The sequence below is a fragment of the Pseudomonas frederiksbergensis genome, assembly GCF_000802155.2.
GTDB classification, from domain to species: Bacteria; Pseudomonadota; Gammaproteobacteria; order Pseudomonadales; family Pseudomonadaceae; genus Aquipseudomonas; species Aquipseudomonas frederiksbergensis_A.
Window position 1 is genome coordinate 1 of the sequence record NZ_JQGJ02000021.1, and the last position, 56,395, is coordinate 56,395.

At 60.0% G+C, this 56,395-nt stretch carries 44 protein-coding genes and 18 pseudogenes; 17 read left to right on the plus strand and 45 right to left on the minus strand.

The annotated features are described in order from the left end of the window. Positions 1–163: 163 nt before the first annotated feature. Positions 164–922: pseudogene (locus JZ00_RS32070) on the plus strand (MCP four helix bundle domain-containing protein); the annotation flags it as partial. Positions 923–1,051: 129 nt separating this feature from the next. After that, a complete protein-coding gene (locus JZ00_RS32075; protein WP_412177691.1) occupies positions 1,052–1,780 on the plus strand; it encodes a methyl-accepting chemotaxis protein in 729 nt (242 codons plus the stop codon). 134 nt (positions 1,781–1,914) lie between these two features. Here the strand turns inward: JZ00_RS32075 and JZ00_RS25320 are convergent. Next, a pseudogene (locus JZ00_RS25320) lies at positions 1,915–3,269 on the minus strand (IS1182 family transposase). 154 nt (positions 3,270–3,423) lie between these two features. On the opposite strand from JZ00_RS25320, the pseudogene JZ00_RS30985 reads away from it, so the two are divergent. After that, positions 3,424–3,519, plus strand: a pseudogene (locus JZ00_RS30985) (IS5/IS1182 family transposase); the annotation flags it as partial. A 1-nt stretch (position 3,520) separates the two neighbouring features. On the opposite strand, the pseudogene JZ00_RS30990 reads toward JZ00_RS30985, so the two are convergent. From JZ00_RS30990 to JZ00_RS25330, 4 genes and pseudogenes are all read right to left on the minus strand, one after another. Next, positions 3,521–3,634: pseudogene (locus tag JZ00_RS30990) on the minus strand (IS5/IS1182 family transposase); the annotation flags it as partial. A 13-nt stretch (positions 3,635–3,647) separates the two neighbouring features. Next, positions 3,648–3,941, minus strand: a complete 294-nt coding sequence (locus tag JZ00_RS30530) for a DUF2514 family protein (protein WP_232925044.1) — start codon at positions 3,939–3,941, stop codon at positions 3,648–3,650. Then, complete coding sequence (locus JZ00_RS31750; protein WP_268794927.1) at positions 3,913–4,041, minus strand: hypothetical protein; 129 nt, start codon at positions 4,039–4,041, stop codon at positions 3,913–3,915. Before JZ00_RS31750 ends, JZ00_RS30530 begins: the two co-directional genes overlap by 29 nt. Next, positions 4,038–4,445: pseudogene (locus JZ00_RS25330) on the minus strand (glycoside hydrolase family 19 protein); the annotation flags it as partial. The pseudogene JZ00_RS25330 and the gene JZ00_RS31750, both read right to left, overlap by 4 nt. 56 nt (positions 4,446–4,501) lie before the next feature. Here JZ00_RS25330 and tnpA point away from each other — a divergent pair. The 5 genes and pseudogenes from tnpA (at position 4,502) to ltrA (ending at position 9,267) form a co-directional block, all read left to right on the plus strand. Then, positions 4,502–4,879, plus strand: a complete 378-nt coding sequence (gene tnpA, locus JZ00_RS25335) for an IS66-like element accessory protein TnpA (RefSeq protein ID WP_160300880.1) — start codon at positions 4,502–4,504, stop codon at positions 4,877–4,879. Continuing rightward, complete coding sequence (gene tnpB / locus JZ00_RS32170; protein WP_442967192.1) at positions 4,794–5,219, plus strand: IS66 family insertion sequence element accessory protein TnpB; 426 nt, start codon at positions 4,794–4,796, stop codon at positions 5,217–5,219. Before tnpA ends, tnpB begins: the two co-directional genes overlap by 86 nt. 37 nt (positions 5,220–5,256) lie before the next feature. Beyond that, positions 5,257–6,758, plus strand: a pseudogene (gene tnpC / locus JZ00_RS25345) (IS66 family transposase). Between the two features lie 3 nt (positions 6,759–6,761). Next, positions 6,762–7,340, plus strand: a pseudogene (locus JZ00_RS25350) (plasmid pRiA4b ORF-3 family protein). A gap of 658 nt (positions 7,341–7,998) precedes the next feature. Beyond that, positions 7,999–9,267, plus strand: a complete 1,269-nt coding sequence (ltrA, locus tag JZ00_RS25355; RefSeq protein WP_039593997.1) for a group II intron reverse transcriptase/maturase — start codon at positions 7,999–8,001, stop codon at positions 9,265–9,267. Positions 9,268–9,601: 334 nt separating this feature from the next. Here ltrA and JZ00_RS25365 read toward each other — a convergent pair. The 6 genes and pseudogenes from JZ00_RS25365 to JZ00_RS32080 all read right to left on the minus strand — a co-directional run. Continuing rightward, positions 9,602–9,826, minus strand: a pseudogene (locus JZ00_RS25365) (transposase); the annotation flags it as partial. A 239-nt stretch (positions 9,827–10,065) separates the two neighbouring features. Continuing rightward, positions 10,066–11,838, minus strand: coding sequence for an acyl-CoA dehydrogenase C-terminal domain-containing protein (locus JZ00_RS25370; protein WP_039593998.1), 1,773 nt, complete (start codon positions 11,836–11,838; stop codon positions 10,066–10,068). 59 nt (positions 11,839–11,897) lie between these two features. Then, positions 11,898–13,258 (minus strand): annotated as a pseudogene (locus JZ00_RS25375) (xanthine/uracil/vitamin C permease). Between the two features lie 100 nt (positions 13,259–13,358). Then, the gene (locus JZ00_RS25380; protein WP_039593999.1) at positions 13,359–14,978 is read right to left on the minus strand and encodes an acyl-CoA synthetase; all 1,620 of its coding nucleotides are present in this window, start codon (positions 14,976–14,978) and stop codon (positions 13,359–13,361) included. Between the two features lie 145 nt (positions 14,979–15,123). Then, positions 15,124–15,416: pseudogene (locus JZ00_RS30535) on the minus strand (IS30 family transposase); the annotation flags it as partial. Positions 15,417–15,557: 141 nt separating this feature from the next. Then, positions 15,558–15,659, minus strand: a pseudogene (locus tag JZ00_RS32080) (Tn3 family transposase); the annotation flags it as partial. Here JZ00_RS32080 and JZ00_RS25385 point away from each other — a divergent pair. From JZ00_RS25385 to JZ00_RS25395, 3 pseudogenes are all read left to right on the plus strand, one after another. Then, positions 15,646–15,858, plus strand: a pseudogene (locus JZ00_RS25385) (Tn3 family transposase); the annotation flags it as partial. The pseudogenes JZ00_RS32080 and JZ00_RS25385 sit on opposite strands and share 14 nt — an antisense overlap. Positions 15,859–15,940: 82 nt before the next feature. Then, positions 15,941–16,179 (plus strand): annotated as a pseudogene (locus tag JZ00_RS25390) (IS110 family transposase); the annotation flags it as partial. Between the two features lie 53 nt (positions 16,180–16,232). Then, a pseudogene (locus tag JZ00_RS25395) lies at positions 16,233–17,260 on the plus strand (IS5 family transposase). Positions 17,261–17,266: 6 nt separating this feature from the next. Here the strand turns inward: JZ00_RS25395 and JZ00_RS31635 are convergent. Together JZ00_RS31635 and mobH are read right to left on the minus strand one after the other, a co-directional pair. After that, positions 17,267–17,628 (minus strand): annotated as a pseudogene (locus JZ00_RS31635) (transposase); the annotation flags it as partial. Between the two features lie 32 nt (positions 17,629–17,660). Continuing rightward, on the minus strand, positions 17,661–19,556 hold the full coding sequence (gene mobH / locus JZ00_RS25400) for a MobH family relaxase (protein WP_046510175.1): 1,896 nt from the start codon (positions 19,554–19,556) through the stop codon (positions 17,661–17,663). A 290-nt stretch (positions 19,557–19,846) separates the two neighbouring features. Between mobH and JZ00_RS25405 the strand changes: the two genes are divergently transcribed. From JZ00_RS25405 to JZ00_RS25415, 3 genes are read left to right on the plus strand one after another with little or no spacing between them, the layout of a single operon-like run. After that, positions 19,847–20,167, plus strand: a complete 321-nt coding sequence (locus JZ00_RS25405) for a type II toxin-antitoxin system PrlF family antitoxin (protein WP_039594001.1) — start codon at positions 19,847–19,849, stop codon at positions 20,165–20,167. Further along, positions 20,167–20,625 carry a type II toxin-antitoxin system YhaV family toxin gene (locus JZ00_RS25410; protein WP_039594002.1) on the plus strand — a complete coding sequence of 153 codons (459 nt, stop codon included), beginning with the start codon at positions 20,167–20,169 and terminating at the stop codon, positions 20,623–20,625. The genes JZ00_RS25405 and JZ00_RS25410 overlap by 1 nt, the downstream gene beginning before the upstream one ends. 23 nt (positions 20,626–20,648) lie before the next feature. Continuing rightward, positions 20,649–21,014 (plus strand): DUF3742 family protein, encoded by a 366-nt coding sequence (locus tag JZ00_RS25415; RefSeq protein WP_039594003.1) that lies wholly within the window; start codon positions 20,649–20,651, stop codon positions 21,012–21,014. A 17-nt stretch (positions 21,015–21,031) separates the two neighbouring features. Here the strand turns inward: JZ00_RS25415 and JZ00_RS25420 are convergent, their stop codons facing one another. From JZ00_RS25420 to JZ00_RS25495, 16 genes are all read right to left on the minus strand, one after another. After that, positions 21,032–22,549 carry a conjugal transfer protein TraG N-terminal domain-containing protein gene (locus tag JZ00_RS25420; protein ID WP_039594004.1) on the minus strand — a complete coding sequence of 506 codons (1,518 nt, stop codon included), beginning with the start codon at positions 22,547–22,549 and terminating at the stop codon, positions 21,032–21,034. Between the two features lie 15 nt (positions 22,550–22,564). After that, positions 22,565–22,915 carry a hypothetical protein gene (locus JZ00_RS25425; RefSeq protein ID WP_024718142.1) on the minus strand — a complete coding sequence of 117 codons (351 nt, stop codon included), beginning with the start codon at positions 22,913–22,915 and terminating at the stop codon, positions 22,565–22,567. Further along, the gene (locus JZ00_RS25430) at positions 22,912–24,300 is read right to left on the minus strand and encodes an integrating conjugative element protein (protein ID WP_024718141.1); all 1,389 of its coding nucleotides are present in this window, start codon (positions 24,298–24,300) and stop codon (positions 22,912–22,914) included. Before JZ00_RS25430 ends, JZ00_RS25425 begins: the two co-directional genes overlap by 4 nt. A 10-nt stretch (positions 24,301–24,310) precedes the next feature. Further along, positions 24,311–25,246: a TIGR03756 family integrating conjugative element protein gene (locus tag JZ00_RS25435; protein ID WP_024718140.1), complete on the minus strand. Its 936-nt coding sequence runs from the start codon at positions 25,244–25,246 to the stop codon at positions 24,311–24,313. After that, on the minus strand, positions 25,243–25,662 hold the full coding sequence (locus tag JZ00_RS25440; RefSeq protein ID WP_024718139.1) for a TIGR03757 family integrating conjugative element protein: 420 nt from the start codon (positions 25,660–25,662) through the stop codon (positions 25,243–25,245). The genes JZ00_RS25435 and JZ00_RS25440 overlap by 4 nt, the downstream gene beginning before the upstream one ends. Before the next feature lie 194 nt (positions 25,663–25,856). Further along, a complete protein-coding gene (gene radC / locus JZ00_RS25445) occupies positions 25,857–26,354 on the minus strand; it encodes a RadC family protein (RefSeq protein WP_039594005.1) in 498 nt (165 codons plus the stop codon). Positions 26,355–26,528: 174 nt separating this feature from the next. After that, positions 26,529–27,278, minus strand: coding sequence for a DsbA family protein (locus tag JZ00_RS25450; protein ID WP_024718130.1), 750 nt, complete (start codon positions 27,276–27,278; stop codon positions 26,529–26,531). Positions 27,279–27,294: 16 nt separating this feature from the next. After that, positions 27,295–30,159: a conjugative transfer ATPase gene (locus tag JZ00_RS25455; protein ID WP_039594006.1), complete on the minus strand. Its 2,865-nt coding sequence runs from the start codon at positions 30,157–30,159 to the stop codon at positions 27,295–27,297. Next, positions 30,159–30,593: a TIGR03751 family conjugal transfer lipoprotein gene (locus JZ00_RS25460; protein ID WP_039594007.1), complete on the minus strand. Its 435-nt coding sequence runs from the start codon at positions 30,591–30,593 to the stop codon at positions 30,159–30,161. The genes JZ00_RS25455 and JZ00_RS25460 overlap by 1 nt, the downstream gene beginning before the upstream one ends. Next, a complete protein-coding gene (locus JZ00_RS25465) occupies positions 30,574–32,010 on the minus strand; it encodes a TIGR03752 family integrating conjugative element protein (protein ID WP_039594008.1) in 1,437 nt (478 codons plus the stop codon). The genes JZ00_RS25460 and JZ00_RS25465 overlap by 20 nt, the downstream gene beginning before the upstream one ends. Continuing rightward, on the minus strand, positions 32,000–32,908 hold the full coding sequence (locus JZ00_RS25470; protein WP_039594009.1) for a TIGR03749 family integrating conjugative element protein: 909 nt from the start codon (positions 32,906–32,908) through the stop codon (positions 32,000–32,002). The genes JZ00_RS25465 and JZ00_RS25470 overlap by 11 nt, the downstream gene beginning before the upstream one ends. Continuing rightward, positions 32,905–33,597, minus strand: coding sequence for a PFL_4703 family integrating conjugative element protein (locus JZ00_RS25475; RefSeq protein WP_039594010.1), 693 nt, complete (start codon positions 33,595–33,597; stop codon positions 32,905–32,907). The genes JZ00_RS25470 and JZ00_RS25475 overlap by 4 nt, the downstream gene beginning before the upstream one ends. Then, a complete protein-coding gene (locus JZ00_RS25480) occupies positions 33,594–33,995 on the minus strand; it encodes a TIGR03750 family conjugal transfer protein (RefSeq protein WP_024718124.1) in 402 nt (133 codons plus the stop codon). The genes JZ00_RS25475 and JZ00_RS25480 overlap by 4 nt, the downstream gene beginning before the upstream one ends. A gap of 10 nt (positions 33,996–34,005) precedes the next feature. Beyond that, a complete protein-coding gene (locus tag JZ00_RS25485) occupies positions 34,006–34,332 on the minus strand; it encodes a TIGR03745 family integrating conjugative element membrane protein (protein WP_232925047.1) in 327 nt (108 codons plus the stop codon). A gap of 52 nt (positions 34,333–34,384) precedes the next feature. Then, the gene (locus JZ00_RS25490) at positions 34,385–34,618 is read right to left on the minus strand and encodes a TIGR03758 family integrating conjugative element protein (RefSeq protein WP_039594011.1); all 234 of its coding nucleotides are present in this window, start codon (positions 34,616–34,618) and stop codon (positions 34,385–34,387) included. Continuing rightward, positions 34,615–34,971, minus strand: a complete 357-nt coding sequence (locus tag JZ00_RS25495; protein WP_039594058.1) for an integrative conjugative element protein, RAQPRD family — start codon at positions 34,969–34,971, stop codon at positions 34,615–34,617. Before JZ00_RS25495 ends, JZ00_RS25490 begins: the two co-directional genes overlap by 4 nt. Before the next feature lie 375 nt (positions 34,972–35,346). Between JZ00_RS25495 and JZ00_RS25500 the strand changes: the two genes are divergently transcribed. Together JZ00_RS25500 and JZ00_RS25505 are read left to right on the plus strand one after the other, a co-directional pair. Further along, entirely contained in the window at positions 35,347–35,670 is a 324-nt protein-coding gene (locus JZ00_RS25500; protein ID WP_024718120.1) for a helix-turn-helix domain-containing protein, read from the plus strand. Beyond that, a complete protein-coding gene (locus JZ00_RS25505) occupies positions 35,667–36,956 on the plus strand; it encodes a type II toxin-antitoxin system HipA family toxin (protein WP_039594012.1) in 1,290 nt (429 codons plus the stop codon). The genes JZ00_RS25500 and JZ00_RS25505 overlap by 4 nt, the downstream gene beginning before the upstream one ends. Before the next feature lie 15 nt (positions 36,957–36,971). Here JZ00_RS25505 and JZ00_RS25510 read toward each other — a convergent pair whose 3' ends face one another. The 16 genes and pseudogenes from JZ00_RS25510 to JZ00_RS25590 form a co-directional block, all read right to left on the minus strand. Further along, entirely contained in the window at positions 36,972–37,721 is a 750-nt protein-coding gene (locus JZ00_RS25510; protein WP_039594013.1) for a TIGR03747 family integrating conjugative element membrane protein, read from the minus strand. Further along, entirely contained in the window at positions 37,714–39,888 is a 2,175-nt protein-coding gene (traD, locus tag JZ00_RS25515; protein ID WP_039594014.1) for a type IV conjugative transfer system coupling protein TraD, read from the minus strand. The genes JZ00_RS25510 and traD overlap by 8 nt, the downstream gene beginning before the upstream one ends. Before the next feature lie 10 nt (positions 39,889–39,898). After that, positions 39,899–40,450, minus strand: coding sequence for an integrating conjugative element protein (locus JZ00_RS25520; RefSeq protein ID WP_024718116.1), 552 nt, complete (start codon positions 40,448–40,450; stop codon positions 39,899–39,901). Next, the gene (locus JZ00_RS25525) at positions 40,447–40,977 is read right to left on the minus strand and encodes a transglycosylase SLT domain-containing protein (RefSeq protein ID WP_046510186.1); all 531 of its coding nucleotides are present in this window, start codon (positions 40,975–40,977) and stop codon (positions 40,447–40,449) included. Before JZ00_RS25525 ends, JZ00_RS25520 begins: the two co-directional genes overlap by 4 nt. A 35-nt stretch (positions 40,978–41,012) precedes the next feature. After that, positions 41,013–41,750, minus strand: coding sequence for a TIGR03759 family integrating conjugative element protein (locus JZ00_RS25530; RefSeq protein ID WP_039594015.1), 738 nt, complete (start codon positions 41,748–41,750; stop codon positions 41,013–41,015). Positions 41,751–41,759: 9 nt separating this feature from the next. After that, a complete protein-coding gene (locus JZ00_RS25535; RefSeq protein WP_232925701.1) occupies positions 41,760–42,377 on the minus strand; it encodes a hypothetical protein in 618 nt (205 codons plus the stop codon). Between the two features lie 35 nt (positions 42,378–42,412). Further along, a complete protein-coding gene (gene pilL2, locus JZ00_RS25540; RefSeq protein ID WP_039594017.1) occupies positions 42,413–43,000 on the minus strand; it encodes a PFGI-1 class ICE element type IV pilus protein PilL2 in 588 nt (195 codons plus the stop codon). A 226-nt stretch (positions 43,001–43,226) separates the two neighbouring features. Next, entirely contained in the window at positions 43,227–43,535 is a 309-nt protein-coding gene (locus JZ00_RS25545; RefSeq protein WP_024718111.1) for a hypothetical protein, read from the minus strand. A 432-nt stretch (positions 43,536–43,967) separates the two neighbouring features. Continuing rightward, entirely contained in the window at positions 43,968–44,795 is an 828-nt protein-coding gene (locus JZ00_RS25550) for a DUF932 domain-containing protein (RefSeq protein WP_024718110.1), read from the minus strand. A 263-nt stretch (positions 44,796–45,058) separates the two neighbouring features. Next, positions 45,059–45,610, minus strand: coding sequence for an STY4534 family ICE replication protein (locus JZ00_RS25555; protein WP_039594018.1), 552 nt, complete (start codon positions 45,608–45,610; stop codon positions 45,059–45,061). A gap of 319 nt (positions 45,611–45,929) precedes the next feature. After that, positions 45,930–46,762: pseudogene (locus tag JZ00_RS25560) on the minus strand (phosphoadenosine phosphosulfate reductase domain-containing protein). 144 nt (positions 46,763–46,906) lie between these two features. After that, entirely contained in the window at positions 46,907–47,269 is a 363-nt protein-coding gene (locus JZ00_RS25565) for a DUF3085 domain-containing protein (protein WP_039594019.1), read from the minus strand. Positions 47,270–47,352: 83 nt separating this feature from the next. Continuing rightward, positions 47,353–48,155, minus strand: a pseudogene (locus JZ00_RS25570) (GTPase). 308 nt (positions 48,156–48,463) lie between these two features. Then, a pseudogene (locus JZ00_RS25575) lies at positions 48,464–49,166 on the minus strand (DUF5983 family protein). 1,603 nt (positions 49,167–50,769) lie between these two features. Continuing rightward, positions 50,770–52,794: a DNA topoisomerase III gene (locus tag JZ00_RS25585; RefSeq protein WP_039594020.1), complete on the minus strand. Its 2,025-nt coding sequence runs from the start codon at positions 52,792–52,794 to the stop codon at positions 50,770–50,772. A gap of 430 nt (positions 52,795–53,224) precedes the next feature. Further along, positions 53,225–55,540: an ATP-binding protein gene (locus JZ00_RS25590; RefSeq protein ID WP_307847764.1), complete on the minus strand. Its 2,316-nt coding sequence runs from the start codon at positions 55,538–55,540 to the stop codon at positions 53,225–53,227. A gap of 460 nt (positions 55,541–56,000) precedes the next feature. On the opposite strand from JZ00_RS25590, the gene JZ00_RS25600 reads away from it, so the two are divergent. Beyond that, the gene (locus JZ00_RS25600; protein ID WP_039594059.1) at positions 56,001–56,198 is read left to right on the plus strand and encodes a DUF7740 domain-containing protein; all 198 of its coding nucleotides are present in this window, start codon (positions 56,001–56,003) and stop codon (positions 56,196–56,198) included. The last annotated feature ends 197 nt before the right edge of the window (positions 56,199–56,395 follow it).

Genomic DNA, 56,395 nt, shown 5'->3' on the forward strand with positions numbered 1-56,395 from the left:
GTCTCCCTAGCTTCGACCAGAGCTCATCGCTGAGCAGTAATCGGGGCATTGCAAACTCGTTTTGTTTCGGTTTGAGAACATCACAATTTGAGTTGGCTTTTTATCAATGGGTTAGCTTGTAACATCAACAGACCTAGCAGCCTTACGGAATAGGATCACACTCATGCAGCAATTCACTATTCGAACCCGACTTTTAATGCTAGTCGGCGCTATGTTTATCGGCTTCATAACTATCGAGTTGATGGGATTCAGTGCTCTTCAGAGAGGGGTGGCAAGCCTGAATACGGTCTATCTAGATCGAGTCGTTCCGTTACGTGACCTGAAAACCATCGCCGACCTGTATGCAGTGAAAATCGTCGATAGCAGCCACAAGGCGCGCAGCGGCCGCATGACCTACGCCCAAGCCGAGGATGAGGTGAAAGAAGCCGAACGGCAGATCGACACCCTATGGCCCGCCTACCAAAAGACCCAAATGATCGATGAGGAGCAACGTTCAGTAGACGCACTGGCCAAGCTTGTTGATGCGGCTCAAGAACCTATTGAACGTTTGAAAGGCATTTTGGAACGTGGTGACAAAGCGGCACTCGACACCTTTGTCGAAAATGAAATGTATCCTTTGATTGATCCGCTTTCGGAGGGGCTCAGCCATCTGACCCAAATCCAAGTGGAGGAATCAAAGCGTGTCTATGACGCCTCCGTTGTCCTGTATGACTCTTCCCGCACCATGTTAGCGCTGCTGCTCTTGGGAATACTAATTTGCGGTAGTGTCTTCGCCATGAGGCTTATACGTAGCATCATCCATCCTTTGACAACCCTTAAGGATGCAGCGGCTCGTGTAGCTCTTGGCGATCTGAGCCAGTCGATTCAAGTGAGCGGTCGCAATGAGGTTACCGACGTGCAGCGGTCGGTGCAGGCGATGCAGGCTAATCTTCGCAATACCTTACAGGATATTCAAGGCTCGGCGACTCAATTGGCAGCTGCTGCTGAAGAACTTCAGACGATCACCGAGAGCGCAGCTCAGGGTATCCACCGGCAAAATGATGAGATACAAATGGCGGCCACGGCAGTAACCGAAATGTCCGCTGCAGTGGATGAAGTCGCAGAAAATGCCAACCGCACATCCAATACATCACACGAAGCGATGGATCTGGCAGACGTGGGGCGCAAACAGGTTGTGCTAACCCGCGAGATTATCGATCAGCTCAGCAGCAAGCTTAATGAAACCACCAGAACCGTCTTCCGCCTGGCTGAGGAAGCATCGAACATCGGTCTTGTAGTGGACGTGATCCGTGCCATTGCCGAGCAAACCAAATTGCTTGCCCTCAATGCTGCGATTGAGGCCGCCCATGCTGGTGAGGCAGGTCGTGGTTTTGCGGTAGTCGCTGACGAAGTTCGCAATTTGGCACAACGCACCCAGACCTCTACTCAAGAAATCGAACGAATGATTTCTGCCATTCAGAGCGTGACGCAAGAGGGTGTTCGTGACGTGCAGCAGAGCTGCGAGTTTGCTGCACGCAGTCAAACGATGTCTAGTGAAGCTGATCAGGCGCTGACCTTGATTGCCGAGCGGATCACGGAAATAAATGGAATGAATTTAGTGATTGCCAGCGCAGCAGAAGAACAAGCCCAGGTGGCGCGAGAAGTCGATCGGAACCTGGTTGCTGTTAGTGACATTTCTGAACAGAGTACCGCCGGTGTTCAGCAGACCTCCGAGGCCAGTGAAGAGCTGGCGCGCTTGTCCGCAAATCTTAACAATCTAGTCAATCGCTTTAGCATGTAGCCCTAGCAGCCTTTCGGACTTGAATTAATGAATGGGCGGAGCATGGCAAAGGCGAAGCGAATTGCTCACTATTTAGGCGGTTTTAACCGGTAATTGCCCTGTGTTTCCTGAAATCGAGCGGATTTGGCCTCTGTTCACGCATAGTGGACGGATTGCGGGCGCAACGCGGCCATGCGTTTCAAGTTCCACGCCAGGCACACCAAGGTCCATTCGTTCTGGACATTCGCCAGCCCGCGCAGCAGGAACTGGCGGAAACCCATCACCGACTTGGTGATCCCGAATACCGGCTCCACCGTCTGCTTGCGCAGTGCATAGGTCGCGCGCCCGGCCTTGGTCTTGAGTCGGTGCTTCATGTGCTCGACCGGGCTGGCCGGCTCCTCCAGCGCTGCCGGCTCGCGCTCGCGCCAGTGCCGATGGTGGGCGTCCCGGCCAACGGCAAGCAGTGGCTCGATCCTGGCGGCCTGACAGATTTCGACGTTCTTTTCACTGAAGTAGCCGGTATCGCCCAGCAATTGCCCCGGCTGGTTCAGCCCCTCGGGGAGCGCCTAGAGCTTGGCCAGCATCGGCGCGACCTGTTCCTTGTCGTTGCCCGCCTGGGTCACATGCGGCGCCATGACCAGCATGGATTTGCTATCGACCAGCGCTTGGGCGTTGTAGCACTGCTCGAAGCCGCCCCCGGCCACCTTCATGATGCGCGAGTCTTCGTCGGTCAGATTGATCTGTTCGTGCGCGTGCGGGCCGACCTGCGGCGGCTTCGGCGGCTTGCCGCCGGGTTTCTTGCCACTGGCCTCGCGCTTGGCCAGCTTGGCCTGATACTCGGCCTGCTCCCGCTCGAAGCGTTCCCTGGCCCGCGCTTCGATCTTGGCCTTGGCCTCTGCGATAGCGGCCAGACGGTCTTCGCGCCGCTTGAGCTCGTCGGGCAGGCTGACCCCGCGGGGAGGTCGCTCTGGTCGGCCGCTTCCGCCAGGTCGAGCATCTCCTGGACTTCGGCCATAAGCTGGGCCTCGATCTTTTCGGTGTGGCCATAGGACAGGGCACTGTGCCGCGAGGCATTGGCGTGGATCTTGGTGCCGTCCAGACTGACCGAGCCAAAACGCGAGACTTGGCTATCGCGTGCGATTTGCAGCACCTGCACAAAGGTCGCGGCGAATTGCTCGCCGTGACGGCGGCGGAAGCTGGCCAGGGTGTCGTGATCCGGATGCTGGTTGCAGGCGATAAACCGGAACGCCAGAGAGTCATAGCTGGCTCGCTCGATCTTGCGGCTTGAATACGCGCCTGTGGCATAGCCGTAGATCAGCAGCGACAGCAGCATCGCCGGATGGTAGGCAAGGCTGCCGCGGCCCGCATAGGCGCGCTCCAGCTTCGACAGATCCAGGCCCTTCACGACCTCCACCACGTAGCGCGCCAAATGTGACTCGGGCAGCCAGTCTTGCACCGACGGTGGGAGCAGGTAGTCGGTTTCGCGGTTTATCGGCCGAAAGCGGCTCATACAGTCAGGGTCCAGGGGCGATGCGCAATTCTACCGGCGAGGGGGAAAGTCCGACAGGCTGCTAGGGGCTGTTGCCGTTTCGCGCTAAGCAATTGATATATAAGAGCAAACTTGTAATTTTGAAGCTCTGACCCAACGTCGATACGAGTTTGCAATGCCCCGATTACTGCTCAGTGATGAGCATTGGTCGAAGCTGCGGGAAATTCTGCTGCACAAGGCCATCTACAACAAGCGTGATCTACGAATGACCGGAGGGCATGCGCATTGACTGCCAAGTGGATTTTGCTTGTATTGCCAACACGGCTTTTGCCAATGGCTCCAGAGTGTTCACTGGCCTCCGTACCAGCACTATGCTGACGACAGCGCTGCTTCAAAACGTCAACAGACCCTAGCTGCCGCGCTTGTGGCGGCAGTGCAGGAATGGCCGCCGGCTTGACTGGCTGCGATTCGAGCGGCAAGGGCGGCGGCTGCCCCGCGCAGGCTGTCAGCAGAAGCGCGAGCAGCGGCAGCATCAGCCGTGGCTTGATCGATCGTGTGTTGACCATCTTGGATCGCCTTGTTGATGGAGAGTTGACGGGCTTGTTCTCTGGCGCGCTCGGCGGATTCGTTCGCAGCCAGCGCCTTGGCGTCCAGGGTGTTACGGTCATTCCACCGGACTTGCCCATTCGGCATCCTTTACCGAAAGGTCGTGATGGAAGGCACCATACAGCGCGCCAAGCACCAGCAGCACCGCAGCTATATAAGGGAGGAGTCGCAGCAGGAGAGCGTTCATGCCAGCACCTTCAGTGCGGTGCTGTAGGAGGTCAGGCGCTCGGCATAACCGTTCAGCCCGCCGTTGATGCGCCCAGTGATCATCTCGAACGAGCCTGAGTCGGCCAGTGCGTCCAGGTTCCGCGAGTTCCAGAACCACGCCGCCGACTTGCACGCCCACTCGGCCTGCTCCAGCAGCTCAGGGGTTCGAAGCAGTCGGTCGTCGCCGAACAGCGCCTTGCTGCACGCAAAATAGTTGTCGCGGCCCGTCACCTGAATCAGGCCACGCCCGCGGTACTTCTGCCCGTCACCGTCAGCCTCTGGCGTATTGCTCAGCCGCTTGGCCAGCGTCCCTGTATCGTACTTACTCAGGTACTGGTCACCGCCCAGCTCCTTCACAGTAACCGTCTGGCCAGCTCCCTCTCCTGACGACCCTCCAAATTAGCCAAGATAGTGGACACCATTTTTTAGTGGACACTGTCTTGGATACAGTTGCCCCAGCCCGTCGAGCCGGTCGTCGCCCCAACTTTTCGTTGGACTTTAAACGCCAAGTCGTCGAAGCCACCTTCCAGCCGGGAGCTTCGGTGTCGTTGATTGCTCGCGAACATGACGTCAATGCCAACCTGGTTTTTCGCTGGCGGCATCAATATCAGCAAGGGTTATTCGGCGCCGTCAGCCAGAGCGCAACGCTTTTGCCCGTCCAGTTGATTGAGGCGCCAATCGATCTGCCACAAGTCCTCCAGCCACAGGCGGAGTGTCATTCCGAGATCGCAGTTGAGGTCGGAAAAGCCAAGCTGCGTATCACGGGCGCACCCGATCCGCAGTCGCTGCAATTCGTCTTGCAGCAGCTATTGCGATGATTGCCCCGCCCGCTGGAACCCGTATCTGGATCGCCGCAGGCGTCACCGACATGCGTCGTGGCTTCGACGGTTAGCGGCACTGGTGCAGACACAGCTGGAAGCCGACCCGTTCTCCGGTCAGATCTTCGCCTTTCGCGGACGACGCGGTGACCGGATCAAGCTGTTGTGGTGGGATGGCGACGGCTTGTGTCTGTTTTGCAAACGGCTGGAACAAGGGCGCTTCGTCTGGCCACAAGCAACCCGCGGCAGCGTATCGCTAACGGCTGCGCAGTTGTCGATGCTGTTGGAAGGCATTGATTGGCGCAGGCCAATTCGTACAGCACCCGTCCTCGCGGTCTGACTTGCCGCGCTGAAAAAAACCCCAGTAACATGCGTTCATGACCCTCGCGACCGACTCCCTGCCGAACGATCTTCAAGCCTTGAAGACTCTGGTCTCTGCCCAGCGGGCAGAGATTGAGCGCTTGAAAATGATGATCGCCAGGCTGCGTCGTATGCAGTTCGGTCGCAGCTCCGAGCAACTGGACGCGATGATCAATCAGCTCCAGTTGAGCCTTGAAGAGCTGCAAGTCAGCCAAGCCGAAATGCCACCGCCAGTCGAACCAGCACCTCGCGCAGTTCCGCGCCGCAAACCATTGCCCGAACACCTGCCTCGCGAAACTCACGTGCATCAGCCCGAGTCGCAATGCTCGGGCTGCGGTGGGAAGCTTCGCTATTTGGGTGAGGATGTGTCCGAAGTGCTAGAGTACGTTCCGGCACGTTTCAAAGTCATTCGCCGTGTTCGTCCGAAGTGGGTTTGCCGCTGCTGCGAGCACATTGCCCAGGTGCCGGCGCCGAGTCGTCCGATAGCCCGAAGCCTTGCAGGGCCGGGGTTGTTGGCCCATGTGCTGGTCTCCAAGTTTGTCGATCATTTGCCATTGTATCGGCAGTCCGAGATCTACGCCCGTGAGGGCGTGGATCTGGAGCGTTAAACCCTGGCCGACTGGGTCGGCCAGAGCAGTCAGTTGCTCAGGCCACTGATCAACGCCCTTGAGCACCACGTCATGAGCGGCCACAAAGTCCATGCCGACGACACGCCGATTGGCGTGCTCGCACCGGGAAACCGCAAGACAAAAACGGCTCGCCTATGGACGTACGGGACGACCGACCTGCGGGTGACTCGACACCGGCTGCGGTTTGGTTTGCCTACTCGCCGGATCGCAAGGGGCAACATCCCCGCGCTCATCTCAAGGGCTTTAGCGGGATCTCGCAGTCTGACGGCTACGCCGGTTTTGCTCAACTGTATGCGACAGGCACTATTGAGGAAGCTGCGTGCTGGGCTCACGCCCGGCGCAAGTTTTACGATGTTTACAAAGACCAGGCTTCGCCACTTGCCGGCGAGGCGCTACAACGGATTACGGCCCTGTATGCCATCGAGAGCGAGATTCGAGGGCAACCGCCCGACCAACGAAAAGTGGTTCGGCAAAGCCGGGCCAGTCCGCTGCTGGAACAACTGCACGCATGGCTTAACCAGACGCTGACTCAAGTATCGAAAAAATCTGCATTGGGCGGTGCGATCCTCCATGCCCTCAATCGGTGGCAGGCGCTGACGCGCTACTGCGATGATGGCCGGATCGAAATCGACAACAATGCCGCCGAACGCGCATTGCGCGCCGTCGCATTGGGTCGCAAAAATTACCTGTTTGCCGAGTCCGATGCGGGAGGAGAACGAGCGGCGGCGATCTACAGCCTGGTGGGTACCGCCAAGCTAAACGGGTTAAATCCTCAGGCCTATCTGACCTACGTGCTTGAGCACATCGTCGAACATCCAGTTAACCGGGTGGGCGAACTGCTGCCCTGGAATATTTCCTTGAACCACACTGACCTCTGCGAGGCCGCCTGATCCATGGTTAAAACTGTCAGCCTACCCAAGCCTGCACCTGATCTCTTGCTGTTGCACATTGAGCTGAAGTGGATCACACCGACGATCTGGCGTCGTTTCGTAGTCCCTGAAAACATTACCTTGGGCAAGCTGCATCACGTGATTCAGGTCGTGATGGGCTGGAGCGACAGTCATCTGCATGAGTTTGAAATAGCAGGTGAAAAATACGGGATTCCCGATTCTGATGGCTGGGGGCCGCCGGTGAATCCAGAAGCTCGCAAGACATTGGTCAAAGCGCTGTTCGGTAAAAAGACGCTTGACTATCTCTACGACTTTGGTGACAGCTGGGATCACCGAATCAAAGTCGAGAAAAGGCTACCTGCCATCACAGCCCCTCAACTGCCGTATTGCATTGAAGGTGCCAATGCTTGCCCGCCGGAAGACGTAGGTGGGGTGCCGGGTTACGAGGATTTTCTAGAGGCCATGGCAGACCCCAAGCATCCAGAACACGACGACATGGTGGGTTGGTAGGGTGAAATATTTGAGCCGGCGGCATTTGACTGCGAGCGCGTGAATCAGTGGTTTAAGAGGATCAAGATTTGAGTTGCAAGACGGTGTAGTTCGGACGCTTACCATTGGTCGACTGGATATCAAAGTCGCGGTGTTCGATCCGGTGTTGTTTGTCTTCCTCAACCGGGCGCGCAACCGGGTGAAAATTCTCTATTGGGGTGTGTCACGAACGCAGGCATAAGCCAGCGGTGCTGTATTAAAGATGGGAGTAGGCCTCCCGGAGTCTGCTTGCAGGAGCCGGCTTCAAACCACCCAGTGCTGCTGCGTTCAAAAGGCGTAGTGGTGAGCTACTGTGGAAAAGGCGCCGATAACGGCGTCAGGTACGTGTTGAGAAGATGAGCGAAAGCAAACCGTCCGATGACGCATCGTTAAGGATTCAAGCGCTGTCAAAACCGAGGTCGCCCAGTAGCCTCGGGATCAGTCTGGAGGCTACCTGCCTACCGTCCAGATGGCAGCCGGTGTATAGGCGGCATGAGCTCAATACAGGCTTTGATATGGAACGTGAGAACCTGGCCTTTGATGCCAAGGGAAATGACAAGCAGCTACTACCGTGAGGAAGAATACCGATGCAAAGGTCTAGGGGCGGAGCCATTCGTAGTAGTGATGAACCTCTTGTAATGAGAGCGGAGCGAAGGGATGGCGTTGCCCGGCTGACTTGTACCGTCAACTCGCAATGGCGAGGAGGAGCGGTATGAGCACAGCAAAGTCGTACAACATTTCCAAACTGACAGTTTGGGAAGCCTACCAGCGTGTGAAAGCCAATCGAGGAGCTGCTGGGATAGATGAACAGTCTATTGCCAAGTTCGAGCAGAAGCTGCAACGGAACCTGTACAAGGTCTGGAACCGGATGTCATCCGGTTCTTACTTTCCACCGCCTGTACGGCAGGTGGAAATTCCGAAGCAATCAGGAGGAAAACGCAAGCTGGGTATTCCAACGGTAGCGGATCGAGTGGCCCAGACGGTCGTCAAGCTGCTCATCGAGCCTGGGCTTGATTGCCTTTTCCACAAGGACTCGTACGGGTACCGGCCGGGAAAGTCTGCCAAACAGGCAGTAGAGATCACCCGCAGACGCTGTTGGAATATGAGCTGGGTAGTGGAGTTTGATATCAAGGGAGCTTTTGATCATATTGATCATGAGTTACTGCTCAAAGCGGTCAAACATCACATTAAGGATGAGTGGATCATCTTGTATATCGAGCGATGGCTTAAAGCTCCGTTCGAGACTGCAAATGGCCATCGTGTGCCGCGTGAAAGTGGCACACCCCAAGGCGGTGTGGTCAGCCCATTGTTGATGAATCTGTTCATGCATTATGTGTTCGATGCATGGATGCAGAGGACTTATCCGAGATGTCCCTTTGCACGCTATGCCGACGATGCGGTGGTTCACTGTCGCAGCGAGCAGCAGGCGAATGAGGTCATGGGTGCTATCAAGGCACGCTTGGAGGAATGCCTGCTCAGCATGCATCCGGATAAATCGAAGATCGTCTACTGCAAGGACAGTAACCGCAAAGCAATCTACCCGACGACGCAGTTCACGTTTCTGGGATTTACCTTTCGACCACGAGAGGCGTGGGGCAACAATGGACGCCGGTTTACCAGCTTCCTGCCTGCGGCCAGTGACGAAGCACTGAAGAAAATGCGACAGCAGACTCGCTGCTGGAATATCCAGCGGCAAACACCGGCCAGCCTTCTGGATCTGTCAAAACAGTACAACGCGACCCTGCGTGGGTGGTGGAACTACTATGGCACTTTCTACAAGACGGTAATGCGCAAGGTGTTCAATCATTTTGATCTGAAACTGCAGCGCTGGGCTCGTCAGAAATACAAACCATTAGCGGGGCACAAGCGCCGCAGTGTTGATTGGCTCAATCGTATGAAGAAAGCGTGTCCATCGTTGTTCGTGCACTGGCAAGTCTATGGAAATGATGTACGACTGGGCAACGGGAGCCGTATGAGTTGAGAGGCTCACGTACGGTTCTGCGAGAGGCTGGAGGTGAAACTCCTCCGGCCTACTCACCAGCCCAACGGCTTCTGCCTGTGGCTCAAACGACTGGATGCCGAGCGGTTCAAAACATCGCCCGATGATCAAGACTAAGCCATTGTGCTGACGGTTCAGGAATTGAACTGGCTGTTGGATGGTTTCGACCTGTGGCGCAACCGCCCGCATCAGGTTTTGACGCCGCGTTTTGTGACCTGAGCCGGTATAATCCACGGCATGATTTGCATGCCCGAAACTCTTCCTGACGATCCTGTTTTGCTCAAGCAGCTAGCATCCGCTGTAGCTTACGGATCTATTTGAGCGTATCACTCAGTTCGGACGCAGGCACCACGGCTTCACCGGCACTGACCGCCGACAAACTGCCGTATTGGTAAAGCTTGCGCCAGTGGAACAATTGATTGGCATTGACGCCGTTGCGCCGGGCTACCACCGAAACGCTTTGTCCTGGCTCAAGGCTCTCGCGGACCATCGCCAGCTTTTGCTCCGGGCTCCAGCGTCGTCGCCGCTCCTGGCCGAGTAGTTCACCACTCTGTCGTAGTCATAAACATAACCGTTTGCCTATCCCTTATCGTAGGGAGAAACGGTGTCCTGTCTTTCAGGGGGCTCGTTCACTGGTTTGGTGACTGCATGTCTGGCAAACCAGGCGGTTACGACTTGTTCTTCATGCTCGGTGGGTACCGCAAAACCGAGCCTGTTCATGGGTCCCTGTAGGGCGGGTGCAGCACACCTGCTCGGCGGTAGTGGGTTGCACCCGCCCGTTTAGAACTGCTCGGCGGTCAGCCCGTATAGCGACGAGCTGCCGCCACGAACGCTCGTCTCCAGGCTCAGGGTGCGCGGCAGCAGGCGGACGAAGAAGAACTCGGCGGTAGCCAGCTTGGCGCTGTAGAAGGCGTCGTCTTCGTGCTGTTTGCTTTGCGCCACGGCCGCCATGCGTGCCCACATGTAGGCGTAGGCGACGTAGCCGAACAGGTGCAGGTATTCCACCGAGGCGGCGCCAACCGAGTTCGAGTCGGCCTTGGCCTGCTCCAGCAGCCAGCGGCTGACCGCCTCCAGGCGCTCCAGCGCTTCCACCAGACGCTCGCCGAACGGCGATTCATGGGCATGGGCGAAATCGCGCACTTCGCCAGCGAACAGGCGCAGCGCGGCGCCGCCGTCGGCCACCACCTTGCGCCCGAGCAGGTCGAGTGCCTGAATGCCGTTGGTGCCTTCGTAGATCTGCGCGATGCGCACGTCGCGCACCAGTTGCTCCTGGCCCCACTCGCGGATATAACCGTGGCCACCGAACACCTGCTGGCCGTGCACGCAACTTTCCAGCCCGGTATCGGTGAAAAAGGCCTTGGCTACCGGGGTCAGCAGGGCGGCCAGCGCCTCGGCGTTCTGCCGCTCGCTGGCGTCCTCGGCGTACTTGGCCAGGTCGAGCTGCTGGCCGACGTAGCAGGCGAAAGCACGACCACCTTCGTTCAGCGCCTTCATGGTCAGCAGCATGCGACGCACGTCGGCGTGGACGATGATCGGGTCGGCGACTTTGTCGTGGTTGACCGGGCCAGTGGCTGCACGGCTCTGGATACGCTCGCGGGCGTAGCTGACGGCCGACTGATAGGACGCCTCGGCGCAGCCGATGCCTTGGATACCGATGGACAAACGCTCGTAGTTCATCATGGTGAACATCGCCGCCAGCCCCTTGTTGACCTCGCCGATCAGGTAGCCGGTGGCACCGTCGAAGTTCATCACGCAGGTGGCCGAGGCCTTGATGCCCATCTTGTGCTCGATGGAGCCGCAACTCACCGCGTTGCGCGCGCCGAGGCTGCCATCGCCATTGACCATCACCTTGGGCACCAGAAACAGCGAGATGCCCTTCGGCCCGGCCGGTGCATCCGGCAGCTTGGCCAGCACCAGGTGGATGATGTTCTCGGTCAGGTCCTGCTCGCCGCCGGTGATGAAGATTTTGCTGCCGGTGATCGTGTAGCTGCCATCGGCCTGTAGCTCGGCGCGGGTGCGGATGATGCCCAGATCGGTGCCGGCATGGGCCTCGGTCAGGCACATGGAGCCGGCCCAGCGGCCCTTGTACATCGGCGGCAGGTAAGTGGACTTCAACTCCTCGCTGGCATGGGCGTCGATGGCCAGGCAGGCGCCGGAACTCAGCGCCGAATACAGCGCGAAGCTGGAGCCGGCGGCGTAAAGCATTTCCTCGAAGGCCACGGCGAGCATCTTGGGCATGCCCATGCCGCCGTACTGCGGGTTACCGGACAGGCCGACCCAGCCGCCTTCGGTGTAGGTCGCGTAGGCCTCGCGAAAGCCGGCCGGGGTGCGCACGTCGCCGCCTTCCCATTGCGCGCCTTCCTCGTCACCGCTGCGGTTGAGCGGGGCGATCAGACTGCCGGTGACCTTGGCCGCTTCTTCGAGGATGGCGTAGGCGGTGTCGGCCTCGACGATGTCCGCCAGGGCCGGCAGGCGTGCCCACAGACTCGGCGCTTGGAAGACTTCATGGAGAACGAAGCGCATGTCGCGCAGCGGGGCGTTGAATTCGGGCATGGTGCAACCTCGACAGCGGAGGCGCCGCGACAGGCGCGGCGCTGGGTGTACGAAAGAACTCAGTCGGCCTCGGCCGCTTCGTTCGGTTTGTCCTTGATGCTGGTGAATTTAAGCAGATGGGGGCGTTCGACCAGAATGTACAGTGCGGCTCCCGCAGCAAGGCCCCAGCCCGCCCCGTAGACGGCGAGCACCACACCCATGGTGCCGGCGATGCCGCGCTCGGTGTTGTTGTTCAACTGCTCGAAGCCGACCATCAGGCAGATGTAGCCGGTGAGGATGAACGTCAGCGACAGGGCGATCGGCAGTACCGGCTGGAAGAAACTGACCAGCGGCAGCATGAACAGCGCGGCGAAACCGGTGATCCAGAAGGTGCCGGCACCGCTGTAGATCGAGTCTATCGCCTTGCGGCCGTACTTGTAGCGCTCGGCCATGGTCGCCGCCACTGCCGTCCACAGCGGGCCGGCCAGGCCCCGGTAGGGCGCGAAGAAGGCATGCAGGGCGTTGCGGATGGCGGTCACCAAATGCGCGCGGTCGACGTTGTTCTCGATCACCTCGTCGGTGCGCAGTTCATCGGCGCGCTGCATCAGCGACTGGCCGACGATGATGTGGCCGAAGGCGATCACCGCCGTGGGCACGGCCAGCATGAACACGTCGAGGCCGGGGAAGCCGACGTTGAACGGCAGGTAATTCCACATCTCGCCGAAGGCCGGTGCGGTGATGCCCCGCTTCACGTCCTGCATCTTGTACTCGCCCACGCCGATGCCGATGAAAGTGGCGATCAGCATGCCCGGCACCATGCCGTAGTTGACGATCTTGCGCGCCATCGGCACGCGCTCGGTCAGGCTTTTGAACGACACCGAGAACATCAGGTACAGGCAGATCAGGCTGCCAAGGACCAGGGAGAGCGGCATGTTGGCCAGGCGGCCACCGGCGCTGATCTCGCCCATCAGCGCGGCGATGCCGGCACCGATGATGATGCCGCCCTTCATCGAGTTGGGGATCAGCCGCACCAGGGCGCTGCCCAGGCGGGTGACGCCGAGGACGAGGAAGATCACGAACACCAGGAGCTGCAGGGCGAACAGCGCCTGGATGGCCTCCAGCCCGGTTCGAAATTGCCGAGAAACAGCAGCACCACCGGGATGCCGGGGGTGATCCAGCCGGGTACGAAGGGCACGCCGAGCAGCGCCGGTAGCATGAAACCGATGCCGCACACCACCACGTAGGCCAGGGCCACGTCATAGGGCAGGCCGAGGTATTTCTCCAGCAACGGGATCATCGCCAGGCTGACCACGAACATGATCCGCGCCTGCAGCATCTCGGCGGTTTCCCAGCGGTAATGCACGAAGGGTAGACGCACCTTGAACGGGCCGAAGGGCCAGTAAGGTTGTTCGTCGCCGTCACGGCGCTTGAAAATTTGCATGAGGGCTCTCCATCGGCCGCCAGGGCCGGTTCTTGTTGTTTTGAAAACGGTTCATTCACCCCTCTCCCAACGGGAGAGGGGCCGGGGGAAAGGGCCGCTTTTACAGCGCCTTGGCCATGTCGCGCAGGACGAACTTCTGGATCTTGCCGGTGCTGGTCTTCGGCAACTGGGTGAAGACCACGGTCTTGGGCACCTTGAAGCCGGCCAGGTGTTCGCGGCAGAAGGTCATGATCTCGCTGTCGCTGACCTGCTGGCCGGTCTTCAGGGTGATGAAGGCGCAGGGCGTCTCGCCCCATTTTTCGTCCGGACGGGCGACCACGGCCGCCTCCAGCACCGCAGGGTGGCGATAGAGCACGCCCTCGACCTCGATGGTGGAGATGTTCTCGCCGCCGGAGATGATGATGTCCTTGAGGCGGTCGCGGATTTCCACGTAGCCGTCGGCATGGCACACGCCCAGGTCGCCGGTGTGGAACCAGCCGCCCTCGAAGGCCTCGGCGGTGGCGCTGGGATTCTTCAGGTAACCCTTCATCACGGTGTTGCCGCGCATGAAGATCTCGCCGATGGTCTGGCCATCACGCGGCACCGGCTCCAGGGTTTTCGGGTAGGCGACCATCACCCCCTCCAGGGTCGGGTAGCGCACGCCCTGGCGCGCCTTGATGGTGGCGCGCTCCTCCAGCGGCAGTTCATCCCATTCGGCGTGCCAGGCGCACAGCGTGACCGGGCCGTAGACTTCTGTGAGACCATAGACGTGGGTCACGGTGATGCCCATCTCTTCCACCGCACCGATCACCTTGGCCGGCGGTGCGGCGCCAGCCACCATGGCCTTGACCGGATGATCAATGGCGGCCTTGGCTTCGGCCGGCATGTTGACCAGGGCATTGAGCACGATGGGCGCGCCGCACAGGTGAGTGACCTGCTCGTCGCGGATCAGGGTGAGAGTCTTCGCCGGGTCGACGCGGCGCAGGAACACATGCACGCCGGCCAGGGCGGTGATGGTCCAGGGGTAGCACCAGCCATTGCAGTGGAACATCGGCAGGGTCCACAGATAGACCGGGTGGTTGCCCATGGCCCAGGTCATCTGGTTGCCCATGGCGTTGAGGAAGGCGCCACGGTGGTGATAGACCACGCCCTTGGGATTGCCGGTGGTGCCGGAGGTGTAGTTGAGGCTGATGGCCTGCCACTCGTCCGCCGGCCACTGCCAGGCGAATTCGGGGTCACCCTTGGCAAGGAAGGCCTCGTAGTCCAGATCGCTGACCGCCTGGCCTTCGCCGTACTCCGGATCGTCGACATCGATTACCAGCGGCGGGTGGTCGAGCATGCCGATGGCGGCGTGGATCACGTCATAGAACTCGCGGTCGGCGATCACCACCTTGGCCTCGCCATGCTGCAGCATGAAGGCGATGGCCTCGGCATCCAGACGCACGTTAAGGGTGTTGAGCACCGCACCGATCATCGGCACACCGAAATGCACTTCGAGCATCGCCGGGATGTTCGGCAACATCACCGCCACCGTATCGCCCTTGCCGATGCCACGACCGGCCAGCGCCGCGGCCAGGCGCCGGCAGCGCGCGTAGGTTTCGGCCCAGTTACGCCGAATCGAGCCATGCACCACTGCCGGGTAGTGTGGGTATATCGCCGCAGTGCGTTCGATGAAGCTCAGGGGGCTGAGGGCAACATGGTTGACGGCGGCGCGGCCGAGGCCCTGCTCGTAGATCGACATGGCGGATACACCTTTGGCTGATTGTTAGCTCTGGTTATTCCGGTAATGATGCAGGCATTACCGAATGCTTCTGGAGATGATTTATAGGTCATTTCTGTATGGAAGTTGTACCAAGGAGCGATTGCAGGGGCTGAGTGCAACACGGTTATTGAAGTGAAGTCGGAGCATCATACCGCATAGCCATGGCTTCTTGCATCACCTCGCCCATGACTTCTATCGGGCATTTAAAGTCGAAGCGTTTTCGCGGGCGCATGTTCAATTGTAGCGCAATGACATTCAAGCCCTGGCTGTGTACCGACAGATCCGTGCCCTTGGGCAGGTACTGCGAATCAGGCCGTTGATGTTTTCGTTGCTGCCGCGCTGCCAGGGGCTGTGCGGGACGCAGAAGTAGATCGCCACACCGGTTCTCTGGGTGATCTCGGCGTGCCGCGCCATTTCACATGGGCAGCCAAGGAAGGCGCAGACCATGGCTACTACGCTTTCGTAATTTCTCCGCTGGTTAGTCCAGTCCCGGCCTGACCTACGCCAAGTCGTCCTAGCTGCAAGCCTGGCACATCCGCGCCAAACCTATTCGGCGGCCCTTGGCCGAGCTGTCACCACCCGAGTGCTGAACGGTGCGTACTGGTCGGATATGTGGGTGTACAAAAGCCGTCCCGGCTCGCTACCGTACTTGGGGTGTACCACCCAAGCTACCGGCAACACGGGCAAGCCGGTGGACGGTGAGCTGCTGCAATACCTGTCGCCGTTGGGCTGGGAACACATCAACCTGACCGGCGATTACGTTTGGCGGCAAAACCGCAGGCTGGAGGAAGAAAAGTTCCGGCCGCTACGGCTGCCCAGAAAAACCTTAGCGCGAATGAAAGGGACTTTCCCGTCCTGAGGCCGCGGCGATATTCGCGAATCGGCATCCAGATGCCATGATGAAGTTTCAAACCTGCATCAAAAAAACAGGAGGGAAGCCCATGCCAATTATTACGGTGGGAATCGATCTAGCCAAGGCCGTATTCGCCGTTCATGGCGTCGACGAGGCTGGTAGAGCAACCTTGGTGAAACCGAAGGTTGCGCGAGACCAACTGGTGCCATTGATCCCCCAGTTGCCCCCGTGCTTGATTGGTATGGAGGCTTGCTCAGGCGCTCATCATTGGGCAAGGGTATTCGCCAGCACGGACATACTGTTAAGTTGATAGCCCCTAAGAGGGTGTAGACAAAATAAACTAAACTCACTGCTCCCTCTGCTTGGATCACCATGAAGTCATGCCTCGAACCGGACGCCCTCCCGCTATTGCTGCAGAGCAGTACCCGCTGCTAGTCAAGCTTGCGCACGCTCATCCTTTTTCCAGCCAGGCTGAACTAGCGCATGCTTCCGCGCCGCAACAGGCATCACTGCTCATCCCGATACATTTGCAAAAGCTTTGAAGCTGGCTGGAATTACACGCGCGAAGCAGCGTGCCAGGGCAGCTTTGTTTCAGCCGAACCTCGCAAATCCTATGGCTACAACGAAACGCACAGACGCCAGTTGCCGGAGCAGCGATATCCCAGCTGCCTGACTGATGCTGAATGGGCGTTAGTCGCCGATTTGTTTGAAGCTCAGGGTGCTCCTGGCGGATGCTGCCGCGCGAATTCCCTCCCTGGGACATGTCTACAAGACCTTCCGCCGGTGGAGTCTGCAGGGTAAATTCGAGCAAATGCATGATCGCTTACGCGCGCAATGGCGGGATAGGGACGATCGCGATGGTTCGCGGTCAGCGGCTATCCTGGATTCGCAATCGACCCGCAGTTCTCCCCAGGGAGGGGACAGTGGCTTCGACGCTGGCAAGAAAGTGAAGGGGCGCAAGCGAAGCCTGATCGTGGATACGCTGGGGCTGTTGCTGGCGGTGAGTATCAGCGCAGCCAGTGTGCAGGATCGCGACGCAGCGGATGACGCCGTGGCTTACTCAAAGGAGAAATACCCGTCCTTGAATACACTGTTCGTTGATAGTGCATACGCGGGGAAATGGGCTCAACGCATGAATCAAACCCATGCTGTCGATGTTCAAGTAGTGCGCGGACCAAACAATAGAAGGGCAGGGCAATGGTGCTCGCAGCAAGGCGACCTATTCACGGTTGCACCGCCTAAAACCGGCTTCGTGGTGATGCCCAAGCGATGGGTAGTGGAGCGCACTCACGCTTGGAATGAAAGGGCTCGACGACTGATCATGTACCATGATCGCCTGTTTGCTGTGAGCGAGGCCTGGGTCTGGCTTGCGGAGGCACGGATGCTTGCGCGCCGGCTCACGACATAATTTTGTTAGGCGTGCAAAGACATTTTCGCCCAAGTGCCGGTATCGATAGAGCCCCCTGTCCAGATCAGCGTTGCCCTTGATCGAGTTGCGCTTTCTCGGGAGCACCGAACAAGCGTCCTGAGCCTCGAGTTGCTCGCGAATTCGCTCACTGTAATAGCCCTTATCCACCGCGATCACCTCGGCAGACGGTAGCTGTGCGGTCGGCTCGAGGCGGCCGTGCAGTCGTTGATGTCGTTTCCAGTGATTTCGAGCGCCACAGGCAAGCCATGCGCATTGACTGCCAAGTGGATTTTGCTTGTATTGCCTACACGGCTTTTGCCAATGGCTCCAGAGTGTTCACTGGCCTCCGAACCAGCACTATGCTGACGACAGCGCTGCTTCGAAACGTTAACAGACCCTATCACCATGGGATGGATAGTTTTACGCGAGCGTCTTTCATATCGTTTCCGTGTGCTGCAGTTTGTTGTCGGCAGACTGTGAGATAGGGGTTGTTCAAAGGAACGTCATTGAACAGCCGCAGAGGGTCATTTAGAAGGTAACCATGCAGCCTACGTGATTTGCGCGGTCCGGTGACTTCACAGGACCAGATGTTCAGGCCGTTATCCTGCTTTCGGTGTATCTCCAGCTTCTCAAAGCGCTTCTGCACCCACTGCCAATCCGCCACCTTGTCTTCTTTGGCGAAGACGGCTGACTGTGGGTGTTCCTGTGCGTAACGTTGAAACAGCCCAGGACTCACCAGGTACACGGTATCGGCCACGGTATGCACCAGAGCCTTCGCATCATTGATGATCAGCTTTCGGTTCTCAATGTGCTGGCGCAGCCAGACCATGAAGTGATCGCCTGACGGTGGGGGTTGTGAGCCTCGTTCCTGTGAGGCAGGTGCCGATGACGTAGCAGGCACATCAATTTTTTCTTGAGTTGGCTCTTGTTCAGAGGGGGCGTCCGGTGGTGGCGACAGAATTGGCGCGGTATTTGGTGTGCTGAACAATGCTAGTAGATCGTCCAGGCCATCCGCAGGGGCTGCGGTTGCGGCTGGTGTGACTGGTGCGGATGAAGGTGTTCCGGTCGCGGTTACCGTAACTTCCTCGCCACTGGGCGATGTGCTGCGGCCGGACGTTGCTGAAGCAACTTCTTCCTGCGCCGCCTCTTCCTGTACCACCTCTACAATGCCACTGAATGGGGGTGGGCGCTCTGCGCTTTCCCAGATCAGGGCGGGGGCCAGCCGCAGCAAGGTGAACGTGTGCGACCAACCACTCTCACTCGTGATTACTGCCTTCCAGATGGCCTTGTCATCGGCTGTTGGCTGAAGCATTCCGTGATCTTGCAGAACGTTGAATACTGCGGTGTTACTCGATGGGATGCCTTCGATGCCTTGCGAAAGCAGATGCGCGCGCAGCTTGTCTGAGACGGTCTTGCTGACGAGCCATAAGGCGTCCTGTGTCAGCCAGCCGTCCGAGGCCTGTGGCTGGTTCAACCTCAGCTCCTCCTTGAGCAGGAAGCGCAGGCCTTCCAGCAGTTTGCGTTGCAGTGCATGTTTCGGCGCCGCCATCGCCCTGGCCGGATCGCCCCCCAACTCCTGAGCGACCGACGCACGGTCAGCTTGGGTGACGAGCTCACCGAGCACGCCGGCATGTTCATATCGGCCTGCCAGCACATACAGTAACGACGACCACAGAGCGGGATAGTCGCTGAGCCAGTCCAGGATGTGACCATCAAGCAGGCGGTTGTAGAGTAGTCCGGTTGCGGCACTGTGCAGCCGGTACTCACGCTCCTTGCGATAGCGGAAGCGGTACGGATGCAACAATGGTCCGTGCCAGGGGTGCCAGGTGTTGCCGTCGGCATATTCCACATGAAGGTCGACGGCGATCTTGCCAATGTCGTGCAGGAGCGCTGCGTAGGCAATGGCGGCTGTCCAGGCTTCGGCTTGTGCTACTTGGTCCTCGGGCGTCGTGCCGGCAGGAAGTAAATGTGACTGCCGCAGCTTCAGTGCATAAGCGACGATTTCCAGCCCGTGGTCGAGCATGCCGCCTGGATAGGCATGGTGATGGCTTTCCGACGCGGGGAACTGCTGGACCAGCTCGGCGTAACGTTCCAGTGGTGCGAGATACAGGGACCTGAACTGCTTGCGTGAGAGCGAAGTACGTTGCCATATGTGTTCCAGCAACTTCTGCCGGCGTGGGGTGGCCAGCAGCGATGCGGCCGACTCCGGCCGCGTCAGCCCCTTACCTTTTACAGCCGCTTCCGTGGGCGCCATCGGTGCCGACGCCGAGCGTTGTCGTTGGAACAGCGCGAACATGATGTCACCTGAAGTTGCGGTGGATGGGTAAGCCTTTTCCTTTTACGGGTAGAGCCTTTCCCCTTGCCCCCATTCCATTGACCCTTTCCAGCCTTTGACCTTTATCGAAGCCTTTACATGTAGCTCGGCTCGGGGAATCGCTCTACAAGCTATCCGACACGGGGTCAGTCCTTTTTTTAGGTAAGCGCGATCCGCCTACCGGCGTCTGAAGATCTCGCCAATCTGTCTTGACGAGGAAAGGAATATTCCTTACAATCGGAACAACTGTCATCCAAGGAGCACGCCACGCCATGCCAGCCATTCATGAACTAGCCACGCTCACATCGAAGGGCCAGATCACGCTGCCCAAGCCGATCCGTCAGGCGTTGGGCGTCGATACCGGCGGCAAGGTAGCGTTCGATCTGGGCGAGGATGGGCAAATTGTCGTCACCCGCGCGAATGCCGAGCACGAAGATCCGGCCATCGGCGCGTTTCTGAGTCTGTTGGCTCGCGATATCGAGGCTGGCCGGCATGTTCGCGGGTTGCCGGACGAACTGGCTCACGCCATGCTGATGCAGGTTGGGCATGACGTGAATCTGACCAACGAGATTGACGGCGAAGTTGCGCTCTGATGCAGCGGCATGGATGGACGCTACTCTTCCACGACTGTGTGATCGAGCAGATGCAGAAACTGTATGTCGCCGCGCAGCGCGCGGAGCAGAATGACCCGATAGGAGTTGCATCCAATGCCAACGTCAAGCTGTTCCGAGCCCTGAGCCAACTGGTGCTTGAAATCGTTCCCGGTGAGCCGGCGCGCGATGAGTACCGTCAAGGAAATACACTGGGGCCGGAATACCGCCACTGGCGAAGGGCCAAGATTGGGAGACGATTTCGGCTGTTCTTCCGTTACGACTCGAGGGCGAAAGTGATTGTCTACGCTTGGGTCAACGATGAGCAAACGCTGCGGTCCTCGGGGAGTAAGTCCGATCCGTATGCGGTGTTTGAGAAGATGCTGGGCCGTGGAAATCCGCCAGACGACTGGGACGCGTTGGTGACAGCCAGCCGGCGGGATTGGAGCAAACTGGAGTAATTGTTCAAGGCGCGTAGCAGGTGATGACTATGAGTACAAGAACTCGCATCAGCAATGCAGAACGCTTCGGCCGCTGGCTCGGCCGCGGATGGCGTGCTTATGTACGCAGAGAGCGGCGCGTATCGGGCTGGTTGGCTGCGCAAGACGTGCCTACGCCAGCGGCGGCTGGATTGATCTGGGGCGTCAAGCTCGCGGTACTGGCTGTGCTGCTCTATACCGTTTTCTGGCTGGCTCTGCTGCTGGTGTTCGGCGTGGCCGCAGCTGGGGTGGCCCGCAATATCGATTGGGATGTTGAGCAGGAGACCGAGTGGCGCACAGGTGCTAGCGGATTCGGTTTGTATCGTGGCGACGTTCGCATCGATATTGGCGATCCTAACGAGGACGATTGATACGCCGGACTCGCTCTTTATTTCAGGGGGCTCGAAATCGTCCCCGGTCCCTTAGAACCAGCGGTTTTTGCCCCATCCGTTCCCATCGTCATTATCTGGACAAGATTTCCAGCGCGTACACCAGCCCAGCTTAATGCTCCTACCCAGAATCCGGGCAACACAATGAACATCGTCCCCATGACGAAGTTCAGCAACAGATCGCCAAAGGCGTTGTTCAACCCCATCACCGGATCGAAATTAGTGACGGGCCGGTTCCAACCCCAGCCCGAGCCGTAGAGCGCGTCGAGGATGGTGCTGTCGATCCAGCGAGCGAGCTTGAACCAGAAGTCGACGAAGAACAGCGCGAACTGGACCATGCTGACGGTGACCACCGTCTTCAGGTCGTAGGTGCCCATCAACAGCACCAGCGGGATGAAGATCACCAAGGCCATCTTCAGCAGCGACAACACCATTGGCAGGGCCTGGCGCACCACGTCCATCGCCGGAAATGCAGGAACGGCTCCCACCGCAAGACCTACGTCGCCCGCCGTGCGGGTAACGATGTTCGGCAGGGTCTTGTCGATCTGGCCACCATAGTCGGTGTAAACCGTTCCCTGATTGAGCTTCTGTTGGCGCGGGGAGGCGATCGCACGGATCACCGAGTCATCCACTTCGGCACGACTCAAGAATCCGGCCCATCCGGCCATTCGGTTGAGCAGGCTGGGGTCGACTTGGGCCAATAGCCGTGTGCGCAACCCGTTACTGCCATCGCTCCACCACTGATGACATGTTGGATAACCCGCGCCGCTCGGCACCTGTGCGAGCCCGGCGTCTCGGTTGCTATCGTAGGGCCAGCCATCACGGGGTGTCTTGGCATGGTATGTGTCGTAGAAACCGTTGGTGTTGACGAAGTAACTGGAGCCGATCCAGGTCACGTCATGCACCTGTGCTTCATCCAGTTCCGGTCGACTCATGAACAATTTCGCCCTGGCGGGTCCATAGCAGTCGTGGGTAAAGTCCGCCACGTCCTGCGCGAGGACAGGGTCGGCAATGCGCGTGGCGTTGATCTCCATCCTCATTTGCCGCAGATCTGTTCCGCACGGGATCGCTGCCACCGAGGCCCCTGTCACCGCGCGGGAGAGCGCATGCATGAAGGCCCACCACACCGGCACCTTGGCACTCTGGTTGTTGAGCGTGCTGAATGACTGCGACCAGCCGGTATCCGTAGGTTGCGGAATATTAACCTGGCACTGTGCCGATCGCGCCTGGTCGTACTTGATCGTGCCGAGGTCAATATCGATAAACGGGATGCCGGCGAACATCAGCACGACGATGGCCACCCAGATGCGGTTCTCTATGCGCATCGAGGACAGTACGCCCTTATTGCCTTCATCGGCCCCTTCAGTACGTGCTTTGAGCCATTCCTGGATAATAATGGCTATAAAGGGAATGGCGAACACGCCGCTGGAGACCAGCACCGACCAGATGCCGTTGTGGACGATCCAGGCAACCAGCGTCAGGTAATACTCCAAGTAGTCGGTCGTGAAAAGCGTCATGTTCCAGGTCTCCCGCTAGACCGCCTGCATCAGCAGGCTGGCCTCCAGTGCGATGATCGCGATGACGCCGGCGATCTCGGTACGTAGCAGCCGGCGCTGTGTCGAGGCATCAGATTCGCGTGCCAGCAACCGACGGCGCATCCACACCCAGCCATAGACAGTCGCCCCGTAGAGGCAGAACCGCCACAGCAGGAAGTAGCCAGCCGCGTTCGTCAGCCAGCGTTCCCAGCCGGCAATGCTGCCGACCAGATAGAGGCCAGCGATGTTGGCCGCCACTGCCAGCGCAACGAGCAGCAGCGTCCATAGCAATGCCCTGGCGACACGGCTGTTGAGGGGCCAGCGCGGGCGTAGCGATGCTGCGTTCATGGCGTGCCTCCTGGATGGGAGCGCTGTAACTGGTTGAGGCGATCCGGCACCGGGTCGCCCTCGTAGATACCACGCGAGCCTGACGCGCGTGTGCCATGGCGCTGAATGATCGTCATCGGCGAGTTGTTTGCCAGCTCGCGTCTGATCTCCAATTCGGTTTTGAGGTTGAGGATTTCGCGGTCGAGCGTGTCGCTTTCATGATTGACCGCATCGACGGCCAACTGGTTGGCCGCGACATTGGGTTCTTTCTTGCCGGTCAGCAGCGTACGTTGCAGCAGCAGAGCCTTCTCCAATACGGAGGACAACGCGACCTCCGAGGCCAGACGTCTGGCCAGGATGTCCTGGTCGGGTTCATCGCGCAGCGCTTCGATAACGCCGCGGGTAACCGGCAAGGATGTACTGCCGGCTGCACGCAAGTTCTCAGCGGTGGTATGGCGGGCGCCGCTGATCAATTCCTGCAGCGTTTCCAGCTTGGCCTCGTACTCTTCCTGAATCAGCGGCGTCAACCCGACGCCTGGCACGGTCTGGGTCTTGGTGCAGATCGCGCAGGTGCGCTGCTCCTGTTCGCCGAGCACGCGTGTGGCCCAGTCGGTGGCCGCTTGCGGCGACGACCAGGTCTGGCAGGCCAGGCTATTACAGCTCGTCGGGTCGATGGATGTTGGGTCGGTTGCACTGCGGCCATTGACCAGGTTGTAGCCGGCACGCGTTACATCGCGGATCACTTTGATCGACGGCTGGCCGGCACCGCCAGCATTGCCGCCGCCCACCCACGGCACGCCATCCTTGCCCCGGCTGGTCTCAGCCTGTTCGATGGCTGACACCGCGTCAGTGCTCGCAACCGCCTGGCGCAACGCCATCCCCTCGGCGAGCTGGCTCCAGCTCATCTGTCCGCCTGCCGTGTCGGCCATCTTCTCGGCCATCGCGCGGCAGGTCAGTTTGGAACGATCGAAATCGAGCCTGGCCTGAAGAATACCGTTGGTCAACAGGTTGTAGAGGCCGGGGTCTGCCCGCTGAATGATCAGCGCCGGCAACGATGCGACCGCGCTCGTCGCGTTCTGGATCACGCTGCTCATGATGTTCTGAAAGCCATTGGTGAGGCCGTTGAGCTGATTCTGGATGGTGGTGCTGATGTTCATGTCACCGCACATCAGGTTGCTGTTCCAGCCCGCGCCCACACCGAGAGCATGCATGCCGGCCGCGCGGCTCATGGACACCGCGCTGCCGCCACCAATCGAATACATGAGGTCGTCGCCAATCACGCTGCCGCTGTTCTGGAAACCGTTGGGTTGGGCCGATACCAGATTGCTGACCAGCACCAGCGCGCTGGCCAGAAGGGTTATCTGCCACCGCAACGGCAAATGGAAGAGGGTGACAGGACGCTTCATTGTTTTCCCCTCAGTTGAAGTCTGTACTGCCGAGGAACGTCTGCCCGCGGCGTTCGCAACAGCTGTATGGGCGCCAAAGCGCCCAGGCATAATCACCTTGCTGGGCCTGGGCCAGCGGTTCGCTGTGGGGGAACACCATGCAGCGGTTGGAAAGACGCGGCGTCAGCTCCTGCCACTTGCCGGTCGAGGCATTGCTTTCCTCCAGCGCTCCGGCCGGCCAGTAACCGGGCTGCGAGTTCGCGAGCAATGGCTGATAGACATGCAATTGCCCCCGCCGGGTGACGATGTCCCCGGCGCGTTGGGCGACCACGGCGCCGGCCTTGTAATCGTCGACCTGATGCAGAAATCCGCCGCGCGGATAGATGGCGCCCCACAGGTTGAACGTGCTGCGTGTGCCGATCTCGCGCATGCCCGGAATCAGGGCCTCTGGGTACACGGCTTCGGGCACGTTGTAGCGCCAGGCCACGGTGTCGAGCGTGCTCAGCAGGTACGGCATAAACGCAGTGCCGGCACCTTTGCAGGCGTAACCTGAGGTGCTGGCAAATTGGCCGAACACATGGCCGCCGGGATGGCCGATCACGTCGGCGTTCTTGAACTTCGCCATGTTGCTTTCATTGTCATGGTTCGTCGTGCCGTCGCCGCCTGCCTGGGCCGTCACGTTGGGGGCGCTCATGGCCCGCACTTCGATCCACGGGTTCTCACCGGTGTTGGAGTAATTCGAAACCACGGCATCCGGAATGTAGTGGCGCACCTTGGTGGACGTCCGCACCGAGCAGCCGAACGGCGTACAGAACAGCCAATAGCAGATCCCTACCACTCGGTATTCCAGGCACGATGGGGACAAAGTGGAAGACACGATGGTCGCGGTGTTGAGCGCGAACGATGACGAGGCGGCAGTCAACAAAATGGTGGCGATGCCGGTACGCCGAAGACGGGCGCACTTCATGGTTGAGTCCTTCGGTAGGCCTCGATGCGTGCGATCGCCTTGGCGACGCCCGGCTCGCCATAAACTACGTAGCGTTGATCCACGACGATGGCGGGGAGAGAGGTAATGCCCAAGCTCCAGGCATCGGTCACGTCCTGGTAGGTCCTGGCCAGACGCTGCTCCAGCGCGGGGCCGCCGTGCTTGAGGCGCTGCTGTACCAAGAGTGACGCTTGCTGGACATCACGTGGAAGATCGGTCGACAGTTCGGTTTCAATACGCGCGGGTGCATCCAGCTCGATCAGTCGGTCAGGTGTACCTTGCACGGGATGTTGGCGGTCGGTGATGACCCAGATATCCATTGCACTAGCCGCAGAGGCACACAGCGCAATGGCCAAGGCCAGGCACCTGTTCGGGCCGGGGGAAAGAGAACACAACATGGCGCAGCATCCGGTGGTTCATGACCTCGGTAGTGCAACGCATCGCGCTTAACGCGACAACAAACAATCAGAAATGGGAGGTGCCCGGTTTCCATGCACCTATGAATCGCGGTATTTCGTGGACAGCAGATGCCCCATCGAAAGCATCGCTTCCGATGGGGTGTTGGAGCGTCAGCAAGCTGGCGCGAAGAGGATCAGATCAATCCGTGTTCGGCGAACGAATAAGGATCGCCTTTCCCGATGATGAAGTGATCCAGCAGACGGATATCGACCTGTCCCAATATCTCCTTCAATCGCTGGGTCAACGTTTCGTCCGCCGTACTGGGTTCAGTGCAGCCGGAAGGATGATTGTGGCAGAGCACCAGAGCGGCGGCGTTATGGTCCAGACAACGCTTGAGCACCACCCGTGGATAGACGCTGGCGCTGTCGATGGTGCCTTGGAACAAGGGCTCGTAGGCCAACACCTGATGCTTCGCATCGAGAAACACGGCGCCAAAGACTTCATGCGGCTGTGCTGCGATTTTCAGCTGCAGGAAATTGCGCACATCCTCCGGGCTTTGCAGCGAGGGGCCACGCTTGAATACTCGCTGCTCAAGGATGAGCAATGCCTGTTCGATGATTTGGTCGTCGTCCGGTGTCGCGATGCGATTGAGTGAAGCATGACCACTGATCATGGCGAGGGATGTGGACATGGGAACCTCCTTAGGAATTGGAGGCAGCCGTCCCTGGAGGGCGGACCCTCCGGAGACAATGACGATAGGCATCCGCCACCGTTTGCACGGATGACCGTTCGCTCGGGGGATGCGTGGCGAACTGGCGTGCAGTCAACGCGGTCGAAACCGCGCCATAGCCTTGAAGACCGCGGGCTATCTGGGCATGTCGCCGACAACGTCGGCAGGCATTTGGTGATGAATTTGTGCTGCGTTTGGCGCTGTACCGTTGGACACCAGTAGGTCCAATGCCGACAGCAACGCGTCGCCTTCGGCCGGGCCGGCCAGGGTCAGTGACTGGCCGCTGTGGTGGTCGATCAGACGCAGGGTCGGGGTGGCGCTCACGCCGCCATGGCGTGCTTCGTTGGCCTGCCCCTGGATGATGGTGTCGGGCCGCTCACTGGCGAGGCAGGCTTGCACGGTTGGGTCCTGGCCGTGGTACTCGGTGTCGGGCGGCAGGCCCTGGCCGTCGCTGCGGGTGTGCTGGTAGATCCAGGTGATGGCTTGCCAGAACGCATCATGGCCCTGGGACTCGCCGATGCATTCGGCCAGACGCGCCTGTCGAGTCGCTGCCGGCTCGTGCATGGCTAGCGGTAGGTGGTGCCATTGCAGATTCACCTCCGGGTGCTGGTCGATCCAATGCCGCAGGATGGGATCATAGGCCTTGCAGTAGGGGCATTCGAGGTCGGCGTATTCGACAATGGTGAAGCGCGCATTCATGCGTCCATAGCGCCAAGGTGGGCCGGCCGGGTGCTGGGCAGCGGTGGCGTCCGACGCGTGGGTTGACTCATGCGACTCGTCGGCCCACGACCAAAGCCAGAGCACGAGCAGGCCAGCAATCACCCAACCCAGCAGCCAGACTCCGCACGGCCACCGACGGTAGAGGAGGAAAGTGGGCGAAGGCATGGCGGAATCCTCGACGTCAATCAAACAGGTCGTAGCGCAGCGGCTCGATGCCCCGCGCCCGGTCGATCTGGTCGGCAACGCGTAGCGCGGCTTCCAGTTCACTGATGCCGTGCTGCTGCATCAACTGAAAACGTTCGGCTTTCTCTTCGGGTTCCGTCATTGCCAGCGCCAGGTACAGGCTGGGGGGTACCGCACGGAACAGCAACTCCATTGATTTTGACAAAATCACCCCCTCCGTGAATTTTCCGGCTTCCTTGCGTGCGGACAGCATCAGGGCCTTCTGCGAGGCGTTCAGTTCACGAAACCGGGCAATCTTCTCCACCTCGTCCGGGGGCATACTCAGGCAAATCCACCACTCGATCATGTTGAGCATGGGTTCGGCGGCTTTCGGCAGGTCGTCTAGGTTCTGCGTTGCCAGCCAGTACCAGGCGCCCAGTTTGCGCCACATCTTGGTGATCTTGACCACATAGGGCGCGAGCAGCGGGTTCTTGGTGATGATGTGGCCTTCATCGGTGACATTGATGATCGGGCGGCCGAGGAACTGGTCGCGCTCGGCGATGTTGTTGACGGTGTTGATCAGCGAAATGTAGGCAATCGACAGCTGCGCGTTGTAGCCCTCGCGCGCGAACGTCGCCAGGTCGACAACCGTGATATCGGCCTCTGGCCAGGGCGTACCCGGCCTGTCGAACATCTCGCCATCGACGCCCTGGCAAAACATGTCCATCGCATCGGCCATTTCCAGCAGACGGGTACGACGTGTCTCGGGCAACGTCGAATCACGACCGCGTTCGCGCAGCGCATTGCGTACATCACGGGTCAGTACCATGCGTGTTTCTGCCATGCAGCGATGGGCAGCTTCGAGGATGCACTGGCGGATCAGGCTGCGATCGGCGCGGGTCATCCTGGCTTCCTCTTTGTCCTCCCCGCCGGTGATCATCAATCGTGCGGTGATCTCCAGTTCACCCAGCACATCACGTTGCTCGTCAGCACTGGCATCGCCCTCGGCGGATTCTTCATCGAGCGCGTCGGCATCGAGTGTCTGGACCTGGCTGGGCGTGTCGACCAGGCGCCAGGCGTCGGCGAAGGGCGCAAGGCTCACGCCTGCACCGGGCGAAAGCCTGACGCGATGCACCGTCAGCCCCAGGTGCGCGGCGAACTCACCGTAGAGGCCAAAGCTGTTACCGGCTTCCACGATGAACAGCCGTGGCCGGTAGATGGCGGTGATCTGGTTGAGGATGTTGTTGAGCGTGGCCGACTTGCCTGAACCGGTGGGGCCGAACAGGAACAGGTGTGCATTCATCTGGCGGTCGAGTCGGTTCAACGGATCAAAGGTGATGGTGCCGCCGCCACGGTTGAAGAAGGTGATCCCGGGGCGGCCGGTGCCGGCACTGCGCCCCCAGGTCGGTGCCAGGTTGGCTACATGCTGCGCGAATATCAGCTGCGTGTACCACTGACGTTTGTCTTTGCCCGGGTCATAGACACAGGGCAACCAGCGCAGATAGCTGTTGAGCGGCGCGACTTCATCTTCTTCGCGTACCGGTTGCAGGCCTGCGTTGAGCAGGACGTTGCCCAGTTGCAGACCGCGGGTATCGAGGTCTGCCACGTCCTGACCCCGCAGGTAGAACGCCAGCGAGGCGCGATACAGTTTGTGTGCACTGCCAATCAGGCCGCGCGCCTGCTGGACGTCCTTCAATGCCTGTTCCGAGGCCAGGGTTTCACCAACCGCCTTTTTCGCCAGGTGATTCAGGTGCGCCTCAAGAATGTCCTGCGGCGTGACGACCATCGTCAGGCACATCACCGTGTCTTCGGGCATTTGATCCATCAGGGCATTGATCGCATCACCGCCCTTGCGGGTTTCACCGGTGATGTGCCCGGTGTTGGGCGGCGTGCGCAACCGGTCGACAACAACGGTCCGGTGGGGCAGGTCGTCGAAGTACCACAGGCCGTTTTCGACGTCAGAGCGGGGCTGGCCGAAAAACAGGCGCTGCGCGAAATCCGTACCACTGGCCAGTTCCAGCTCGCCGGGCTCGGACTCCGTCGGATAGCACGTGAGGCGGTAGAAGCGTTCGCGGTCTTCTAACGTGGGGCCGAGCATTGTCGGCCGAGGGTTGAACCAGAGCACCAGCCAGGCATGAATATCTGCCGCCTGCAGGCGACGGGCGCGTATGCCCGCATTGGACAATCCACCGACCAGCCGGTCGCAAATGACATTCAATGCCTGCTCGGGGGATTGCCCGCGTCGGGCGGGCGCACTCCCAGCACGCCGATACACCACCAGGCGGACGCGGCGCGTTTGGCCGCGCCAGGGTAGCTTGGTGACTGTGCGGTCCTCGAACAGGCCACCCTGTTTGGCAACGGCCCGCAGATGGTGACCGAAAAAGCGCAGGTAGAACTCGCTGAAGGCGCTGCCCTGTGCCCGTGGCTGGAGATAACTGCGCAGGGAGGCAAGGTACGGGTTCCAGTCGGTCTCGTCCTGAGCGTAGAACTGCATCACCCAGGGCGATTCATCCAGTTCATCGAAACTGTCCTGTAGCGCGTTTTCCAGGGCGGCGCGCGCCTGGGCAAGCCAAGCTGCCTCACGTCCCTCCGTACCGACGGGCATCAATTCAAAAAATGCCGCGACGGAGACGCCGTCTTCGAGCAGCATGCATTTTGAATCGGGCAGGTATTCGACCCAGGGCAACAGATCAGCGAATGAGGGCGCGACGTCATAAAGCGCCTGCTCGTCGGCCTGTGTTGCAGGACGCCGCGGCGCGGCACCGGGCTCGCCCGGCGCCGGAATGCCGTGAGTCTGCAGTTCGGCAACATGGCACTCCCAGGCATCCGGCGTTGGCCTGTCTGCCTCAGCCGCCTCAGGTACGCGGGAAAATGGCCAGCGCATCAGTAGTTCTCGACCCGTTCACCGGGCATGGCGTACTGGACCCGCTGGTACAGGGGAAAGACGGTCGTGTACCCGGGAACGGGAGCGGGATCAGTGCCTGCCAGATGGGGAAAGACGTACATCACAAGGTCTGGATTGGGCAGGCGGTGAAACTGCCGGTAGATCTCGTTCTGTGCGGTGCGGGTATAGCTTGCGTTGACAGTCGGCGCCGCGTTCACATCGTCTTGCCTGAGTGACCGGCGCAGCGACTGCCGGGCGTCCAGCAACTGCTGGGCACTCTGCCCGCCACGCGCGGCACCGCCGGTCTCCTCGTTCCAGATATCGAGCATGGTGTTGCCGTCATGCGGCAGCATCTTTTCCTTGCTGGTCAAGCAGCCGGCCAAGGCCACGGCCAGCATGAGGACCGTTAGGCCGTTAATCCAGATCCTGCGCATGGGTAGCTCCTCCTAAACGGTGATCGACGCGACGACCTTTGGGGGCGTAGTCGATGGTGAGGGGTTGTTCAAGATGGACGGCGACCTGGGCGCCGGGCTTGACGTAGACGGCTGCGAAGGCCTGCCCGTAGAGCTTGTTCACCCACTGCGACATGTCCTGCACACCGCCCGCGAGGATGCGGCCCACCGCTTCGTTGCCGGTTATACCCACGGTGCCCATCGAACCGTTGTTGTTGGCCACCACGGCGAAGCTGTCATTGTCCGATTTGATCAGCGATGCGGCCCCGGCACCCGCCGCAGTAATCAGCGCCTGACTGCCGAGGTACTGCTGGGCGTTGCTGCGGCGTTCACCTGAAACGCACGGGATGCCATAGGGATCGCTGATCCAGCCCAGGCCCTCCTGGGTAGCGTTGCTGCCCCTGTTGTCCTGCTGCCAGTTGCCACTGCGCTCGCCCTCTTCGGGCACGGTGCGGATGGTGCCGTCATGGAACACGAACGTCACACTGCGGACCTGGCCGCGCACGCAGGACAGCGTCCAGTCGCCTGATGCGGTACCGCTGACCACCGCGCCGGACACCTCGGGGAGGTCGATGCCGTTGGCGGTGAGGTTGTCGGGACCAATGAGGATCTTGAACGGGTAGGGGTCATTCACCGTACCGTCCACCGGCACGCGCCCGATCAACGCAGTCATCGCAATCGAGCCCATCAGCGTGGCGTTGGTTGGTACGGTGTAAACCGGCGTTGCGGTGGACACACTCGCCGCCTTGCTGCCAGCTTCCACGACGGTCTCCCGGGTCGCTTCCAGCGTTTTCTGCGCGGGCCCGAAACGGGTGGGGAAGCTGAAGCTGTCGCGCTTGCCGGAGGCGCTACTTTTGTCATCGCGTCTGGCATCGTCCGGTTCAATCCAGTGAATACCGTCACTGCCGAGTCCATCGCCGTCCCCGGGTTTCAGGCCCAGCCCGATGGGAAGGTCGGCATCGCCACGTTGACTGGACAGCCCTTCGATTTGGCGCTGCAGGTCTTGCAGCAAGCCCTGAGCTTGCTGCCGCTCGCCGGAGACCTGTTCACGGTCGTTGCGCAACTGGTTGCGCTCAGTCTCCAGCGCACTTTGGATGCGCCGGTCAATTGAGCCTTCACGCTGACGCAACCGCTCGTTTTCAGACTTCTGCGTTTTGTTGTCCGCCATCGCACCCTGCAATTCGGTACGCAGTTGCTTGACCTGACCTACCAGCGTCGCCACGGTGTCGCGAGGCGTATCGCCTTCGATACCCAATGCCTTTGCCTCTTGCGATGTCAGCCGGGGAGTGCCGTCATTGACCGGTTGGGCGTTACCGCCGGAAAACAGCTTGATCCCGACGAACACCAGCAAGAGCGCCATGGGCACCATCAGCCACTTCAGCAGACCGTTACCTTTCATGACGAACTCCGTCCTTCGGGGCAGGCGTTGAGGGGGACGGCAGATTCAGCGCCGCATTGATCGGGCTCACTCTCGGCAGCAGAGATTCGGCCACGCCATGCCCCCGGGTCACCAGGTAAACCACCGAGGTGTCTTCCGATGTACCGGCAGGCCCCAGGCTTGAATGCTGAAACGTTGCGGTCGTGAAATCACCCAGCAGTTCGCGCGGATCGAGGGCGAGCCAGCGGGTCGACCTGTTGACCAACCTGACGGCGGTCACCCGCAGATCATCCAGCCGCCAGGCGGCGATGGCTCTGGCCTGAACGGGCAGGGTGGGCAGCAGCGCGTCTAGGGGCAGATGGCGGCGCAGGTTCACGCGCGTCACGCCAGGAACGGACTCGACCGTGCGCAGCGGGGCGTACAGGTTCTGCGCGGCGTAGCGGGTCAGTACCACGGGCACGGGTGTTTCATGAGCGGCGCGAGGCGGGCTGGTCGTCTCGGCGCTGCCATCAGAAGCCTGGGATGTCTGCGCCTCGCCGTAGCGTTGAGCCGGGCCCTCAGCCTCAACAATACGCACCGGCTCCATCGCTGCCCGACCTGCTTGAGCGGGCTCGGCAACGATGTCCAGCAGGATCAGTGTCCCGTTGTCAGCATCCTGCAGTTGCAGGCGTGTTGGTTCGATGGGCTCACTGGCGCGCAGATAGAGTGCACCACCGGCACTTTGTACCCGCAGGCGGCCGGCGAGCGTGGTAGGCACCCCCACGCGGACGTTGCGGTCGATGAACACGATCCGCTCCTGATCCACGACCAGGGAAACCGCCAGGGGCAGGCGCTCCCAGCGCAGGATCTCCACGGCGTGGACTGTCGGCGACAGCACAACGGTGAGCAGCAGGCTGAAGGCACAGAGCAGGTGTTTCATGGCGTCTCTCCCATAGCGCCACCCAGCCCGCCCGGCGTTGTGCTGGCAGGTGTGACGGGGGCGGGGGTGATGATGCGTTGCGGCGCGCCGCTGTAGCAGTCCAGGGCCAGGCCGAAAGGGTTGCGCTCGGGGTCGACGTCCACCCGTACGACCTTGAGCGGGTAACGAACCAGCGCTCGTTTGACCTGCTCGGCGCCGTAGTACTCATCCGCCGTCACATCAAGCGTGACGATCCAATCGCGGTCGGAGACGACTTTCACTCGCTGGGCCGGGTTCTCGCCGTAGCCACGCCCCGGAATTTCATAAATGCCTCTTACCCGCTGGCGTAACTCACCTGCCGTACGACGGTATTCATAGTCATTGCGCAGAAAGGTTTGGCAGGCAGGGGTGAAGTAGGGCGCAAGTACATGAATGTTGCGCGCATAGTCTTCGTCACCGTTGGTGGGCCAACGCTGGAGTTGCTGCCAGATGTAGAACGAGAAGGCGTAGACGCTTTCGGGTGGCACTTCCCACCATTTCCGGGTACTGCCGGAGCGCAGGTCGGGCGGGACGTGCACGGTCAGGTCACGCGGTGCGCTCCACCAGCCGCCGCCCATCACCAAGGCGATAACAAGTAGTGCACCAAGCCCCAGCCGCAAGGTCTTGATGTGCGACTGGAGGTGAGTGATTTCGTTCTTGAACCGGCTCACGCTGCCTTGCTCCTGCGCGTGCTCCAGTAACCCGATCGGATCACTAACGCGTGCGCGCCCACAAAAGACGCTAAGGCTGGATGACGCTGTGCAATACGCCACTGCAGTTGGCGATACAGCCAGGTATCGGGTCTGCCACGTTTCTGGCGACGCAGCATGCCTCCACCTGCCAACACCCCGGCAGCGATGCCCAGCATGATGGCCGTGGGCACGATGGCGATCGTCGAAAATACAAAGGCCAGCGGCACGCCAACCACCAGGCTGCCTGCTGCCGATAGCCCGGCGCAGATCCACAGCTCATCCGCGGTAAGGCCGCGGACGACCACGGGGTGACGGTTGAGACGGTGTGGAAGAAACACCACCGTCCCGTCAGGCCGAATGTCCTGATGCGTGCTCATGGCATGACTCCTAGAGCACGCCGGTGGCTTCAGTGAGCAGCCAGACACCAACGACCAGCAGGACGGCGCCCACGGCCACCGTCAGGCCGAATTGCCCCCAGGTTTTGCGGCCCGTGTGGATTTCCGCATAGGTACCGTAGGCGTGGTAGCAGACACCGACAAACATCGAGGCGACCACCAGCAAGGCAACAAGCATCACGATGTCGTAACCGTAATTGCGCAGCGTCTCCATGATGCCCGAGCCGGTGCCCCTCGACGGTTCTTCCAGGGTTGGGAGGTCGGCCCGGGCAAACGTCGGCAGCATGGCGAGTGTGGATGCCGAAGCCAGGACGGCCATACGTGCCGAATGCAAGCGATACGAGAGCAGGTTCATGATGTGAGCCTTTGCGTTAGGAGAGCAGGAAAAAAGTCAGCACCACGTACATCGCGATAAACCTCACCGCAACGCCGACGAACTGACGCTGGGAAATCCGCTGTTCCGACACGCCGACATAGGCTGTGCGCAGGGCCCATACGCCCCACAGCAGCAGGGTTGCGAACACGGCGCCGAGCAGTACGCCGGCGACAGCAGAGGGGGTGAAGCCTCCATTGGCCTGAAAGGCGGCAAGCTGGTTGGCGTTCATCGGTCATCCTCCTGTTCGGCGTCCTGGCGGTAATCGCCAAGCAGTGCAGAGGGATCGCGTGGCTGTGCACGCTGAGGCGTCAGGTAGTCGTTGATGCCCGACCGCATGCGCTGCAGGTCGGCATCCAGACGCCGATAATCGAAGTGATAGCGGGAGCGTGACTCGGGAGCGGTGCTGGCGGATTGTTTGGCCAGACGGTCAAGCAGGTCGAGTTGGCGGGCGACGGCCGCCAGGTGTTCACGCTCATACCCATCGTCAGTTGCAGCGGCGAGCTGTGTGATGAAGATACTGGTGAGCAGCAACGCTACGACAGGACGTCGCCATGCGTAAGCCGAATTGTGAAACCTTGCCATTGCGCCATTTCCGATGGGCTCGAATGGCTCGATGCTGCGGGGATGGCTGGTGGAAAGCCGCAAACAATGGGGAGTTACTCCTCACCACTTTCCTTACACATTTTTTTGGTGGTGTTGCGTTGTGCATTCTGAAGAGAGTGGCAGGGGCGACTGTTTCATCGCAGAACAGCTATCTCTTCATCTGTGTCTCTGCGTATCGAAATCGTGGACGCTAAGGGCTGATATATTGTCAGATTTCACTTTAGCATTCTGATTGGAGTGCTAATCGCTTACTAGCGCTCCCATGGGATGTTTATTGACAACAGTAACGAGGCGTGAGGTAATTGTTCTCATAGGAACTGATAATAGCCTTAAGCGTTCCTATGAGGATGATAAATGAGTACACCACTGCCGTTACCCGTCGAGCGGGCGCTCCGCAAGCTCGGCAGCGACATTGAGCTTGCACGCAGGCGTCGACGGATTTCACAGGCCTCGCTTGCAGAGCGAATGGGGGCTTCTGTATCCACTGTTCGGCGCATGGAGAAAGGGGATATGCGGGTGCCTATTCATTTCTTCGCCCGCGCCTTGCACGTGTTCGGTGAGGTACAGGCGCTGGCCAACCTGCTGGATACGGCGCACGACGACATCGGGCTGACGCTGATGGATGAACAATTGCCTAAACGTGTACGCAGTAAACCGCCGGCATCGGGGGCATTATGAAATCGGTTACTTCAGTTCGCCAGCAAGTCCAGGTCTGTCTTGGTAAGGCGGGAATAGCTGTTGGCACTCTTATTTACGTCAAGCAGGGACGCCGTGAGAACACCACCTTTGCCTATGAGCAGGGATGGTTGGGGAATCAGGAGGGGTTCAATGTTTCTGCCGATCTCAGCCTGATCTCGGGTTATCAGCCACGTAGATCTCCCTCAGCTCACGATTCGGTCTTTCATTTCGCCATTGCCGATACGACACCGGACGCTTGGGGACGCCGGGTCATCGCACGTGACCATGCCAAGCGTCGTAAGGGTAATCCATCGCTCGCGTCGCTGACAGAGATGGACTACCTGCTGGCGGTTGACGATTTCAGCCGGATCGGCGCGCTGAGACTGCGTGATCAGAACGGACATTATTGCCGGACGATTGAAGATGGACGGCGCGCTACACCGCCACTGCTGGAATTGCAGCGCATCTACCAGGCCAGCCGGGCAGTTGAGAAAGGTCAGGAAAGCACTGAAGATTTGCGTTACCTTCAGGGCAAAGGCACATCGCTCGGCGGGATGCGCCCCAAGAGCACGGTGGTCGATGAGGATGGCGCACTCGCCATTGGAAAATTCCCAAGCGTGAGCGACACCCGTAGCGTGACGCGCGGCGAAGTGCTGGCCTTATGCTTGGCAAAACAAGCAGGTATCAATGCCGCGCCGGCCCGTATCATAGAGCTGGATGGCGTACCGGTCGCTATCATCCGCCGTTTCGATCGCGATGGTGCTGATGGGCGTATTCCATACCAGTCCGCCGCGTCTTTGCTGCAGGCGTCGCGCGAAGAGGATCGAAGCTATACTGAAATTGCCGATGCTATCCGTTCCGTGGGGCATGCACCGACCGTAGATGTGCAGCAGCTATGGCGGCGACTGGTTTTTAACCTACTGATCACCAATGTGGATGACCACCTGCAGAACCATGGCTTTCTTCATGTGGAAAAGGGGCTCTGGCGGCTGGCACCGGCATTCGACGTCAATCCCTTCCCGGACAAAGAGCGAGAATCGAAAACCTGGCTGTCGGAGGAGGATGGACCGATCACCAATCTTGAGATGCTGCTGGCGCGGAGCACTTATTTTTCGTTGAGTCGGGAGGATGCGTTGGCCGTGCTGGCAGAAGTGTATGACGCCGTGCTGGACTGGCGGCAGATGGCGCTCAGTGCAGTGGTGGGGTTGCAAGCGAGCGAGTTGGACGATTTTGCGCCAGCGTTTGAGCACGAGCAAATGGAGGCGGCGCAGGCATTACTGGCCTGAAATACCGGTCAGCACTTATAGGTATTTTTTGAAGCTGCCTGCTGCGAGGTCTGTTGCGGCACCTAACAGAATTGCGCAGGGAACCAAGATAAGAAGCGGGTGTGCGCTGACGGGCAGGGTCAGGTAAAGGACCCAAGGCATGACGGCGAGAGGCATCAGACTGGCCTTTGCCCGGTGGTAGACAAAGCCTGACTCACGGCCCGCACCAAAGCGCCTGATGTCCCGCCGCACCAGGCCATCGACCAGTCCGACGAAAGCTGCCATCAGGAACAGTGGGATGGTCAGTACCAGCACCAGCAGCCGGACGAGGAACACCAGTAGCGTGTACGCACTGGCGATCAGGTCGTTCTCCAGATACACATAAACCTGACTCAGATAAAAACGGAAATCCCGACCCGTTCCCTGGCTGGGTGAACTGGCTTTGGCCGATGCGTCGCGCATCCAGTCGATGAGTCCGCTTTTGACGAACACCCATTGGTAAGCCGTTTCTACCAACCAGGACGCCGTTTGTCCCGGTTCCTGCACCACGGCGCTGCGTGTGAAGTGTTGTGAGAGTTGCGTCAGTTCGTAGTCCAGCATGCCTTGCGCGTGCCGCCAGCCTTGATCTCCCCAGAACAGGTGCATACCCACACATTCGATCACGATGGACAGAAACAAAGACCCCAAAAGCACGGCCACAAACCGGAATGGCAGCGTGATGATGCCGGTGATCAAACCCTGCTGTTGGGTCTGCTGGCGCTGCGCTGTGTTGGCCGGGTCACTCACGGTTGCGCCTCTCAGCAGTCGTTTCGGCGGTCGCCATATGCCGGAACCCGTCAAGTAGGTCATCAGGCAGGGGGGCATCCTGCAGGCCCGGTAGTGCTTTGCTGTCCCACCAGTCACCCGCCTCGACGTAGTGTTGGCGCATGTACCCAGCAAGCTGCTGCAGGTCCCTAGGCATCACTTCGTCAGGGTCGGGTGCCGGCAGCGGCATGCGGATCTTCCAGAGGTTGCCGCCCTCAATCAGTGCAAAGCACTGCCCCTTGGGCAGGCCGACAACATGGGCGGGTTCGATCAGGGGCACACTCGTCGTCGTGATGCGGTCCTGGGTGTTGCTGGTAAAATCGGTCTTGCCATGAATGTCGGAGCTGTCGGTGGCGCCGCTCATCAGTGAAGTGGTGTACACCTCAACCTTGGGCAATTGCTTCGTGAGTAACTCGGCGGTCGCAGTTTCCCGCACCCTCAACATAAACAGATTGTTGAAGTTACCGACCACCTGACCGGCTTTGGCGCGGTTGCCGATACGCGCTTCAATGTCACTGAGCGTTTGCGTGTAGGCGGTGACCTGGAGACCGGCACCGCCGCCTTTGTTGACCATGGGGATGAACTCATCACCCATCAGTTCGTTGAACTCGTCGGCGTGCACGTTGATCGGTACTTTGACCCCAGACGCCGTGCCGGGTAGACCATCGTCAATACCGAACTTGTAGATGTGTCCAGCGACCGACACCAAGTCGCTGAACATGCTGTTGCCCACGGCGGCTGAAACCTCGGCATCCGAGAGCGCATCGAGGCCCACATACACCACGGCCTTCTTCCGGATAATCTGCATCCAGTCGAAAATGGGCCGCGGGTCGGCCAGATCGGCATAGTTCGGGGCCAGCAACTGAGAGATCTTGCCGGTCGTGAGTTTTTCCAGCAGGGGCAGCAACGAGGCGACAATTTTGTCAAAGTAGGTGCGGTCGTAACGCACCGCAGACCTCAGCCCATCCAGTACCGGATCGTAGACCCTGACCTGTGACAGGTATTGTTCGAGCGCAATGACGCGCTTCTCGCGGCCGATCATGTTGCGTGGAATGTTCTTGTCGTTGAGCCTGGCCTCGATCTGCACGATGACTTCCCAGGCCTTCGGCTCGTTGCTCGCGAAGTAGTGCTGGGCGTATTCGATAAACAAGGCATCGATGTTCACCACGTGCCGCTGGATCAGCAGGTAGTCGGGCCGCTGCCCCAGCTCGACGAGTGCACGGGCGATGATGTTGACGAAGCGCCAGGCGAACTCGCGAAACGCTGCGGAATTACCCTCGCCGGAGAGTTGGCCGGCAATGCGCGTGGCCACCTCGCTGATGCGACCAAACCGTCCCACGGCGTTGTAACGGGCGGAAATATCTGGCCAGCCGAGGTGGAAAACATAGAACTCGCCCTCGCGCCCGGCGCGTTTGGCCTCGACATACATGCGCTTGAGCAGGTCCGCATCGCCTTTGGGGTCGAAGACGATGACCACTTCATGCTCGCCGGCTGCGTTACGCCGCCGGATGTCCTGGGTGATGAACAGCTCGGCGAGTCTTGTTTTGCCCACCCGCGTGGTGCCCAGGACGAGTGAATGCCCAACCCGTTCCCCCAGCGGCAGCGTGATGTCCACCTCATGCGGTTCAATGCCATGCAGGCGCGGCATGCCACCGACTGGAGGTAGCGGCCGCGCCGGATTAAATGGGCTGTCCCAGGTCGTCAGTCGGGCAAGTTTTGAGAGTGGAAAGCGTGCGAATTCCAGCCGCTCTTCCAAACGGCGGGCGATGCGGTAGGCGGCCGTGGGTTCCACATAACGACGAAACTCGGGGCGGTACGTTTGCATCAGCCGATGCGTGTGCCGCTGATCCCAGCGAAACCCTCGGCCGATGAACAGGCGCTGCTGACTGACCGGCACAGCACGGCTGGTCATCACGTACTTCGGCAGGCGGCGGATATTGCGGCGGTAGCGCAGGATGGCCCAGGCTTCCCGCAGGCGGATCGAGCCAAAGGCGAAGAATGCCAGGGCCGAGCCCAGGCCGAGCAGCGGATTGAGCGCGAGCGACCATGGCGCCACCAGGCACAGAAGCGTGGCAGCGGCGCAGACGACCACGGTGTACAGCTCCACCGCTGGCCGTAGTAGGACTTCCACCGCATGAGGCTGGGCCATGGCGAGCGGCTCACTGCTCAATTCCGGTGGCAGTGACCAGCACGGGGTAATGGCGCAACCCCAGACGTTCTGCGAGATCGTCGCCCGATACCGGCGACAGTGTCAGGCCCGGGACCAGCCTGCGCAAGGTGGCAAGGGCGTTGGCAGATGCCACGTTGACGACCAAGCCGACCGCCTTCAATTTGCCCAGGATTGCTGCGCGCTCGCGTAACCATTGGCGCGAGTGGTCGTCATCGCCGACCAGAAACATTGGCCGCAGCCCGGAGGCCTGGATGACCCTGCGCGGCTCCTCCCCCGGCGACAGCCGCCCGGAACGAACCGGCAGCATGTCTGTTTCGCTGAAACGTTGCTGTGACGGATGAGGTGCGGAGAGGGAAGGAGCTAACGGCTGGTCCTGGCCTGGTCGTAGATTCAGTGATTGGTAGTAGGGCCATGCCGAAACACCGCCACGGTCTTCGACCACGATCAACGAGGCGGCGTCTGCGAGCGCTCCCCCGGTGGCCAGGCATAGCAGGCCGAACAGCGATGGGGCGGCGATTCGCAGAGGAGGATGGAGCTTCATAGTGTTTTTCTCCTGAGGGCGTTTTCAGCGAGGGCGCCGCCGAGCACGCGCTGCAGCTGCTTGTGCACTCTCATGCGGTAGCGGGCAGCCGGTGCCCCACCTGCTGGGCGGTGGTAGCGTCCAATGGCGAGCAGCCAGTCCTCGCCGTCGGTGTGCTGTTCGCGCAGAATTTCCGCTGCGATAGCGAGGTTGCGATATGGGTCGAATAGATCGCAGGGCTGCGGGTAGCGGTGCTTCTGATAACCCAGATTGATCTGGCCGAGGCCGGCGTCGACCCGTGTGGGAGGAGCCTCCCGCAGCGCCTTTTGCAGACCCGTACAGGCTTTGGCGCGGGAACTGAAACGGCGCGATACGCCTGCCACGTTCAGAGTCCAGGGCCATGGCACCAGCCGGCCATCGCGTTGCAGGCCGCTCTCCTGCAACGCCACCGCATACAGTACCGCAGAGGGAATGCCAGCCCGGTGAGCGGCGATCTGGTACGCCGGAGGCGGTACGTCCTGCGCGCCGGCGGGGACGACGATGGCCATCCACCCCAGTACCACGAGCCGATGACGCCAGCGGGTCACTGCCGTTGCCATTGGCCACTGACCTGTCGCACAACGGCAGGCAGGTCCCCCGGCAGGCCCAAAGACAGCCACCGACCGGCATCGTGGTTGAGCGTGATTGAACCGTTGCGTACGCGATCTGGATTGATACTGGCGCGTTTTGCCCAGTCGCGAATGAGCGCGTCGTTGGCGCGGCTGCCAACCATGTAGAGGTCGAAGCCGACATCGGATACCTGCAACTGCTGAACCGCCAGGCCACAGGGCGCGCAGCCGTCCTTGATGAACACGGCGATGCGGTCGGTGCTGTTGGCGGTGGTGGAGGAACTGCTTGGAGTATGGCCGGGCAGGGTGACACGTTGCATGCCCGGGTGTAGACGTTGCCAGGCGGTGTCGTAGGCCCGCTGGTATGCCAGCGTCTTTTCGACGCGGCGGGCTTCAACCTGAACCTGCAACTCGGCATAGCGGTCGCGTTCTTCCTCGGCGCGCGCTTCGATGCCGAGTGCGGTCAATGGGTCGAGGTTGGGCGAAAAAAGGCCCAGCGGTCCCTGCATCAATTGGCGATAACGAGCCCATTCCTCCGTGCGCAACCCCCAGTCACGAGCCTGTTGTTCATCGCTGATGCGTGAGGTCGCTGTTTGTTCCTCGCTGGGCGCGACGGTGGAGGCGATCGTGCGAGCGTTCTGTGCGATTGCCGGAGAGAGAAAGGAGACGGCCAGGCTCAGCGTTAACGCGCGGAAGACGAGAGTTTTGTTCATCCGGAGCCCCTATGGCAGCGTCAATCGATGCGTCTGACCGTCGTTCTCGCGCTGGAACACGGCGGTCTGGCCATCGATGGCTTGCAGGCGCCAGCCGCTGTCGGTCTCACCGGGACGCAGGACGCGCATCTCGGAAAAGGCGGCAGTGCCGGTTGGCAGTATCGACAGAAATCGTTCGCCGCCGCGAAGCTCAATCCCCATAACCGTGAACGGTAGGTTTGCTGTTTGGGTCGGCTTTGTCGGGTATGTCACACGGGTGTGCACCGGTACTGGAGTCGTCTGGTTGGGTTTATCCAGACGGGTGGTCAACTGGTCGATGCGTGTTTCCAAGGAAGACAGGCTGGCTGCTGTCAGACGTTGCTCGAGTCCGATTTCGATGGCGGTCATTCGTTGCTCAAGTGTTTTGCTATCAGTCTCATAACGGGCCTGGGTCAAGGCAACAGGTAGTTTTAGCAGGGCGTCGAGGCGCTGGCTCAGATCAGTCAGCCGAGCCTCCAGGGCAACAACCTGGCTACCCTGAGCGCTGGCACTGGTCTGGGTGGCCAGACTCGACAGCGAGACGTGGTTGATGATCGTCGCTGCGCTAATCAGGATCAGCCATGCGATGCCAGCCGCACGCAACAGCATGCTGCGGGAGTCGCCTGGGGTGGATTGAAATCCCCTCATGGCCTGGCCTCCGTTTTCAGTGGAGGCCGCGCTATGTCGACAGGGGAGACCGGTCCGGATTGGGGAAGGGCGCCACCGGTGGTGGGATGTGCTGCGCGTGTGAAGCAGATCCGGCGTGCGCCGTCGTCGACCTCCAGATCCCAGGCAGGACCGGCCAGCGTGAGCAGGGCATCACGCAACAACAGCGGGCCCAGTCGGTAATGCGAAGCCGGTAGCGGGAGCGCATTCAGCGCTGCGATATCACTGCTGGAACACAACTGGTAGCCAGAACGGAGCAGGACATGACGCAGGGCGTCCCCCACGGTGGCTGTGCGTGTCTCGGGAACGGCCACATCGACGACCTGAAGCAGCAGGTCCTGTTGCGCTGATGCCGGGGCCAACTCGACCAGGGTGTACCGGCCATAACGCACCACCGGGGTGAACTCCGGCACCCCGCGCGCGGACGCGCTGGGACCGTTCTTTGCGGGTTCTGCCGGAGTGGGCGGGGTAGGCGCGGATGCCGTCGTGCAGCCGTTGGTTAGAGCAGCTGTTATCAGCAGGCAGAGTAAGACCCTGCTGGGGTGATTTTGGCTGAATGCTGGCATCGGTCGATTCTCTGGAGCGTGGAACCGACACCATCGCCTCACAAGGCCGGTGTATCAGTAAACAATAGGATTCGCCGAGTCACCAGATTGATCATGCCTTTGGCCTCGCTCGGAAACTCTGCCTTAGGCGAAGGGGGACAGGGGCCGAGTTAGGCCCCCGGGCAGTGAAAAAAGTGACTGACCGGTACTGGCGACCGGAAGTCGGTAGATAATGGCAAGAGCGGCCTCAGCGTTCCGACGGTAGCCGGATCATGGTGGCACTGCGGTCGGCCTCGGACATGATGCTAAGGCTGATTTCGCGGGTGACCACGTAGAATGAATTGAGCTGCCCGTCGATCTTCAGCGCGGCGTTGTTGGCGTACCATGTCTCGTCGGAAACCTGGCCCCAGTCACCACGCGCATGACGTTGAAAGAACGGCATTGGATCAAGGCGACCTTCACGCATCAGGCGATCGACGCCCTTGCTGAAGATCAACGCGCCAACCGGAAACAACAGCTTGGAGTGGCGGCGGTGGTATCTGGATGAATGTGCCATGGAAGTCTCCTTGTTGAGGACCACAGCACCCTTGGGGGGAAGGGCCCCAACGGGTGATAAACTGAAATCTCGGCCTTCAGGGGGCAACTGTCTCGACGAGTAATTGAATGATCGTGAGACTGCGTTGCTCGTCAGTGTTAACCACCAACGCTAAATCACCACTGGTGGCACGGTGCTCATTGGGCGGAGAAGGGCTGCGCGGAGCGCAGATGTGGTATCGAAGGTTCATGGTAAAGCTCCTTTGGGATAAAGAAGTCGGTCCGTGGATGCGCAGTAGCGGATGCACGAGGCATGGTGATGTCCTTACGAAGAAGCTAGGACGGCACCAGCCCGCGAGGCCAGTACAGTCCTTTGGGGATTGAAGAGCGCTCTGGCAGGAGCGATGTGTGAGAATCGCTGACTCTGCTCGGAGTGGGCAAAGTCAGCGAGCGGTCAAGCTTTGAGCTGTCGCAAACCTTCGGCCAGCAACCACAATGCCCGATTGAGGCGTACGTTTTGATCGATGCCTTGCACCGGGCGTGTGCGTTGATGACGACCGTTGGCAGTCCGGCCGGACAGACCTCCTTTGACCAGATTTTCCTGTACTCGGTTAAACACCGACCACAGATCCGTGCGTTGGTCATCGAACCGGCGTGTCGCCAACACCTGGCTTTCAGTGATCGGCAGCACCTTGTCCGGGCTGTCGTACTTGAGCATCAGTGCCGAGCGCGCAAAGACCTCTGCTTCGCCATCGTCGAGCGTGATAGCTCGCATGGCTTCGTGGGAGTCCTGTACTTGGTCGAAGCCACGCAGGACTTCATAGGCGCCCTCGATGACATGTTCCGTCACGTTGCCCTTGTGAGGCACGCGGACGTCACCGACGATGTTGCCGCACACCAGACCGTTTTGGCAGACAAAGCGGAACATGCCCGCCAGCATCTGATAGCTGCTCGTACCGTCGTGACTATTGAGCAAGATAATTTCATTGGCCTCTTTGCCATTGATCTGGCTCGCATGACGAAGCCGGAGCATGTGCTTGGTGAATTCACGACGGTCTTCGTGACGCACGCGGGTCTGGCACACCATGAAGGGCTCGAACCCTTCATCGCGTAGTTTCGCCAGTACAGCGCAGGTCGGTATGTAGCTGTACCGTTCGGAACGGCTTTCATGCGGGTTTTCCGCGAAGATGGAAGGGGCGATTGCGCGGATCTGGTCATCGGACAGCGGATGATCAGCACGTAGCACGGGGGAACGTGAAGCAAAACGAGAGGCAAGTTGCATGACAAACTCCTTGAAAATTGAGCAGCCGACAACGACTGGCTAGGAGCCAGGCGAGCACGGGTGCATAGGACAAAAAGCCCCGCGATGCAGGGGTTGGACGAAAATTGGCAGGAAGAAGCCCATCTGCATGTCGGTCGTACCGATGCGGATGGATACGCCAATGGCGTAATAACCCAATAGGCAATGAAGGAAGTCCGGGGCTAATGTTGGCCCGATATCAACCGCACGAGGGTTGAATCGAAGGACCACCCCGGCGTTACGGATCAGAACGACTCGGCCAGTACCGGTGTTTGTGCATCGGTGGCTTCGTCGACAGGTTCTGCAACAGGCTCGGAGATTTCCGAAGCGGGTGCTTCCTGGCTGACAGGTGTTTCGGAAGCCGCTGGGGCTTGCGATTCGCTTTCATCGGCCTTGGTCGATTTCGGCTCGGCCTTGTAAACCAAAGCACTGTCGACCTTGATCCAACTGATGAACAGCAGACGGGCCTTGAGGCTCACTCCCTGTTCGCCTGCACGTTTACCTTTGGTGTAGGTGAACGTATCAGCCCACAGGTCGCTGAGTCGGAACCCGATCATCACTTTCTTCTCCGCCTCGACGGCCTCGATGCAGCGACGAACCAGGTGTTGTGCTTCCGAGCCCGATACGCGCGTATCAAAACGCACGTACGAGACGTTGTCGCTCGGACCATTGAGCGCTGCGATATCGCAGGCCAGGAACGGATCACCTTTCTTTGGCTTCACTTCGCGAACGCGATTGAGATAACCGAGGCCGGTGATGTGAAGATCGAAAAAAGTTTTTTCGGATGAAGTGGTCATGGTGAATCTCCAGACTGGCAGGACAAGAGTGCGGAGACACACCGACCCGGACGGGAGGTGTGTAACCCCCGCGTGGGTTGATGGATCCTGGGATCAGGTACAACTAGACTGGCATCACCATCGAAGACTCGATGGGCGTTCGCATCTGGGATGCCGAGTGCGAACTGGATTGATCAACGCGGACGGAACCGCGCCGTAGTCTTGAAGATCGTGACCACCTGGGCATGTTGCTGACAACGTCAGCGGAACATGGCTGTAACGTGGCACCCGTGGGATGTGCCCGCTACCGGAAATCGGTACTGGCGTGCATCCCCATTGTTCAGTCACCACAAAAATAGGCGATGGACGCTTCGTCGGAATCGAGCATGTCGCGCTGGTGGGCGGCGAATCGGGCCAGGTCGGCATAGGTCGGGCCATCGTCGCGAAAGCGGGCGCCGCTGGGTTTGCTGGCAAGACTCAAAGACTCCATACGTATCCACCAGACGGCGGACCCCGGTTTGGCCTTGAACAGTGCCAGCCGCTGTCCCTGCGGCTTGAGAAAGCACAGATCGCAGTTGCTTTCGAGCGCGCGGCCGTTCACGGTCAGCAATGCCAGATCGAAGGGCTGGGCCTACCAGAAGGCGGTCACCTCGCGCACGCTCACGCCAGCCTCGGCCAACGGCATGCACATCGTCTCTCTGCTGGACTCTGTGGAATGACCGCGCGTCCTGATCTTCGCCACGCGGCGCTGCTCGTCAGCCCGGATGCCGATGAACTGATCCCAGTCGGTCCAACCCAAACTGCGTACGAACTTGTGCATTTCACGGATTTTCAGGGAGGTGGTGCAGCCCCCATCTACCGGGTTGGGCAGGTACTGGCGCTTGCGGATTAGCGCCTCGAAGGGTTCGCCTTGCCGGCTGTGGCTTGCGAAATCGACCACCGTGACGCATCGCGGTATTCGAGCCAGTGGATCGGCACCTGCCACCGTACGCTGCACTCGCGCACGAAACGCAGCGTGGCCTCCACTTCCTTGCCGGTGTTGGCGAAGCAGACTACGGTATCCGCAGGCAGGCCCGCATTGGCTTGCAGCACTCGCCACAGCATGTAGGCGCTGGTGCGACCGCCGCTGAAACTGATACAGGTGGGTTGGTCAATCTTGAATGGGTCGCGCATGTGAGCTGTCTCCAGGCTGGTGTGCCGACAGGCACCGACGGCAGAGGGAACTCCTTGTGAAGGGAACGAGAGACAGGCATGCGGTAACATGGCCGTTGTTCAGAAAAAGGCCCCCGGATGGAGGCCTTGTGATCAGGTGGTGAGCTAGCCTTTACCAGGCTTGGACGCAACGGCTTGCAGCGAAAGCTGTGTCGGCGTGGCCGACAATTCAAGATCGTCTTCACTGTTGAGGATGCGGGTGAAGACAGCATCGTGAGGATCAAGAAGCTCCCCGAAGTCATCCCCGCCAAGCTCGGTGCGGGCGAGTTCCCACCAGTCATCGAATGGATCGATGTCGGGATCGCAGCCAACGGCGTAGGCCAGCAGTTTTTGCTGCCCTTCGGGTGTACGCTCGCCGAACTCGGCCAGGAAATACACCCCATGATCCTTGGCGAGGATGAGGCGACCCTTGTGAGCGATAGCCTCGGCCAGCACGGGACGCAAATCTTTACCTTTGAATCGCAACATGGTGGTCTCCATTGCTTGAGGAAAATGCTTCCCGCCAGGAAGGCAGGAAGCTGGACAGGTAAGGAGTGGTGTTGGGCGACTGATCAATGCCGGATCGGCTTGCGCCCGTCCGACAGGATTTCCACCTGGATCTGCCGCCAATGCCCGTCGTCGATCAGGTGTTCCAGCGTTTCGCCGAGCATGTCAAAGTACACCTCGTCCACGCGCTGGATGAGTTCATCAGCGTGGCGCAACTCCACGGCGTAATGGTCGCCGGCACGGTCATAGAGCACCGTAACGCGGCCCTGGAATTTCTCCGTGGAGACCGTGAAGCTGATCGCGGGTGGCGTCTCGATGATGTTGTTGGGCAACGGGTCGACCCAGGTGAAATCCCTGGCCTTGGCATCCACCAGGAGGTGGGTGATGCGCCGGAAACCATCGGGAGCGGGCAGTTGCTCCAGTTGATGAACGAGTTCCTGCAACTCCGGGCAACGCAGTTCAGGGGCCGGCAACTTGGCCGGTGCTGATCCGAGAATGTGTGTCTCCACCGTGTATGGAGTGCCGTCTGAGGCCACTTCTGTGCGCTCTTCGGGCGTATCCGCGCGAAGACCGTCGAAGCGGCGACGAACACATAGGGTTGGACTTGTACCTTGGTGCCTTCGTCGGGTTCCTGGCTCACCTGGTGGCGATCCAGTACGGCGAATTCGGCACGACCGATCTTGACCACAATGACCTGATCGGTCTTGGCGACAATTTTGCCCTCGAAGGGCTGCGGGTCCATACGGACGCCGAGCGAGGATTCCTGCGGAAGGTCTTCGTAGATGCGGAACTTGAAGCTGCGAACATTGCGCGGAACATGGGCCGACACCAACGCTGGTATCTGCGTGCGAATGGATGAGTGATCCATGGGGAGACTCCTTTGAGGAAAACAAGGGACTCCTGCCCGCAGGGAGGGTATCCCTTGGGGGGGGGTAAATAGATGCTGCGTGCATCAGGGAGCACAGTGACCAGCGCGCAAAGCCGCACCGAAGTCTTGAAGGTCTCGACTACCTGGGATGGTGCCGGCTACGCCAGCAAACCTGTGTGCAGAATGACATCTGCCACACGGCGGTAGGCCCGCGTCAATCGGCAACCGGCGTGCCCCGTATTTGTCGTTTTATCCGAGCAGAAAAAAGCCCCTCGGTTGAGGGGCTAGAAGGTATGTCGTGGCAAGGGTCATTCTTCGTACAACGGCAAGCCGTCGAGTACCGGTGCGTCGGCGTCGAAGATTAGGATGCGGGCATCAGCCAGCGCGGCCAGAAGAACATTCACCAGCGACTCCGGCATGCCTTTGTCGCATTGTGCCGCAATTGCTCGGCGGTGATGCTTCGACGTACTGCAGGTTGGCATCGGTCCAGGGCGTGGCAATCACCTTGACGCCGATCGCTGGGCTGTATGGGATCCGGAAAGCGACGAACAGAAAGCCGATCGGCGTGGCGATGTCTGCAAGCTCTGTCAGGTAGCAACCCGCTTCTTCGGTGATGTGCGCCGTGCTGATTTCCCAGCATCGGCTGTAGAAGCAAGTCTCAAAAGTCAGGCGCCGTACAACTTCCCGCGCGTCCTCAGCGGCGTAGGTATCGCCGATGTGGATGGGCTGCCCGGCATCGCCGCCGAGGACGGCGTAGACCACCGAGCGGACGATTCCTTCGGTTTGGCACTTTGCCTCAAGGTCGTCGCCGACCTCCTGGCCTTCCGTGATCAGCGCGAAGTCGTTGCATAGGATGCAGGGAAATTGCGCGATTTGATCGTCCAGAAGGTGTGCTTGGCTGGGATGAAGTTGCCGCCGTACGGGCGGGCTGTCGTCTTCATAGGTGACGCAGAGAGTACGAACGACATGCAGGTTTTGGTAGCCTCGGATGAAAGGATTGGGAGTCTGCATGGTATTTCTCCAGCAGAGGTTAGGCGGAGCCCATCCCCAACTGGGGATCGGGTCCCAGTGGGTGAATAAATGCAGGTGCTTCAGTCGAAGCACTCAGCTCGGAGGTATCAAGCAGAAGCTGCGCAACGTGCGCTCGCAGGATCGCTTGAATATGCAGGTCGGAGATGCCGACAAGTAGGCTCACCGTCTAGCGCTTGAGTAGGCATGATGTTTCATCGATCTGGTTCTGCAGCACGGCCTCGCGCAGTTGTTCGCCGAGATTCAATGCCTGTGTTGAGTCGTGGGTGGAATATCACCTCGTTGCTGATGACGCAGCCATGGCCGCTGAACTCGAATAGTCGTGATTTGCTGCACAGTGCCATGGGAGCCTCCAGAAAACGATGCGCTATAGGCGCGGTGGATTGAATTCGCGTAAGCCGACACGACGGCAGTTCTGAACTGGTTAATGCCATGCGGCGAATGCAGAAACGCGGGGTTGCGCGGGAATGAAGAGCATCGGCGCTAGGTGTGGCGCACGTCCGCGTAAAACGATGCGAAACGGACTGGATCGGTCTACGTGGAACCTCCACGTTGCAGTCTGAGGACCGTGGCTGCTGGCATGGTGCTGACCGGAGTTAGCAACAGATGGTGGCAGAATGGCAAAGCGGCTTCATGGCGTCTGCCGACAATAGGCTTTTTACGCACCCGTGTTATTGCAAGACCTGTTGCAGGTGTCGTCCGAGCTAGGCCGCAAGACACGGCCATTGAGTTGCCAATGGCTTTGCAGCGAGGTGCACGCGATACGGCACCAGGGTGTAGTCGTCCGGTATGCCTTAAAGGCGGCACTCCTTGGGCATTAGCCGGAGCCCGCGTCATTGGTACCTGTCCGCTGTGCCGGGGTATTCCCGTAGTAGCAGAAATAGGGTTTCGTAGTTCGGCACCGGTATGGGGCTTTCGTCATCATTACCGGTGCTGACGCCTAATTATGGCTACATGCCACTCACCCTGTTCGGCGGCCAAGTGCATGACTTTGATGCGGCGGCACACGCTGCCGTACCGAAGGGGTTGAAGGTGCATATGTCCATCTTCTGTTCTGGTTGTGGCGAAGTCACCTGGTTCTGGACAGGTCGCAGGCAGACGGCGTTCAAGATGCAGAGAGGAACAAGGCGCTGGAGGCAGTACGTCTCCAGCGGGGGACAGGGATACCACCTGTGGCTGTCGCAGGGACTCTGGCCGTCGTCAACGCCTGTCGCTGGAGCAGATCTCACCCGACCCGTTTCGTGGCTGGGGTCGATATCTTTCGGCGCACATCCGCGCACAAAAGGAGCCCGTTGTTGCACCGGCGGGCACCGGGGGAGAACACCGTCGTCCCCGAAGGGTCTCCTGGCATCTCGCGCTCAAGGTGCCAGGAGACCCTTCGGGCCGGACGTAGAGAGTGCCGATCAATAGGCCGTGCATCCGGCCGGGCAGGAAAGCACCTTCAATCCTCCCGACGACACGAGCCGCTGGAGAGGTACATGCCATTGCAGAAGGCGGGGGCATGCTTGGGATGCCCCGCGGGTAGCGGGGCCATGCCTGACAACCGCTGGAAAACGCGGCTGGGGCAGGACGTGTCTGGCAGGCGTCAGGAAGCTCTGGGAGCGATCCGCCGCTTGCGCGAAGCGGCTCGCTTGCCACCGGACGATTCGATTGCTACGGTGCCTTTACAGTCGGGATAACGGTTGCACGACCAAAAAGGGCCGGTTTTTCCGGTGCGCTGCCGCGTCGCTGCACCACACAATGGGCACGCCGGACCTTCGGGAATCTGGATGGACAAGGTGATGTCACGGTACTGTTGCACCAGTTGCGTGATCCAGACCGATTGCTTCTCGATGAAGGTGTCCAGGGTCAACTGACCGGTTTCGATCATGTCCAATGCCTGTTCCCAGATGGCGGTCGTGCCCGGGTCGGCGATGGCCGCTGGAACTGCGTCGATCAGGGTGAAAGCCGCCTCGGAGGCGCGGACGGATCGACCTTTTTTGACCAGGTAGCTTCGGCCCAGCAAGCCGTTGATGATATTCGCACGGGTGGCCTCGGTGCCGATGCCCGTGGATTCCTTCAACTTCTGTTTCAGGCGTGGGTCGGTCACCAGTTTGGCGACACCCTTCATGGCTTTGATCAACTCACCCTGCGTGAACGGCTTGGGTGGCAGTGTTTTCAGCGCTTTCAGATCGACTGAGCCGACCTGGCAATGTGTGCCCTCGGATAGCCGCGGCAGGACCTGGCTACGTTGGGTAGGCTCGTCGTCCGTATTGTCGGGTGCTGCTGGTCCGCTGTTGATTAACGCCAGGCGCCATCCCAGGACGGCAACCTGCTTACCCGTCGCCTGCAGTGTCTGGCCGCCGCCTGACATCGTGGCGACTGTTCTGTCGAACTCATGGTGAGGTAGAAACTGGGCCAGGTAATGCGAACGGATGAGCCGATAAACGGCTTGCTCCTTCTCCGACATGACAGAAAGGTTGGTCGGCTCCAGCGTGGGAATGATGCCGTGGTGAGCAGTGACTTTCTCGTCGTTCCAGGCGCGTGAGCGTTGGGTGCGGTCGAGTTGGTCGAGCAAGGGGCGTAGGCTGGGATCAGTGGCGAGGATGGCGTTGAGTACCGTCGGCACTTCGGCCAGCATGCTCTCCGGCAGGTAGCCTGAATCCGAGCGAGGATAGGTGGTCGCCTTATGCGTCTCGTACAGCGATTGCGCGATGTCCAGTGTTTCTTGCACGTCGAGGCCAAACTGGCGCGAACAGACCTCCTGCAACGTGCTGAGATCGAACGGGAGAGGCGCGACTTCGCGGACCCGCTCGGTTTCAACGGACAATACCTGCGCCTCACGAGCGCCGCCGATTTGGCTTACTGCCTGCTGGGCCGTTCGTTGGTCCAGGCACCGACCTGCAGCATCGGTGGTGGCGTCGGGCGGCATCCAGTTCGCGGTGAAAGAATTGCCGGCGTACGATAGCTGCACGTCGACGGACCAAAACGGAACTGACACGAACCGCGCGATCTCGCGGTCGCGATCAACCACAAGACCCACCGTGGGCGTCTGCACACGACCGACTGAGAGGACGCCCTGGTAACCGGCTTGGCGGCCGAGCACCGTGAACAATCGGCTGAGGTTCATGCCGATCAACCAATCGGCACGAGAGCGGGCGAGTGCCGAGTAATACAGCGGCAGGGTCTCGTTCGAAGGCTTGAGCGCGTCCAGCGCTTTGCGAATGGAGGCGTCATTCAATGCCGACAGCCACAGCCGTTGAATGGAGCCACGGTAGCCGCACAGATCGATGATTTCGCGGGCGATCATTTCGCCTTCGCGATCAGCATCGGTAGCAATCACCAGTTCGCTGGCCTGGCCGAGCAATTGTTTGACGACCTTGAATTGCGCGGCAGTGGAGGCCTTGACCTCGCTGCGCCAGTGCTCGGGAAGAATGGGAAGCTGTTCAATGGACCAGCGCTTGTACTGCTCACCATAGGCTTCCGGTGGTGCCGCCTCGATCAGGTGACCGATGCACCAGGTCACGACAATGCCTGGTCCGTTGTAGCAGCCAGTTCCGCGCTGTTTCGCACCCAGCACACGCGCGATGTCTTTGCCTTGCGAAGGCTTCTCGCACAGATACAGGCGCATGCAACCTCCTCGGAAATAGCGTGGTATCCATCGAATGAGCATCAGCATGTCCGTGGAGACCGCGAGAGACAGCAAACAAGGTGGATTCGATAATGACCGGCTTGTTGGCCCTGGGAGACAAGATTGCGGGAGTTGAGTCCAGGGTAGTTCAGGAGATCGCCAGAGCAGGCGCTTCGTTTTGGGCGCGCGCGTGGACCTCAGTGGACGTCCATGGCGCTATACCCTGGGTATAGCGGTGTCCGCTGAAAGCCGGTACTTGGGAGGCCGATAGGCGCTGGCGCATTGAGGGCGACCATCGGTTGCTACAGCCGCCCTCGGATCAGGCATCCGGTTCTTCACGCCACTTCAGATAGTCACCCACACGAAAGAAGCCAGCAGCGGCCGCATTGCGCTCAAGCGTCCATGCTGTCTCGCCAGGACGGATCAACACCTATAGGTCTTCGGAGACGTGCGCTGTCGGGCCATCACAAGAGGCTCCTTGACGACCATCGGGCGGGTCGACTGCTTCGAGGTCGCCGTCTTCAAGTTCGTCATCGCCAGAGTACTCCTGGTCGTCAGCCTCCCAGGGCTTTGCAGCCCACAGGGCATGAAGCTCTTCATCGCTCAGATCCTCGCGCAGCAAGTAGCACAGTGCGTCAGGATGGACCTCTTCAATCTGTACATTGAATCGCGTGGCGAATCGACGCCGTGCAGCCTCTTCGGCCTCGGTCTGGGCTTTCTCATAGGCTTCGATCTCGGCCCAATACGTGGACTCTTCCTCGTCGTACTTGATCTGCGCTGCGATACCTTGTGCTGTGTCAACCCGGTGCTGCGCCTCGATGAGCTTCTGGTCAGCCTCGGCACGCGTCAGGACCTCCGACCAGTCGGGTGCCGGGGAGCCGGTGTCAGCCACAGTAAGAAGCGTGTTCTGGTAGTCGATGAAGGCTATGTTTTCGCCAGGAACCGGGTCGACGACGACAGGGTCGTTGCTGACATCTTCGATGGTCGGGGGAAGGCCGCGTTTCTCGCGACCGCTGCCGGCACGGTCGACCAGATAACGTTCACGCCAGGCCTCGCCGCGCGCTCGCTTTCCATCGCCCTCCATGCTCGTGGTGTACTTCATCAGCCACAGGTGCATATAGCGCTGGCGTTGCTCGCTGTGTTGCAGCGCCAGGTCATGGAAGCGACGATAGAACGCTTCATCGTGGCCGCAGTCGAGGCTGTCGCCTTCGTGGGCAACCTCGTGCTCGATGAGAGAAAAAATATAAGCAGCGCTCCTGAGCGGACTGGACTTGAGCCGCTTCACAAGGGTCACGTCGACGGCGATGTAACTGCTGCCGTCGGTCCACGCCTCGGCGATGTTGGACTGCCCGAGCAGAATGTGAAGCGATTTACCCTCACGCACTTGCCCCCCGTACGCAGGCTGGCCACCCGTGCACAGGGCGGCGTAGTGATGCAGGCACCAGCGCAAAGCAGTCCAGGCGCGGCGTGTCTCGCGATCGAGCGCATCTTTCTCGGTCACGATGCTGGTCCGCTCAATGAACGCGTCGCGCAGTGTTGAAAACGCGATCAAGTCCGGCACGTAGAGGCCGTTCAGCCACCAGTACGGTGTGCCGTTCTGCTCCACGTCGTGGCGCAGGTTGGCGTGGACCCGAATGATGCAGTCGAGAAAATCCTGTGCGTTGTAGCAGCCGAAGCGGTCGAGCGTGGTGGGGTGAACAATCACGGCGATACCTTCGCGGGCGATGGCTTCCCCCTTCGGGACCTCGAAGGCATTTTCTACGACCGCGAACCTGCCGCCTTGCCGCTGGTTGTGGCTATAACGGCATTTGCGCAGAAAGTCCTCCAACGACACGTGCCGCTTGCCGGGCAGAAGCGTGACGACCTCTTCCCTGGAGTAGATTTGAACGATGTTGGCATCGCCCGAAAGCAACGCCCGCGCAGATTTTTCACGGCGAGCCTCTGTTTTACGGTGATCACCAAGACGGGACTCCGTCTGGTCAGCCATCTGGCCAAATTGCCTGGCAATTGATTTCCACACCGGGCAGGTCTTGCGCAGGATTTCGGTGCGGGAGACGTTCAGGCCGATTGCCTTTTTGGAAACGATGAGGCCGCCAGCACCCCACAAATGCGCGGGATCGTGACGCACCAGTACGCCCTTGTTGTAGATGGCAACCGCGCCGTCCGCTTTCACCCGATACCAGGCGAACTCGTCCTCGGCATCCCAGCGCTCGGTGCGCGGATCGCGGGTGATGCGCTGGCCATTCAGCTCAACGCTGACGGGGGTGTAACGCACCAGGTCCCGAACCTCCTGGATGGCCGACATCAGCTCCGCATCACTCAGGACTTCGTACCAGTCGCCAGAGATCGAACAGCCCGGCGACGCGTCCTGGAGGTAGTCAAGATCGTAGTGATAGCCCATCGCACGTGTATCGACGGTCATCCTCCAGGCATTGGAGCGCCAGACTGTCTTGGCATGCGCCATGATCTGGCCGCGCCCGAGGCGGAAACGGCCGTAGGTGGCGTCGCCTTCATCGTGTGGCGTGCCGAACCGACCGAAGTACCGAACGACATCGTCGCGGCTGGCAAAGCCCTGGCCGTCGTCGCTGCAGGTGTAGCCACTACGGGTCAGTGAAAGATGCACAGAGCTGGCCCTGGCATCGACCGAGTTCATTAGCAACTCGATGAGGGCTTTGCCGATGGAGCCCGCCTGGCTGTAAATGATGTGATGGATGATCTGCGGATCGAGCTCGAATGGCAGACGCATGGACCCTCCTTGTAGCGTTAGGTCAAGATATTGATGAATACGCCGTCCATTTCATTGCTGATCGCAATAGAGTCCGGCATTCGACCTGTGCACCGGGAGAGAATGGACACGCGACCATTGATGCCGGTGATTACCGGGGTTGTCGAAAACCTAACCGAGCCATCGCTCATCCGTATTCAGCGTGAGTGGGTGTGAGCAGATCGACGTAAGCGGCGAGTGATGGAGTGCTCAGGAGGTTCAAGCGTGTCGTGAGATGGAACATCGGGGGCATCGTCATGTACCGCGGACAGCAATCTCAGTGGACGTCAGTGGAGCAACTTGAGATGATTCAGACCCAAGCGGGTGGGTACAAAGTGGTGAGACAGCGAGTAATGGCCATTAAGCTGCCCCCTGATCAGCCGAAGAAAGACACTATGCAATGGGCCGAGCGTTAGTGACGATTTGCAACGAGAGTGAGGTGATGGCGAAGACACTTACCGATGCATACCTGGTGCTGCTGTTGGCGGCGACCATCCACGGTACGGATGCCGCCGTGCGGGATACGGCGAAGCGCTGTGCCAAAACGCTGCCGAGAAGCAGGCGGGAGGTGATGTACCAGATAGTCGACAGCAAGGAACCGCTCAAACTTGTGTTCCATATCGCGGAAAATTTGGACTGATGTGGCAAGCGAGAAGCGTCTGCAAGAGTAGCCGGAAGCGATGAGGCCGCGAATGGAGGCCGTAAGGTTGGTTCTCCGGAAACTTCTCCATGTGCCGCGAGCGGTGGATCTCAGTGGAACGCCATGGACGCTGGCTGTTGCCCGGTGAGCGACTGGTGGTTGACGCAATCGCTCAACGGGAAAGGGGCACGCAGGGC

What these genes read in the sequence shown, in the direction of transcription:
- JZ00_RS32075 (WP_412177691.1), top strand. Translation starts at nt 1,052, where the DNA reads ATGGCGGCCACGGCAGTAACCGAAATGTCCGCTGCAGTGGATGAAGTC.
- JZ00_RS30530 (WP_232925044.1), bottom strand. Translation starts at nt 3,941, where the DNA reads ATGCCGAATGGGCAAGTCCGGTGGAATGACCGTAACACCCTGGACGCC.
- JZ00_RS31750 (WP_268794927.1), bottom strand. Translation starts at nt 4,041, where the DNA reads ATGAACGCTCTCCTGCTGCGACTCCTCCCTTATATAGCTGCGGTGCTG.
- ltrA (WP_039593997.1), top strand. Translation starts at nt 7,999, where the DNA reads ATGAGCACAGCAAAGTCGTACAACATTTCCAAACTGACAGTTTGGGAA.
- JZ00_RS25370 (WP_039593998.1), bottom strand. Translation starts at nt 11,838, where the DNA reads ATGCCCGAATTCAACGCCCCGCTGCGCGACATGCGCTTCGTTCTCCAT.
- JZ00_RS25380 (WP_039593999.1), bottom strand. Translation starts at nt 14,978, where the DNA reads ATGTCGATCTACGAGCAGGGCCTCGGCCGCGCCGCCGTCAACCATGTT.
- mobH (WP_046510175.1), bottom strand. Translation starts at nt 19,556, where the DNA reads ATGTTCGCGCTGTTCCAACGACAACGCTCGGCGTCGGCACCGATGGCG.
- JZ00_RS25405 (WP_039594001.1), top strand. Translation starts at nt 19,847, where the DNA reads ATGCCAGCCATTCATGAACTAGCCACGCTCACATCGAAGGGCCAGATC.
- JZ00_RS25410 (WP_039594002.1), top strand. Translation starts at nt 20,167, where the DNA reads ATGCAGCGGCATGGATGGACGCTACTCTTCCACGACTGTGTGATCGAG.
- JZ00_RS25415 (WP_039594003.1), top strand. Translation starts at nt 20,649, where the DNA reads ATGACTATGAGTACAAGAACTCGCATCAGCAATGCAGAACGCTTCGGC.
- JZ00_RS25420 (WP_039594004.1), bottom strand. Translation starts at nt 22,549, where the DNA reads ATGACGCTTTTCACGACCGACTACTTGGAGTATTACCTGACGCTGGTT.
- JZ00_RS25425 (WP_024718142.1), bottom strand. Translation starts at nt 22,915, where the DNA reads ATGAACGCAGCATCGCTACGCCCGCGCTGGCCCCTCAACAGCCGTGTC.
- JZ00_RS25430 (WP_024718141.1), bottom strand. Translation starts at nt 24,300, where the DNA reads ATGAAGCGTCCTGTCACCCTCTTCCATTTGCCGTTGCGGTGGCAGATA.
- JZ00_RS25435 (WP_024718140.1), bottom strand. Translation starts at nt 25,246, where the DNA reads ATGAAGTGCGCCCGTCTTCGGCGTACCGGCATCGCCACCATTTTGTTG.
- JZ00_RS25440 (WP_024718139.1), bottom strand. Translation starts at nt 25,662, where the DNA reads ATGTTGTGTTCTCTTTCCCCCGGCCCGAACAGGTGCCTGGCCTTGGCC.
- radC (WP_039594005.1), bottom strand. Translation starts at nt 26,354, where the DNA reads ATGTCCACATCCCTCGCCATGATCAGTGGTCATGCTTCACTCAATCGC.
- JZ00_RS25450 (WP_024718130.1), bottom strand. Translation starts at nt 27,278, where the DNA reads ATGCCTTCGCCCACTTTCCTCCTCTACCGTCGGTGGCCGTGCGGAGTC.
- JZ00_RS25455 (WP_039594006.1), bottom strand. Translation starts at nt 30,159, where the DNA reads ATGCGCTGGCCATTTTCCCGCGTACCTGAGGCGGCTGAGGCAGACAGG.
- JZ00_RS25460 (WP_039594007.1), bottom strand. Translation starts at nt 30,593, where the DNA reads ATGCGCAGGATCTGGATTAACGGCCTAACGGTCCTCATGCTGGCCGTG.
- JZ00_RS25465 (WP_039594008.1), bottom strand. Translation starts at nt 32,010, where the DNA reads ATGAAAGGTAACGGTCTGCTGAAGTGGCTGATGGTGCCCATGGCGCTC.
- JZ00_RS25470 (WP_039594009.1), bottom strand. Translation starts at nt 32,908, where the DNA reads ATGAAACACCTGCTCTGTGCCTTCAGCCTGCTGCTCACCGTTGTGCTG.
- JZ00_RS25480 (WP_024718124.1), bottom strand. Translation starts at nt 33,995, where the DNA reads ATGAGCACGCATCAGGACATTCGGCCTGACGGGACGGTGGTGTTTCTT.
- JZ00_RS25485 (WP_232925047.1), bottom strand. Translation starts at nt 34,332, where the DNA reads ATGGCCGTCCTGGCTTCGGCATCCACACTCGCCATGCTGCCGACGTTT.
- JZ00_RS25490 (WP_039594011.1), bottom strand. Translation starts at nt 34,618, where the DNA reads ATGAACGCCAACCAGCTTGCCGCCTTTCAGGCCAATGGAGGCTTCACC.
- JZ00_RS25495 (WP_039594058.1), bottom strand. Translation starts at nt 34,971, where the DNA reads ATGGCAAGGTTTCACAATTCGGCTTACGCATGGCGACGTCCTGTCGTA.
- JZ00_RS25500 (WP_024718120.1), top strand. Translation starts at nt 35,347, where the DNA reads ATGAGTACACCACTGCCGTTACCCGTCGAGCGGGCGCTCCGCAAGCTC.
- JZ00_RS25505 (WP_039594012.1), top strand. Translation starts at nt 35,667, where the DNA reads ATGAAATCGGTTACTTCAGTTCGCCAGCAAGTCCAGGTCTGTCTTGGT.
- traD (WP_039594014.1), bottom strand. Translation starts at nt 39,888, where the DNA reads ATGGCCCAGCCTCATGCGGTGGAAGTCCTACTACGGCCAGCGGTGGAG.
- JZ00_RS25520 (WP_024718116.1), bottom strand. Translation starts at nt 40,450, where the DNA reads ATGAAGCTCCATCCTCCTCTGCGAATCGCCGCCCCATCGCTGTTCGGC.
- JZ00_RS25525 (WP_046510186.1), bottom strand. Translation starts at nt 40,977, where the DNA reads ATGGCCATCGTCGTCCCCGCCGGCGCGCAGGACGTACCGCCTCCGGCG.
- JZ00_RS25530 (WP_039594015.1), bottom strand. Translation starts at nt 41,750, where the DNA reads ATGAACAAAACTCTCGTCTTCCGCGCGTTAACGCTGAGCCTGGCCGTC.
- JZ00_RS25535 (WP_232925701.1), bottom strand. Translation starts at nt 42,377, where the DNA reads ATGCTGTTGCGTGCGGCTGGCATCGCATGGCTGATCCTGATTAGCGCA.
- pilL2 (WP_039594017.1), bottom strand. Translation starts at nt 43,000, where the DNA reads ATGCCAGCATTCAGCCAAAATCACCCCAGCAGGGTCTTACTCTGCCTG.
- JZ00_RS25545 (WP_024718111.1), bottom strand. Translation starts at nt 43,535, where the DNA reads ATGGCACATTCATCCAGATACCACCGCCGCCACTCCAAGCTGTTGTTT.
- JZ00_RS25550 (WP_024718110.1), bottom strand. Translation starts at nt 44,795, where the DNA reads ATGCAACTTGCCTCTCGTTTTGCTTCACGTTCCCCCGTGCTACGTGCT.
- JZ00_RS25555 (WP_039594018.1), bottom strand. Translation starts at nt 45,610, where the DNA reads ATGACCACTTCATCCGAAAAAACTTTTTTCGATCTTCACATCACCGGC.
- JZ00_RS25565 (WP_039594019.1), bottom strand. Translation starts at nt 47,269, where the DNA reads ATGTTGCGATTCAAAGGTAAAGATTTGCGTCCCGTGCTGGCCGAGGCT.
- JZ00_RS25585 (WP_039594020.1), bottom strand. Translation starts at nt 52,794, where the DNA reads ATGCGCCTGTATCTGTGCGAGAAGCCTTCGCAAGGCAAAGACATCGCG.
- JZ00_RS25590 (WP_307847764.1), bottom strand. Translation starts at nt 55,540, where the DNA reads ATGCGTCTGCCATTCGAGCTCGATCCGCAGATCATCCATCACATCATT.
- JZ00_RS25600 (WP_039594059.1), top strand. Translation starts at nt 56,001, where the DNA reads ATGGCGAAGACACTTACCGATGCATACCTGGTGCTGCTGTTGGCGGCG.